We start from the raw sequence: 55,755 nt of genomic DNA on the forward strand, positions 1-55,755 counted from the left end.
CGGCTTGACGATGCGCTGCGCCTTGCCCTGCCGGAGCTTCTCGAACGCGTTGCGCCCCGGCCCGTAGATGCCGGAGAGCCGGAAGACCTGCACCGCCTTGCCCGTCCGCGCCCCGAGCGACAGCCACGCCTCCTCCGCCGCGACCCGGTCGCGGGTGCGCTGATGCGACGGGGCCGGCGGGGTCGCCTCGTCGATCCAGGCGCCGCCCTGGTCGCCATAGACCCCGATCGTCGAGAGATAGCCGATCCACCGCGCCGGGCCGGCGGCGATCACCTCCTCGAAGGCCGCCAGCGCCGGGTCGGCGCCGGAATCCGGCGGGATCGACACCAGGATCGCGTCGGCCTGGCCAAGGTCGTCGGCGATCCGCGGATCGGTCCCCTCGGGCGAGAAGACGCGCAAGGTGACCCCGTCGAGGCTGCCCGGATTCTGGCGGGTCGCCGTGACGCTCGCGAAACGGCCGCGCTCGCGCGCCGCGAAATGGCCGGCGGTGTAGCCGAGCCCGAAGACGAACAGGTTCATAGGCCGCGCCCTGAAAGGATGTGCGGTCTTATGCAGGGCGCCGCCCTGCACCCGCCAGAGGGCTCGCCCTCTGGACACCCTGATTTTTCGCGAGCCGCCACTCGGCCAGCACGTCGGAATCGTGTTCGTCCGGGGGGGCGGCAGGGGGCAGGCGCCCGAGGCGGGCGAGCGCCCACACCGCCATGCCGCGCACCAGCGGCGAGGCATCCGCCAGCAGGCGCTCCGCCTCGCCGGCCAACCTTGAGTCCCCCGAATTGCCGATGGCGATCAGCACGTTGCGCAGGAAGCGGTCGCGCCCGGTGCGTTTGATCGGTGTGCCGGAGAACCGCACCCGGAAGGCGTCGCCGTCGAGCCGGGCCAGTTCCACCAGGGCAGGAGCCGCGAGCTCCGCGCGCGACGCCAGCCGCGCCTCGCGTGCGGCGGCCGCGAACTTGTTCCACGGGCAGACCGCCAGGCAATCGTCGCAGCCGAAGACCCTGTTGCCCATCGGCACCCGGAATTCCTCCGGGATCGGCCCCTCGTGCTCGATCGTCAGGTAGGCGAGGCAGCGCCGGGCATCGAGCTGGTAGGGGGCCGGGAAGGCGCCGGTCGGGCAGGCATCGAGGCAGCGGCGGCAGCGGCCGCAACGGTCGCCCTCGGGGGAATCCGGCGTGATCTCGGCCGTGGTGTAGATCGCCCCGAGCAGGAGCCAGTTGCCGAAGCCACGCGAGACGAGCACGCTGTGCTTGCCCTGCCAGCCGAGGCCGGACGCCGCCGCCAGCGGCTTCTCCATCACCGGCGCCGTATCGACGAAGACCTTGACCTTGGCGCCGGCCTTCGCCGCGAAGGCGCCGCCGAGCTCCTTCAGCTTGCCCTTGATCACGTCGTGATAGTCGCGCCGCCGGGCATAGACGGCGATCGATCCGCGCGACGGCTCGGCCAGGGCCGCCAGCGGGTCGCCGTCCGGCCCGGCATTGACCCCGAGCATCACGATGCTGCGCACGTCCGGCCAAAGCCGCGCCGGATCGGCCCGCTCGCCGGTGCGCTCCTCCATCCAGCCCATGCCGCCATGGTGGCCGGCGGCGAGCCAGGCGGAGAGGCGCTCGGGGAGCGCCGGCACCGCGTCGGGGCGGGTGACCGCCAGGGCATCGAAGCCCAGGGCCCGGGCGCGGGTCTCCAGGAAGGGGCGAAAAGCCTCGGGTGTCAGCAGGATGCGAGAGGTCAGAAGTCCAGATCCGCGTAATGATCGGCCGGCGCCATCCCGGCCACCCGGTCGGCGAGCAGGCTGCGGAAGGAGGGGCGCGACTTCACCCGCGCGTACCAGTTCCGGGCCATCTCGTCCTCGTCCCACGGCACGTCGCCGAGATAGTCGACGCAGGACAGGTGCGCCGCTGCGGCGAGGTCGGCATAGGTCAGCTGGCTGCCCGCCAGCCAGTTCCGCCGCGAGATCAGGTAGCCGATGTATTTCAGGTGGTAGCGCACGTTGCTGCGCGCCGCCCGGATCGCGTTCATGTCCGGCGGGCCGCCGCCGTACTGCGAGGTCATGAAGCGCTTGTGGATCTTCTCGGTGACGAGGTAGCCGGTCACCTCCTGGTCGAATTTCTGCAGGAACCAGTCGAGCAGGCGCCGCACCTCGACCCGGGCGGCGGGGGATTCCGGCAGGAGCCGCATCCCGCTCAAGCCGAGGCCCCGCGTCTCGTCGAGATATTCGGCGATGATGCTGCCGCCGGGTACCGCGAGCCCGCCCTCCTCGACCAGCACCGGGGTGGTGCCGGCGGGGTTCATCATCAAGAAGTCTTCCCGGCGCTCCCAGGGGCGCTCTTCGACGAGCTGGGGCTCCATGCCCATCTCGGCCATGATCAGGCGCACGAAGCGGGAATGCGGGCAGAACGGGGAGTGATGGAGCGTCGCCATGCGTGGCCGTTTCGCGCTTCGTCTGTCGGCTGGCCTGGAAGGTCGGCTCGCGGTGGGTCGTGCGTCTCCGAATTGACCCCCGCAGGATTAACGTCTGGTCACCGAGACACGGATATCTTTCGGCATCCTTAACACGGGTGACGGGTGCTGGTAACCGAGCCTCAACCGTGTCGGTGCGACACTCCGTCGAGAGGCCTAAACCTCCGGCACGCCCCTCACCACAGACTTGCCACAGAGGTGGAGCCGTACCGGTGCGCAAGACGCGGGCGCGGCCCGGGTCCCGTTCCCATCCCCGCCGGACGCGGTCGCCCGACCGCCCGCGCGCGACCACGAGAGCAGGCGACATGACGACGGCGACAGGACGAGCGGGCAGGCCCGCGGCGAATGCCCTGCGGGGAGCGCGGTGATGGACGTCGCCAGCATCGGCAAGGCCGTGGTGCTCGCCCTCGTCGAGGGAGCCACCGAGTTCATCCCGGTCTCCTCGACCGGGCACCAGCTCCTCGTCGGCCACTTCATCGGGTTCGAATCGCCCAACAACACCTTCGAGGTGCTGATCCAGCTCGGCGCCATCCTGGCGATCGTCAGCGTCTATTTCCGCCAGCTGCTCGACCTGCTGCGGCGCGGGCCCAGCGATCCGAACGCCCGCCGCTTCATCCTGGCGATCCTGATCGCGTTCCTGCCCGCCGCCATCATCGGCGGCCTGTTCTCGAAATACATCAAGTTCTACCTGTTCAACCCCTGGATCATCTGCTCGACCCTGGTCGCCGGCGGCCTCGTGCTCCTCGTCATCGACGAGACCGACCTCGAGCAGAAATACGACGACGTGCACCAGTTCTCGCTGCCGATGGCCCTGAAGATCGGCTTCTTCCAGTGCCTGGCGATGGTCCCCGGCGTGTCGCGTTCCGGCGCCACCATCGTCGGCGCGATGCTGATGGGCTCGGGCAAGCGCGCCGCCACCGAGTTCTCGTTCTACCTCGCCATGCCGACCATGGCCGGCGCCTTCGCCAAGGACCTGCTCGACAACTACAAGAACCTGTCGAAGGACGATGTCGGGCTGATCGCCATCGGCTTCGTGGTGGCGTTCGTGTCGGCGTTGTTCGTGGTCCGCAAGCTCCTCGACTACGTCTCCCGCCACGGGTTCTCGCTGTTCGCCTGGTGGCGCATCATCGTCGGCGCGGCGGGCTTTGCCGGGCTGATCGTGTTCGGCTGACGGGCAAGGGTGACGGGGAGGGCGCGTCGCTCGCGTTCGAGGGACCTCGACCAATGGCGTGTGGCGCGGTTATGTCCTGGCGTTAGGGAGAAGACCCCGCGCCACGAGGACCCGCCATGGACGATACGACGCTCGCCGCCGCGTTTCCGGCCGCCACGGAGGCGCAGTGGCGTGCCCTGGTCGACGGGGTGCTGAAGGGGGCCGATTTCGAGAAGCGGCTGGTGCGCCGCACCCCCGACGGCATCGCGGTTCAGCCGCTCTATCCGCCGGCCGAGGCCGCGCCCCAGCCCGGACGCGCCGCGCCGGGGCGCTGGCGGGTGAGCCAGCGGGTCGACCATCCGGATCCGGCCGAGGCCAATGCCCTGGCGCTGACCGACCTCGACGGCGGCGCCGACGCCCTGACCCTGGTGATGGCCGGCAGCCCCGCCGCCCGCGGCTTCGGCCTGCCCGGGCCCCAGGCCATCGCGGCGGCGCTCGACGGGGTGATGCTGCCGCTGATCGGCCTGCGGCTCGATGCCGGCGCCGCGGGGCCGGACGCCGCCCGGGCGCTCCTCGCCCTGGCCGAGGCCCGCGGCGACGACCTCGCCACCCTCGACATCGATCTCGGCCTCGATCCCATCGCCGTTCAGGCCGCCACCGGGGCGGCCCCGTCCTGGCCCGGCCTCGCCGACTTGCTGCGCGAGGTCGAGGCGGCGGGATTCACCGGCCGCGCCTTCCTGGCCGATGCCCGGCCCTTCCACGAGGCCGGCGCCAGCGAGGCGCTGGAACTGGCGGCCGTCCTGTCCGGGGCGCTCGCGACCCTGCGGGCCCTGGAGGCCGGCGGGTACGATCTGGAGCGCGCCCGCGCCGCCCTGGCCTTCCTGCTGGTGGCCGAATCCGACGAATTCCTGACGGTGGCGAAGGTCCGGGCCCTGCGCCGGCTCTGGGCCCGGATCGAGGAGGCTTGCGGGCTCGCGCCTGCGCCGATCCGCCTGCACGCCGAGACCGCTTGGCGCAGCACCACCCGGCGCGACCCCTGGGTCAACATGCTGCGCGCCACCGCCGCCGTCTTCTCCGCCGGCCTCGGCGGGGCCGATGCGGTGACGGTTTTGCCCTTCACCGCGGCTCTGGGCCTGCCCGATGCCTTCGCCCGCCGCTGCGCCCGCAACACCCAGCACGTCCTCCTCGACGAGGCCAATCTCTGGCGCGTCGCCGATCCGGCTGCCGGAGCCGGCGGCTTCGAGGTCCTGACCGACCAGCTCTGCGGTGAGGCCTGGGGGCTGTTCCAGGCGATCGAGCGGGACGGGGGCATTGCGAAGAGCCTGCGCTCGGGCGCGATGGCCGACCGCCTCGCCGCATTGCGAAAAACCCGCGACGCGGATCTCGCCACCCGCCGCCAGCCGATCACCGGCACCAGCGAGTTCCCGGACCTGCACGAGGCGCCCGTCGCGGTGCTGGTGCCCGCCCCGGCGGCGGAAGCGGTGTCGGAGGGTGCCCTGCCGTCCCGGCGCCTCGCCGAGCCCTTCGAGGCCCTGCGCGACACTTCCGATGCCATCCTCGCCCGCACGGGACGGCGCCCGCGGGTCTTCCTCGCCAATCTCGGGGCTCTCAGCGCCTTCAACACCCGCGCCACCTTCGCCCGCAACGCCTTCGAGGCCGGGGGCATCGAGGCGGTGACGAACGAAGGCTTTGCCGATCACGCCGCCCTGGCCGAGGCGTTCCGGGCGTCCGGCACGCCGATCGCCTGCCTGTGCTCCTCGGATGCGGTCTATGCCGAGGAGGCGGTGTCGGCGGCCGAGGCCCTGCGCGGAGCGGGTGCCACCACGCTGTTCCTCGCCGGCCGGCCCGGCGACCTCGAGCCCGCCTTGCGGGCGGCCGGCGTCGCTTACGACCTTTATGCCGGCTGCGACCTCGTGAAGCTGCTGGGCAGAGCGCAAGAGGCGGCGCAAGAGGCGGCGAAAGCCTGAGGCCGGACACCGCGCCCTGAGCCGGTGCCGTCCGGCCCGGGGCGCCCTATCTCGTGAGCACCGTGACCGAGATCCTGTTCTACCACATGCAGCGCCAGCCCCTGGAACAGGTGCTGCCGAGCCTCCTGGAGAAATCCCTGGAGCGGCAATGGCGCGTCGCCGTGCAGGCGACGAGCGAGGAGCGGCTCCAGGCCCTCGACGATCACCTCTGGGTCTTCTCGGAGGAGAGCTTTTTGCCCCACGGCACCGACCGCGACCCCGATTGCGCCACTCAGCCGGTGGTGCTGACCCTGCGCGACGCCAACCCGAACGGCGCCTCGATCCGCTTCCTGGTCGAGGGCGCGGCCCTGCCCGAGGATGCGGCCAGCTACCAGCGCATCTGCATCCTGTTCGACGGCACCGACCAGGACGCCCTGCTGCATGCCCGCGAGCAGTGGCGCGGCGCCAAGGAGGCCGGCCACAGCGTCGCCTACTGGCAGCAGGACGAGCGCGGCCGCTGGCAGAAGAAGGCGTGATGGCGGGTCTGCACACCGCGTGTTGTCACGATGAAGCGCGTCTCCGCTCCTCTGTACTGGCAGGGCTGTCCAGTGAAGGAAAAGGCGCGGGAATTCCCCTCTCCCCGCGGGCGGGGAGAGGCTTTCGTCCCCCTTGCCGGGGACGAAAGGAGCGCGAAGCGCGAGGGTGAGGGGGTGTCGACGGATGTGGCTCATCCGGAAACACCCCCTCACCCTCGCTTCGGCTTCGCCGTCGCTAGCTGCGTCTCCTGAACGGAGACACAGCCCTCTCCCCGCCCGCGGGGAGAGGAGAGACCCGCGCCCGACCTTTCGAAGGAAAGGGAGCGGTGAACTCAAAAAAAAGACAAGGCCCCCGCCCGCGAGGAGACGTCATGACCCGCATCACGACCCGGATCCTCGCCGCCGCGGCAGCCCTCTGTCTCGGAGCCGCGCCGCTCGTCGCGCAGCCTGCCCGCCAAGAGTCACGTCAAGAGTCACGTCAAGAGGCCCGTCAGGAGACCCGCCAGCCCGAAGGCCGGCGCCTGCCCCCCGACGCGACGACGCAGCACAGCCTGACCCTCTCCGACGGCCGCACCCTGAACTTCACGGCTTTCGCCGGCAGCCTGCCGCTGGTCGACGAATCCGGGAAACTCCAGGCCGAGATCGCGGTTACGGCCTTCACCCTGCCGGACCGGGAGGCCCGGACGCGGCCGGTCACCTTCGCGGTCAATGGCGGGCCGGGCGCGGCCTCGGCCTATCTCAACCTCGCGGCGGTCGGGCCGTGGCGCGTGCCCTTCGAGGGCACCAGCATCAGCCCCTCGATGGCGCCGGTGACGGTGCCGAACGACGAGACCTGGCTCGACTTCACCGACCTCGTCTTCATCGATCCCATCGGCACCGGCTACAGCCGCGCCGCCGGCGACGACGCGAAGCGCTATTACGGCGTCGAGAGCGACGCGGCCGTGCTGTCGGCGGTCATCGCCCGCTGGCTGCGCACCAACGACCGGCTCACCTCGCCGAAATTCTTCCTCGGCGAGAGCTATGGGGGGTTTCGCGGCCCGCTCGTCGCCCGCAAGCTCCAGGACGACGTCGGAATCGGCCTCTCCGGCCTGGTGTTGCTCTCGCCGGTGCTCGATTTCGGCTATCTCCAGCCGCCGCGGCATAACCCGCTGGGCGCGGTGACACGGCTGCCCTCGCTCGCTGCTGCCGGCCTGGAGAAGCGCGGCGAGACCCCCGACCCCGCCCGCATGGAGGCGGTGGAGGCCTATGCCACCGGCCCCTACCTCAGCGACCTCTTGCGTGGGCCTTCCGATCCGGCCGCCATCGACCGGATGACCGAACGCGTCGCCGCCCTGACCGGGCTCGATCCCGCCCTGGTGCGCCGCCAGGCCGGCCGCGTGGCGGGCGCCAGCTACCAGCGCGAGGCCGACCGCGATGCGGGCCGGGTGGCGAGCGCCTACGATACCGGCATCACCGGCTGGGACCCGGATCCGAGCGCGGCGCAAGGGCGCTTCGCCGATCCGATCCTCACCGCCATGCTGGCGCCGCTCACCAGCGCCGCCATCGACCTCACCACCCGCACGCTGAACTGGCGGGTGCCGAACCTGCGCTACGAACTCCTCAACAACGCGGTCAATGCCGGCTGGAACTGGGGCGGCGGCCGCTCTCCGCCGGAGGTGGTGAGCGACCTGCGCCAGGCGCTCTCCCTCGACGGCGACCTGCGGGTGCTCGTCGCCCACGGCTATACCGACCTCGTCACGCCCTACTTCGCCTCGAAGCTGATCCTCGATCAGATGCCGGCCTACGGCCGCGACCGGCGCCTCTCCCTGTCGGTCTATCCCGGCGGCCACATGTTCTATTTCCGCAAAGGCTCGCGGGCGGCCTTGCGCGGGGACGCGCTCCACCTCTACGAGACGGCCCTGGCGGCGCGGCGCAGCGCCGCCGAGGGACGATGACGGGCGGGGCACGATGCGGCGGACGGTGATCGGAATCGCCCTGATGGGTCTGGCACTGGCCGGGTGCAGCAGCACCGACCGCGCCGCCCCGCCGGTGAACCTGGCAAGCCCGCCGAAACCCGCCCCGCCGCCCGCCCCGAGCTGGGGGCCGGTGCTCGCCCAGGACGGCACCTGCACCGGCGCGGTCCCAGGCAACGCCACCGAGATCGCTCCCGGCATCGGCGAATGCGAGCTGGTGCGCCTCAAGGGCAAGCCGCCGACCGACGTGCTCGTCGGCGAGAGCGGCCGGGGCCAGCGCGAGGTGCAGGTGCTCTACACCGAGCCCGGCGCGAAGGAGCTGTACTTCTTCATCAACAACCGCCTCGACCGGATCGTGAAGTAGGGCAGGGCGATCACCGGACGACCGCCGCGCTCGGTACGCGGCGGTCTGCTCATGCGCTAAACCCAGCGATGCCCGACGCCACTCACTCGTTCGGAGGCGTCCGCAGTCAGGCTAGAGGACCACGAGCATGAGGGACCACGAGCATCATGCGTGAACCGAATGCGGTCGATTTCTGGCGCGGCATCGCCCTGGTCACGATCTTCATCAACCACATCCCGGGCAACACCTTCCAGAATTATACTTATTCCCAGTACGGGATCTCGGACGCGGCCGAGCTGTTCGTGTTCCTGGCCGGCTGGTCGATCGGCATCGCCACCCGCGGGCGCGACGGGGTGCCGGAGCCGGCGCTCCGCACGATCCTGCGGCTGCTCTCGCGCATGGTCGAGGTCTACCGGGCGCAGCTCGTCATCACGGCGATCGCGCTGGCGATGCTGGCGGGCGCGGCGCTCTATCTCGACAACCCGCTGCTGGTCGAATGGCACAATGCCGGTCCGGTCTTCAGCGACCCGATCCAGGCCACCGTCGGCTGGGTGACGCTGCTGCACCAGCTCGGCTTCTTCAACATCCTGCCGCTCTACGTCGTGCTGCTCGGTCTCGCCCCGGCCTTCGTGCTCCTGTCGCGGGTGCATCTCGGCCTGGCGATCGGGATCTCGGTCCTGCTCTATGCCGTGAGCCTGGTCTTCGAGATCAACATCCCGAGCTGGCCGGTAGAGGGGCACTGGTTCTTCAATCCGCTGTGCTGGCAATTGCTGCTGGTGCTCGGCTTCGCGGCGCATGAATGGCGGCGCAGCTCGGAGCGGTTCCTGGCCTGGCGCCGCCGGCTGATGCCGCTCGGCATCGTCATCGTGATCGTCGGCGCGGTCCTGTCCTGGTTCAACCTGCGGCCCGACCCCCTGGCGGTGCCGGAGCCCCGGCTCCTGTTCATCTTCGACAAATCCTACCTGTCGCCGGCCCGGCTGATCCACTTCCTCGGCGTCATGCTCGCCTTCCAGACGGTGTTCGGCCTGATCCAGCCGCGGGCCCGCTGGCTCGTCCGCCAGCTTGCGGGGCTCGGGCGCAACTCGCTCGCAGTGTTCTCGGTCGGTTCGGTCGCCAGCCTCGGTGCACAACTGATTCGGTTCTGGAGCGGGGGAGGTTTCGCGACCGACGTCTTTGTCGTAGGATGCGGATTGGCTTCCCTCTCCTTCACGGCATGGTTCGTCGAATGGCGCTCTCGCTCTCCCCGTCCCTCCTCGGCGGCGTGAGCCTCGCCCTGGTCTCCTGCCTCGCCTTTTCCGTTCAGGCCCAGTCGACGACGCCCCCGCCCGGGCAGGTTCAGCCGGCGCCGGCGCAAGCCCCCGCTCTAGCCGAGATCCCCGCGCTCCAGGCCACCGCGCCGAGTCCCGACGCGCCCGATCCCAGCCTCTCGCCCGAGTGCAGGGTGCCGGGATCGAAGCTCTACACCCTGGCCAAGCTCAAGGCGGTGAAGAAGGCCCTGCGCGAGCACCGGGCCGTGCAGGTGCTGACGATCGGCTCCAATTCCGGGGGGCTGGGCACCGCCGCCACCTACCCGGTGCGGCTCGAGGACGCGCTGACCCGCTCGCTCCCCGACATCGAGGTGACGGTGGAGAGCCGCGGCGTCTCCGGCGAGATCGCCTTCGGGGCAGCCGAGCGCCTGCGCAACCAGGTGGCCGAGATCGAGCCCGACCTCGTGGTCTGGCAGGTCGGCGGCAACGACGCCCTCGCCCGCGTCGACATCGAGGATTTCTCGCAATCGCTGGCCGAGACCGTGGCCTGGATCAAGTCGCACGGTATCGACGTGGTGCTGGTCGATCCCCAATACACCGCGAGCCTCGCCAAGGACGATTATTACCGCCAGTTCGTCCAGGCGATCCAGAAGGTTGCCGAGCGCGAGCAGGTGCCGCTGGTCCAGCGCTACGAGGCGATGCGCTACCTCGCCGGCCGGGCGATCAGCGCGCTCAAAGGGGGCGACACCGCCCAGTCCGGCGCCGGCTTCCGCCTGGCCGATCTCGGCTATCGCTGCATGGCCGAGCACGTCACCCGGGCGATCACCGTCTCGCTGCTCCAGCCGGACGCGGTCGCCGTGCCGGCGACGCCGCCGGTGCCGGCGAATTGAAAGGGCGTGGGCCAAAACACCATCTCCTACCCAGAACCTCATCCTGAGGTGTTAGTCGATTCAAGATCGACTAACCTTGAAGGAGGGCTCCAGAAATCTCACGTCTATCTGGAGCCCTCCTTCGAGGCTCGCTAAAGCTCGCACCTCAGGATGAGGTCGCGGATGGGATAAAAATTTTCTCCGCGGTGCCGATCGACCAATCAATCAGTCCCTCGGCGAACGAGGCACCAACCGCGACCAGTCGGAAAAAATCCTCAATCCACCCGCCGCAACCCCTGCGAAAAGCGCTTGGCATTGGCGACGTAGCGCTCGGCCGACGCCCGCAGACCCGCCACCGCCGCCTCGTCCAGCACCCGCACCGCCTTGGCCGGGGCGCCGACGATCAGGCTGTTGTCGGGAAACTCCTTGCCCTCGGTGACGAGCGCATTGGCGCCGACGAGACAGTTGCGGCCGATCCGGGCGCCGTTGAGGATCGTCGCCCCCATCCCGACCAGCGAATTGTCGCCGATCGTGCAGCCATGCACGATCGCGCCGTGCCCGACGGTGATGCCCTCGCCCAGGGTCAGCGGGAAGCCCGCATCGGTGTGGAGCACCGCGCCCTCCTGGATGTTGGTGCGGTCGCCGATCGCGATCGGCTCGTTGTCGCCGCGGATGACCGCGCCGAACCACACCCCGACCTCGCGGCCGAGCCGCACGCGGCCGATCACGTGGGCATCGGGCGCGATCCAGGCGCTGCCATCCTCCGGCAGAACCGGGCTGACGGTGTCGAGGGCGTAGAGCGGCATCGCGGGATCCTCTTCAGGTTCGCGCCTCCTTTCGCATGCCGTATCGGCGCCGTCAGCCCGAACACACCGTCGCCCGATCGCCCATCGCCAAATCCCCCTTCGCCCGATCCTCCATGGCCCACGGCATCGGCGCCACCGCGCCGGCCCGGGAGGCGATCACCTGGTGGCCGGTGCCGTTGCCGGCGTTCTGGATCGCCAGGGCCACCTCGGTGAGGTGCAGGGCGAGGTCGGCGTCGAGCCGGCTCGCACGCCCTTCCGCCCGCGCCGCCAGCATCTCCTGCGGCCCCAGCGCGAAGTTCATCGCCGTCGCCCCCTTGCGCCCGATCTTGGCGTGGGTAGGCCCCGCGACGCGCAGGCGGCGGGCGAGGGGGGAATCGATCAGGCGGCGGCGCACCACGTGCCGGCGACGCAGCCGGACGGGGGCGTCGTTCGACCAGCACTCGCCTACCTCCAGGATGCCCTCGTCGCCGAAGATGCGCAGGGAATGGTCGTGCGGCGCCACCACCGAACAGGTCAGGCGCGCCACCACCCCGCTCTCGAAGAACAGCGAGGCGCTGGCATAGGTCGGCGCCGCTCTCGTCCCATCGGCCAGCGTCAGGCTTAAGACCTCGGCCGAGGCCGCCGCGACCCGTGTCACCGAGCCGAACATCGCGATCAGCCAGGTCAGGTAGTAGCCGGCATGCTGGAGGGCGCAGCCCACCGCCAGCTCGTCCTGCACCGGCCAGGGCGCGCCGGATTCGCTGCGCCAGGTCTCGTGCGGCGCGCGGATCAGGAAGCCGTCGTCGATCTCGGCATAGACGAGACGGGGCGTGCCGATGACCCGCTCGCGCAGGGCCTTCCAGACGATCTGGGCGCTCTCGCCGAGCGCGCTGCACGGCGCCGAGGCCAGCATCACGCCGCGCTCGGTCGCCACCCGGTGGAGGTGGCGCGCATCGTCGAGCCGGGTCGCCAGCGGCTTTTCCGAGTAGACCGCCAGCCCCGCCTCCAGGCAGGCGAGGCTCACGGCGTAGTGCGAGCCCGGATTGGTCAGGTTGAGGATCAGGTCCGGCCGCCGGCCGATCAGATCGTCGAGGCTCGCGGCCTCCGGGACGTGCCAGTACTGGCCGAAGGCGTGCAGCCGGTCCCGATCGATGTCCCAGGCCCCGGCTATCGTCACCTCCGGCAGGGTCGCCAGGGAGCGCATGTAGTAATCGGCCACGAATCCCGTGCCGACGATGCCGATGCTCGCCACCTGACCTGCTCCCCGTTTCCGTCTTGCGCCGCGAAGGCTAGACCAGGGGGCGGCCCATCGAACCGGCGCAAAGGGCCGAGGAGCAGGTCGCACTCCAGGGGAGGATTAAGTCGTGACCTACCGCTTTCGGAGACGCGGCCCGGTATCGGTCGTGGATCGACGCGGACAGAATTGAACGATTCGAATCTACGTCGGGGTGGGGCCGAGCGCGGCAAGTCGAGGCGACGGCCTCGCCGCATGGGAATGTCGGCGAGACCTTCCGGTCGCCTCGTCAGACCGAGCCGACGGTCTTCAGCCGCGCCCGCGGGTGGATCTCGGCCTGGCTCATCACCGGGGTCTCGCGGCGGAAGCGCTCGATGATCGAGCGCACGAAGGGCCGGGCCTGGACCGAGGTGACGAGGACCGGCATCTCGCCGAGGCGCGCCGCTTCCTCGAACCGGTCGCGCACCGTGGTGACGAAATCCGACAGCTTGGAGGGCTGCATCGCCAGGTGGCGCTCGTCGCCGTGGCCGACGATCGCCTCCATGAAGGCGGTCTCCCAGGCCGGCGACAGGGTGATGATCGGCAGGACGCCGCCCGGCCCCTGGTACTGGGCGCAGATCTGGCGGCCGAGGCGGGCGCGGACGTGCTCGACGATGTCGCGCGGGTTCTTGATGTGGCCGGAAACCTCGGCGATGCCCTCGACGATGGTGCCGAGGTCGCGGATCGAGACCCGCTCGGAGAGCAGGTATTGCAGCACCCGCTGGATCCCCGTGGTGGCGATCTGGGCCGGCACGATCTCCTTGATGAGCTCGCCGTGCTCCTTCGGCAGCTCCTTCAGGAGCTTGTGCACCTCGACGTGGTTGAGGAGGTCGGAGACGTGGGCCTTGATCACCTCGGTGAGGTGGGTCGAGACCACGGTCGCGGCATCGACCACGGTGTAGCCCTTGAGCTGGGCCTCGTCGCGCAACGAGGCGTCGACCCAGGTCGCCGGCAGGCCGAAGGTCGGCTCCATCAGGTGCTGGCCGGGGAGCTGCACCTGGCCGCCCATCGGGTCCATCGCCATGAACTGTCCCGGGAAGACCTGGCCGGTCCCGGCCTCGATCTCCTTGACCCGCACCACGTAGGTGTTGGCGTCGAGCTGGACGTTGTCGAGGATGCGCACCGAGGGCATCACGAAGCCGAGCTCGGCGGCGAGCTGCCGGCGCAGGGCCCGGATCTGGTCGGTGAGCCGGTCCTGGCCCTCCGGCCCGTTGACGAGGGCAAGCAGCGCATAGCCCATCTCGAGCTTCAGGTCGTCGAGCTTGAGAAGGTCGGCCGCGGTGTCTTCCTTGGGCTGGGCCCCGGACCCGGTCACGGCCCCGTCGACCGTCACGGCGCCGCCGGGCGCGTCCTCGTCCACGGGCTTCGGCAGCAACGCGATGCGGCGGGCGAGGTAGGCGGCCCCGAGCCCGAGGGTCACGAAGGGCAGCATCGGGATGCCGGGCAGGAACCCGATCAGCAGCATCACGCCGGCCGACATGCCGAGCGCCTTGGGGTAGTTGGCGATCTGACGACCCAGCGCCCGGCCGGCGGCACCGCGCACGCCGGCCTTGGAGACGAGGAGGCCGGCCGCCGTCGAGACGATCAGCGCGGGGACCTGGCTGACGAGGCCGTCGCCGACGGTGAGCAGGGTGTAGGTCTTGCCGGCCTCGGCGAAGGTCAGGCCCTGCTGGGCGACGCCGATGATGATGCCGCCCACCACGTTGATGAAGGTGATGAGCAAAGCCGCGATCGCGTCGCCGCGGACGAATTTCGACGCGCCGTCCATGGCGCCGAAGAACGAGGATTCGTCCTCGAGCGACTGGCGGCGGGTCCGGGCGGTCTTCTCGTCGATGAGTCCCGCCGAGAGGTCGGCGTCGATCGCCATCTGCTTGCCGGGCATCGCGTCGAGGGAGAAGCGCGCCGCGACCTCCGCGATGCGCCCCGAGCCCTTGGTGATGACGACGAAGTTCACGATGATCAGGATCGCGAAGACGATGATCCCGATCAGGAAGTTGCCGCCCATCACGAAATGCCCGAAGGCCTCGATGACGTGGCCCGCCGCCGCCGTGCCCTCGTGGCCGTGGCCGAGGATCAGCCGCGTCGAGGCGAGGTTGAGCGCCAGCCGCAGCATCGTGGTGATGAGCAGCACCGTCGGGAAGACCGTGAATTCGAGCGGGTTCTCGATGAACAGGCCAGTCATCAGGATCAGGACCGACAGGATGATCGAGACCGCCAGCAACAGGTCGAGCAGCAGGGCCGGCAGCGGGAAGATCAGCACCGTCAGGATGGCGAGCACCGAGACGGCGAGCACGATGTCGCTGCGGCGCGCCAGCGCCATCAGGTCCGCCCGCGTCGGCAGGACGAAGATGCGGCCCGCGCCGAGTGCCCCGGTCTCGCTCATCGAAGATCCACCTTCCCGTCGACCCGGCAATTCCTGCCGGGTCCATGGTTAGGGAAGGGTTAACGCGACCATGCGGGTCGTGCGGGCGCCTCGTGACGGCGCACGATGAACGTCTGTCCAGTTTCGAACGGGAACAATTTTCGCGTTCCAGTTTTGTGCGCCGCAGCACAAGCGAAAGACGAAGGCTCCGAGGCTGACGGTCAAGCTGAATACGAAATATTTTGAAATCCGGGTAATGCCCGAGGTTCAACGTTCCTCCTGCGGAACCAAGACGCCCTGCAACGATTGAGAAGGCATCGATCGCTCAGACAAGGTTCGAGGAGATCATGCGCAAGACCCTCATCACCCTCGCGGCTCTCGGCATGCTCGGGGCCGGCGCGGCCCAGGCCCAGACCACGGTGACGGGCGATCCGGCCCGCGACGCCAAGCCCAGCACCCACTCGCAGGGCCAGGAGGCGGTGACCCGGCCCAACACCGACATGATGGACAAGACCAATCCGGGTACCACCGGGACGGTCGCCACCAACGCCAAGCTCGAACCCGGCGCCAACAGCTTCACCGAGGCCCAGGCCCGCAGCCGCATGGAGCAGGCCGGCTTCAAGAACGTGACGGATCTCAAGAAGGACGATCAGGGCATCTGGCGCGGCCAGGCGATGCAGTCCGGCAACACCGTGATGGTCGGCCTCGACTTCAAAGGCAACGTCTCGACAGCCCGCTGAAGCCAGCGACTTTTCGCATCCCGACACTCCCAGCATGAGGAGGACGCCCATGGCGACCCGTACCATCTCGGCCCTGTTCGACAGCTACGACGAGGCCTCCGCGGCCGTACGCAAGGTGGAGGCGGCCGGCGTGCCGCATTCCGACATTAGCATCGTCGCCAACAACCAGGACGAGCGCTATTCCAGCCATCTCGGCAAGCGCGACACGACGACGACCACCGGCGAGACCGCGCACGACGCCTCGAACGGCGCCGGGGCCGGCGCGTCGATCGGCACCGTGCTCGGCGGCGGTGCCGGCCTGCTCACCGGCCTCGGCCTCCTCGCGATCCCGGGCGTCGGCCCGGTGGTCGCCGCGGGCTGGCTCGTCGCCACGCTCGCCGGTGCCGGCGTCGGCGCCGCGGCGGGCGGCCTGATCGGTTCGCTCACCGGGGCTGGCCTCAGCGAGGAGCAGGCCCATACCTACGCCGAGGGCGTGCGCCGTGGCGGCACCCTGGTGACCGTGCGGGCGGACGACGCCCATGCCGACCGGGTCCACGGCATCCTGAAGGAGCACGGCTCGGTCGACATGGACGACCGCACCCGCGGCTGGCGCCAGGAGGGCTGGACCGGCCGTCATGACGAGACAGCCCCTTCGCTGACCAACCCGGCCGCGGTGGCCGGCGGCTCGTCGGCGGTGGGTGCTGCCGGCAGCACCACCACCGGCCTCAATACCGGCGGCATGCCCTTCGCGGCCGGCGCCGCGCCGACCACCCAGACCGTCGATCCCGGCCTGCCCGGCACCACCCGTGAGCGCCAGCTCGGCATCGAGGACGAACTGCCTCCGGTCCGCCAGCCGATGGGCACCGAGCGGCGCTGAGCGCCGATCCATCGACGTGACGAGGCGGCGGCAGGGGCGACCCTGCCGCCGCTTCCTTTTGCGCGTGTCCGGTGCGCCGGATTGTCCGTCGACTGTCGCGGAGGCGAGGCGGCACGGCGTCGACTGATGGAAAACTTGCCGTCGACATCGCTGAACTGTGCGCCGGCGCACCTCGCCTCCTTCACTCGAATGACGCGCACCATCCGGTTTTGGCATCTTTATGGACTCCTGACGGCGCGGCTCGCGCCGGGGGGATGCCGGATGTTCGACGCCGATGCGTGGCCGGCCCTGCTGGGGCCGCTCTTCACCGCCTATGCCCCGGTCCTCGCCGCCCCCGGTCCCAACCTGCTGGTGGTGCTGCGGGCGAGCGTCGCAGGCTCCGGGCGCGGCCCGGTCGTCGCCGCCCTCGGCGTGGCCTGCGGCGCCGGCCTGGCGGCGGCGATCGCCGGGCTCGGCGTCTCGCTGCTGCCGGCCGGCAGGCTCCTCACTGGCCTCGGCACCGCCCTGTTCGCGCTCCTGATGCTGCGCGCCGCCTACCGCCTGGCGAGCGGCCGGGCCGGCCTCCCCGACGATCCGGCCCGGTACTCGCGCGGGCGGGATGCCGGCACCTTCGCCCTCGGCCTCGGGGCGGCGATGACCAATCCGGTGAGCCTCGCCTTCTTCGCCGGCTTCTTCCTCGCCCATCCGGACCGGGCGGCGGTGCCGGTGGCGGGGGCGGCGGTGTTCTGCATGGCGGCGACGTGGTTCGGCCTCGTCGGCCTCGTCCTCGCGCGGCCCTCCTGCCGGGCGCGCCTCGCCGGCACCGGGCGCCCCGCGCGCCTCGTCCTGGCGGCGCTCCTCGTGGCCTGCGCCGCGCTCGCCGTGTGGCGTGCGCTGGCCTGACGCCGGTCGCTCACCCCTCGCCGCGGGCTTGCAGCCCCGAAAAATCCGTCGCCCGTTCGGCGAGGTCGTCGAGGTTGCGTCGCAACTGCTCGAGGCTGAAGGCGAGCCAGAAGATGCGGCCGACGGCGTCGGTGGAGAGGGTGCGGGTCACCTGGCGCCGGCGCATGCCGTCGATGGCGTCGCGGTAGCCGGCGATCGCCGCCGAAAGCGTCGTGTCGTCGCCGGCGGGCCGGCTTCCCGCCGCGAGCGCATCGGCGAGACCGCGCAGGCGCTCCGCCGCCGCCCGGGCGGCCTCGCCCCAGGCTTCGGCGAGATGGATCCGCAGCACGTCCGCATCGGCCTCCGCGATGGCGCGGCGCAGGAGCACGAGGTCGTGGCGCAGGCGCATCAGGGTGCGCAGCAGCGGGTCCGGATCGGGGGCGGCCGAGAGCCGGCTGCGGCGCTCGCGGGCGGCCTCGCCCGCCAGGGTCTCGAGGCGCGCGAGTGCCCGGCGCACGGCCGGCGGCAGGGCCTTCACCTCCGGCGTCTCCTCGGCGTCGAGGCGCGCGAGCGCCGCGAGCTGGTCGGCGAGCAGGCCGGCGAGGCGTCCGGCCTGGCCCGTCACCGCCCGCGCCGCCCGGGCCGGCGCCACCAGGAGTGAGACCCCGAGGCCGACGACGCAGCCGAGGCCGATCTCGAAGATCCGGTCGAGGGCGAAGGCGAGGGGGCCCAGCGTCGAGCCGGTGGTGGAGAGCAGCACGATGATCGCGGTGATCGGCGCGATCCGGAAACCGGCCGAGACCGTCGCCGCGAAGGTCAGCGGCGCCACCGCCACGAACAGGGCCGCGAAGGTCGAGGCGCCGCCGTGATGCGGGATCGCGAAGGCGACTGCGCCGCCGTAGCAGGCGCCGATGACCGAGCCGAGGAAGCGGTCGAACGCCGCCTTGAGCGAGCCGCCGACGCTGCTCTGGGTGACGATGAGCGCGGTGATGACCGCCCAGTAGCCCTGCGGCAATCCGAGAGCTTCGGCGAGCGCGAAGGTCGCGAGGCTCGCGACGGTCATCCGCACGGCTTGCGTCAGGCGCGGCCGCTGGCGGTCGAAGGCGCGCCGCAGGTTCGTCGGTGCCCGCCGCAGGCTGTCCGGGAGAAAGGCCATGGCGGCGAGGAAGCCGGTGCGGGCCGCCGAGTCAATGGCCGAGCCGATGGCGCAAGAGCGGCCGCCGGTTTCGCGGCGGACATCCGCGACCGGACACGATCCTGAGTGGACGACGCGTTGGCCTGCCGACGCAAGTCTGCGTAGGGTTCGTTTTGCGTCGGGACGGCCGTCATCCGGGCTTTACCGGAGTCGTGCGATGTCCCTACGAGAGATGAGCGAGCCACGACGCGAGGATCAGGGCGGTGACGATGCGCAAGATCGCGGGTTTAGTCGGGATGATGGCCATGCTCTCGACCGTGCAGGCTGAGGCGCGCTCTCTGTCCGCGATCAAGCAGGACGGCACGCTGCGGGTCGGGCTGACCGGCGACTACGCGCCCTATTCGGTGCGCCTGCCCGATGGCGGCATCAAGGGCGCCGACGTGACCATGGCGGGCGAGCTCGCCCGTGCGCTGGGCGTCAAGGTCGAGATCGTGCCGACGACCTGGAAGACCCTGAAGGACGATCTCCTCGCCGACCGCTACGACGTCGCCATGGGGGGCGTCAGCGTCACCCCCGACCGGGCGTCGGTGGCCGATTTCTCGATTCCCGTCCTGACCGACGGCAAGCGTCCGATCGTGCGCTGCGCCGACAAGGACCGCTACGTCTCCGTCAAGGACATCGACAAGCCCGAGGTCCGCGTCGTGGTCAATCCCGGCGGCACCAACCAGCGCTTCGCCGATGCCAACTTCCCGCACGCCTCGGTGCGGGTGTTTCCGGACAACCGCGCCATCTTCAAGGAGGTGGCCGAGGGCCGGGCCGACCTGATGGTGACCGACGGTGCCGAGGTCGATTACCAGGCGCGGCGCCATCCCGGCGTGCTCTGCCCGGCCGCCGTGCCGGGCACCTTCGACAAGGCCGACAAGGCCTACTGGATGACCCGCGACCCGGCGCTGAAGGCCGCCGTCGATGCGTGGCTGGGACAGACGCTGAAGAGCGGCGCCTACGGCAAGGCGCTGGCGAAGGCGGCGGAATAAGACGGCGGCCTCGTCCCGGGAACCGCGAGTGGCTCCCGGGGAGGGGGCGCTACCGCTCCTCCGCCTTCACCCACTTGATCACCCGGGGCGGCTCGTAGGCGCGGATCCGCGCCACGAGGCCGGCCGGCTCGGTGCCGACGATCAGCATCGCCCGGTGCGGCTCGCGCACGAAGCCCTCCGCCACCACGGAGTCGAGGAAGGCCAGCAGCCCGTCGAAGAAGCCGCCGGCATTGAACACCGCGAGCGGCTTCCTGTGGTAGCCGAGCTGGGCCCAGGTCCAGACCTCGAACATCTCCTCGAAGGTGCCGAGGCCCCCCGGGAGCGCCACGAAGCCGTCGGCGAGGTCGGCCATCAGGGCCTTGCGTTCGTGCATCGAGGCGACGACGCGAAGCTGCGTCAGGCCGAGATGCGCGGTCTCCTTCTCGACGAGCGCCTGCGGGATGATGCCGGTGACCCGGCCGCCGGCGGCGAGCACGCCGTCGGCGACCGCGCCCATCAGCCCGACCTTGCCGCCGCCATAGACCAGCTCGATCCCGGTTTGAGCGAAGTGGCGCCCGAGCGCGGTCGCCGCCTCGCGGTAGAGCGGGCGGGCCCCGTCGCTGGAGCCGCAGAACACGCACAACCGCATGATGATTCTCCCTGTCGATCCGTCCGGAACCGTCCGATCGATCGTGCCGGTCTTTCTACTCCGCAACCTCATCCTGAGGTGCGGGCGATCGAAGATCGCTGAGCCTCGAAGGAGGGCTCCAGAAAGCGCTGAGATCTCTGGAGCCCTCCTTCGAGGTCAGTCCATCGTCGATGGACTGACACCTCAGGATGAGGGTGCGGGTGGGACGAGCGATGGAAAGGCGTCGCCCCGGCCCTCAGCCTCCTTGCGCCTGCAGCTCGCGCACGATGGCGTCGCCCATCTCGGTGGTTCCCACCGCGTTGGTGCCCGGCCCGGCGATGTCGCGGGTGCGGGTGCCGGCGGCGAGCGTGCGGGTGATGGCGCTCTCGAGCTGGTCGGCGGCCTCAAGGAGCCCGAACGAGTAGCGGAGCGCCATCGCCAGCGAGCCGATCATGGCGATCGGGTTGGCGAGGTTCTGGCCGGCGATGTCGGGAGCCGAGCCGTGGACGGGCTCGTAGAGGGCGCGCCGGGTGCCGTTCTCGACCGCACCGAGCGAGGCCGAGGGCAGCATCCCCAGCGAGCCGGTCAGCATCGCGGCCACGTCCGACAGGATGTCGCCGAACAGGTTGTCGGTGACGAGCACATCGTACTGCTTGGGGTTGCGCACCAGCTGCATGGCGCAGTTGTCGGCCAGGACGTGCTCCAGCCCGACGTCGGAATACTGCTCGGCATGGAGCCTGGTGACGGTCTCCTTCCAGAGCACGCCGGTCTTCATGACGTTGTGCTTCTCGGCCGAGGCGACCTTGTTGCGGCGCTTGCGGGCGAGGTCGAAGGCGACCGCGGCGATGCGCTCGATCTCGCCGGTGGTGTAGATCTGGGTATCGATCGCGCGCTTCTGGCCGTCCTCGAGGGTCACGATCTCCTTCGGCTCGCCGAAATAGACGCCGCCGGTGAGCTCGCGCACGATGACGATGTCGAGGCCCTCGACCAGCTCGCGCTTGAGCGCCGAGGCCTCGGCGAGGGCCGGGTAGCAGATCGCCGGGCGCAGGTTTGCGAACAGGCCGAGATCCTTGCGCAGGCGCAGCAGGCCCGCCTCGGGGCGCCTGGCATACGAGACGCCGGCCCATTTCGGCCCGCCGACGGCGCCGAACAGCACGGCGTCGGCGGCCTTGGCCCGGTCCATCGCGGCTTCCGAGAGCGGCACGCCGTGGGCGTCGATGGCAGCACCCCCGACGAGGTCGGTCTCGGTCTCGAACTGCGCGATGCCGGCCTTGGTGAACCAGGCCAGGACCTTGGAGACCTCGGCCGCCACTTCGGGGCCGATGCCGTCGCCGGGCAGGAGCAGGATCTTGTGCGTGGCCATGGCGTGACCTTCAAAAAGAAGAGGGGGAGAGGCGGGGGGACGGCCCCTCCGCCGGGATTTCAGGGGTTTTACGACTTGCGCGCGACGGTGAAGCGGGCGGCCTCGCAGAGCGTCGCGGCGGCCTCGCCCCAGGGCTTCAGGGCGTTCTCGCACTCGCCCACCAGGCGCTCGCACTCGGCCCGCGCCCCGTCGAGGCCGAGGCGGTCGACGAGGGTGGCCTTGCCGGCATCCTTGTCCTTGCCGGTGCGCTTGCCCATCGCCTCGGAGGAGGCCTCGCGGTCGAGGATGTCGTCGGCGACCTGGAAGGCCTGGCCCAGCGCCCGGCCGTAGGCGAGAAGGGCGCGGCGCTCCTCGGCCGAGGCGCCGCCGACGAGGGCGCCGGCATCGACCGAGAAGGCCAGGATGGCGCCGGTCTTCATCGCCTGGAGCTGGAGCGTGGCGTCGACGTCGAGGTTGGCCGGGCCGAAGCGCCCCTCCGCCCCGAGATCGAGGAGCTGGCCGCCGACCATGCCGCCGAGGCCCGACGCCCGGGCGAGGCCGAGCACCAGTTCGGAGCGGATCAGCGGATCGGCCTGCCAGGCCGGATCGGCGACGATCTCGAAGGCCAGCGTCTGGAGGGCGTCGCCGACCAGGATGGCGGTCGCCTCGTCGTACTTCTTGTGGACGGTCGGCTGGCCGCGGCGCAGGTCGTCGTCGTCCATCGCCGGCAGGTCGTCGTGGACGAGCGAGTAGCAATGGACCAGCTCGACGCCGGCGCCGGCGGCCATGGCGCCCTCGAACGGGCCGCCGAGCATCCGGGCGGTCTCGATGGCGAGGAACGGGCGCAGGCGCTTGCCGCCGTTGAGCACGGCGTGGCGCATCGCCTCCATCAGCCGGGGCGGCCGGGCGATCTCGCCCTCCTGCACCGCGTCGCCGAGGCGCTCGGCGAGGAAGCCTTCGGTGCTCTTGGCGACGGCCGCGAGCCGCGCCGTGAAATCGCCTGCCTGCGGGTATCCTGTGGTGGCGGCCATCGTATTTTCCTGGGGACGGCCCGCCGTCATGTCCTGCGGGGCCCGCGTTGACGTCATGGTGTCCTCGCATCGACGGGCACGCCGAGAGGAGGGTCGGATTCAGGAGCCGCGGGTCACGGCGGAGCGCCGGGAGGGCGTGCCGCAGCCGCTGCGGGGCTTGGTCCCGGCGGGGGCACCACCGGCGCAGGCCCGGGGTCGGCGGCTGTTGCGCGCCGTGCTCCTGGTGCCCGTGATGGTGGTCGTCCTCGTCCTGGTCCTGGCGCTCGTCTATCGCGCGCTGACCCCGCCCTCAACCCTGATGCTCGGCCGCTGGGCGACGCTCCAGCCGGTGACCCGGGAGGTGGTGGCGCTGGAGGCCATCGCCCCGGCCCTGATCCAGGGCGTCGTCGCCTCCGAGGACCAGCGCTTCTGCCTGCATGACGGCGTCGACTGGGGCGCGCTGTGGAGCGTGGTCGACGACGAGGACGGCCCGAGCCGCGGCGCCTCGACGGTGACGATGCAGACGGTGAAGAACGTCTTCCTGTGGCCGGGCCGCTCCTACCTGCGCAAGGCCCTCGAGATTCCGCTGGCGCTGCTGGTCGACGTGGTGTGGGGCAAGCGCCGGACGATGGAGATCTACCTCAACGTCGCCGAGTGGGGGGAGGGCATCTTCGGGGCGGAGGCCGCCGCCCGGCATTGGTTCGGCAAGTCGGCCCGCGACCTCACCCGGGGCGAGGCGGCCCTGCTGGTCGCCGCCCTGCCGAATCCTTTCTTGCGCAACCCGCGCCGGCCGAGCCGGGCCCTGCGGGCGCTCGCCGGGCGGATCCAGGGGCGGACGAGCGGGATCGGGGGTTTGAGCCAGTGCGTGCGGTCGTGATGGTGGCCTTGCTCAGTATCCTGAAGATATAGCGCGGTTCCCCTCTCCCACACCTTGCAGCGATACCGGGCAAGCCCGGCATCGCCTGGAGAGGGGAGCCCGCAACTTTCCTTTCAGGAAATGAGGCCGGATAAAACCTTGCAATTCCGATCGCGGGCATCATCCGATCCGCCGTAAGCGGAGCCACGCGAAGCACGGGAGTCGGCGGTGGGACACATTGGAATTCCGGGCCTTCTGGCTATGACCGCCCTCGCGCTCTCCCTGTGCGCACCGGCTCGGGCCAACGACAGCGCCGCCGCCCTCGATGCCGGCGGCCTGGTTCTGGTGCGCGACCCGGACATCACGCTGGCGAGCGAAGACCTGCGCATCGGCCTCGACCGGATCGCGGTCGATTATGTCTTCCGCAACGGCGCCGCGGCGCCGAAGACCCTGCGCATCGCCTTCCCGCTGCCGGCGATCGACGGGGCGCAACTGTCGATGAGCGCGCTCAGCCTGCCCTTCAAGGACCGGGCGAATTTCGTCGGGTTCACGGTGAGGGTGGACGGGGTGCCGGTGACGCCGCACCTCGAGGAGCGGGCCTATCTCGGCAAGAGCGAGGTAACCGGGCTTCTCGCCCGTCACGGCCTGCCGCTCAACCCGCTGCGGCGCAGGGACGTCGAGGCAGCGCTCAAGCGCCTCGCGCCGGCGGTGCTTCGGGAACTGGAGACGGCGGGTCTGATCGCGGAGGCCAAGGCCGATAGCGAGGCCCTGTGGCGCAGCGAGGCCAAGTTCCACTGGGAGCAGACCTTTCCGGCAGGACGCGAGCTGCGCGTCTCGCACGCCTACGCCCCCGTGAAGGGCAACCACCTGCTCGCGGCCGACGAGGCGGCGACGCCCGCCTACCGGGCCCGCTACTGCCTCGACGATGCCGGCCTCGCCGGGGTGCGGCGCCTGATCGCCGCCTCGCCGATGAAGGAGCAGGGCCTGACCCGGGCGGTCGAGGTGCCCTACATCGTGACGACGGCGCGCAACTGGGCCGGCCGCATCGGCCGCTTCACCCTGACGGTCGACAAGGGCAGCCCGAACGCCCTCGTGAGCCTCTGCCGCCAGGGTGTGCGCAAGACCGGGCCGACCACCTTCGTGTGGGAGGCGAAGGACTACGTGCCCGACGCCGACCTGCGCATCCTGATCGTCTCGAACGACGATGCGCTGCTCGGGATCCGGTAGGCGCCCCCTCCGAGCCGGCGAACCATCCGGCTTCCGCGCGACTTTCCGTCGAGGCCGCCCGGAACGGGGCTGGCGCGGCGGCCTTTCCCCCCGTAACACGGCCCCGCCCGCCCGTGCGGCGCGGCCCTTGAAAAGGGAAGCACGATGTTCACTCTCGAGATCGACGGCACGCCCGTCGCCATCATCCGGTCGAACGAGGAACGGGCCCGGGAGCTTCTCGAGGTCGAAGGTTTCAAGGACGACCTGCGCACCATGAAGAGCGATGGCCGTCCGCTGTGGACCGGCAAGCCCGAGTCGCTGAAGCTGCGCCCCGCCACCGAGGACGAGGTCGAGACCTTCGAGGACTCGATGGACGAGGAGGATTTCGAGGACGAGGACGAGCCCCAGGCCGCCAACGACAGCCAGGGCGAGACCGACGACGAGGACGAGGAGGACGACGTCGACATCCTGTTCCTGGTCGACATCGACGACGAGGACGAGGCGTAAGCGTCCATTCCGTGCGGCCGTCCCTTCGGGGTCGGTCGCACCGGGTATCCCGAGGCCCGCTCCGGCGACGGAGCGGGCCTTTTGCCTTACGCGCCGAGCTTGCGCTTGCGCTGGCCCAGCGTGCGCAGGCGGAGCGCATTGAGCTTGATGAAGCCCGCTGCGTCGCGGTGGTCGTAGGCGACGGCACCCTCCTCGAAGGTGACGAGGTCCTGGTCGTAGAGCGAGTTCGGGCTCTCGCGGCCGATGACGTGGACGCCGCCCTTGTAGAGCTTCAGCCGCACCGTGCCGGTGACCATCTCCTGGCTCTTGTCGATCAGGGCCTGGAGCATCTCGCGCTCCGGCGAGAACCAGAAGCCGTTGTAGATCAGCTCGGCGTAGCGCGGCATCAGCTCGTCCTTGAGATGGGCCGCGCCGCGGTCGAGGGTGATCGACTCGATCGCCCGGTGGGCCGGCAGCAGGATGGTGCCGCCGGGGGTCTCGTACATGCCGCGGCTCTTCATGCCGACGAAGCGGTTCTCGACGAGGTCGAGGCGGCCGATGCCGTTGGCCCGTCCCAGCTCGTTGAGCCTGGCGAGCAAGGTGGCCGGCGACAGATTTTCACCGTCGATCGAGACCGCGTCGCCGCGCTCGAAGCCGATGGTGATGATTGTCGGGGTGTCCGGCGCCTCCTCGGGCGACAGGGTGCGCGAATAGACGTAATCCGGCACGTCCTGCGCCGGGTCCTCCAGCACCTTGCCCTCCGACGAGGCGTGCAGGAGGTTGGCGTCGACCGAGAACGGCGCCTCGCCGCGCTTGTCCTTGGCGATCGGGATCTGGTGCTGCTCGGCGAAGGCGATCAGCGATTCGCGCGAGCGGAAATCCCATTCGCGCCAGGGGGCGATCACCGTCACGTCGGGCTTCAGCGCGTAGTAGCCGAGCTCGAACCGGACCTGGTCGTTGCCCTTGCCGGTGGCGCCGTGGGACACGGCATCGGCGCCCACCCGCTCGGCGATCTCGATCTGCTTCTTGGCGATCAGGGGCCGGGCGATCGAGGTGCCGAGCAGATAGATGCCCTCGTACTGGGCGTTGGCCCGGAACATCGGGAAGACGTAGTCGCGGACGAATTCCTCGCGCAGGTCCTCGATGAAGATGTTTTCCGGCTTGATGCCGAGCAGCTCCGCCTTGGCGCGGGCCGGCTCCAACTCCTCGCCCTGGCCGAGATCGGCGGTGAACGTCACCACCTCGCAGCCGTAGGTGGTCTGGAGCCACTTGAGGATGATCGAGGTGTCGAGGCCGCCCGAGTAGGCGAGCACGACCTTCTTCACGCGCTTCTGGGGCTGGTCGGACATGCGGGGCGGGCCTTACGGTGATGGAGAACGGATGAACCGCGGGGGCTTACCAGCCCGGCCCGGCCCCGTGCAACCGCGCTCCGTAAGTTCCCTCGCCCGCCCGTGGCGAAGCGACGCCCGTGGCGACGCTTGTGGGCGGGGCCCGCGGACGCGAAGGTGACGCATCGGTCCGTTGTGAAGAGGGGTGCGATGGCGCGCCGGCCCACGCTCGAATTCTGGTTCGAGTTCGCATCCACCTATTCCTACCTCGCCGCGATGCGGATCGAGGCCCTGGCCGAGGCGGCCGGGGTGACCTTGCGCTGGCGCCCGTTCCTGCTCGGGCCGGTCTTCGCGGCGCAAGGCTGGACGTCGTCGCCGTTCAACCTCTTCCCGGCCAAGGGCCGCCACATGTGGCGGGATCTGGCCCGCGAGGCCGCCCGCCTCGGCCTGCCGCCGGTCGTGAAGCCCGAGAGCTTCCCGCAGAACAGCCTCGCGGCGACCCGGGTCGCGGTCCACGGCGCCGAGGAGCCGTGGATCGGCGCCTATGTGCGGGCGGTCTACCAATCCGAGTTCGCCCGCGGCCGGTCGATCGCCGAGCCGGCCGCGATCTCGGCCCTCCTCAACGGCCTCGGCCTCGACGGCCCGGCGCTGATCCGCGCCGCGACCCAGGAGCCGGTGAAGAGCCGCCTGCGTTCGATCGGCGAGGAGGCCAAGTCCCGCGGCCTGTTCGGTGCCCCGAGCTTCCTCACCGAGGACGGCGAGCTGTTCTGGGGCAACGACCGTCTGGAACAGGCCCTGGCCTGGGCGGTGGGGGAGCGGCCGGCGGGCTTGCGCTAGAGCGCTTCACGATCGCGTTGCAATCGCGAAGCTCCAGGCCTTTGTTTTGACGCATTTTCTCCGACGAACCGGTGTTCACTTCGTCGGAAAATACTCTGAAGGCCCTATTCCTTCTCCAAGATCGACACCGTGCCGTCGCGCTCGACGATCGCGACCGCGACCTTGTCGAGGTCGTCGAGCTTCTCCTGGCGGGCGGCGGTGCGGATATCGGCCTGCTGCATGCGCAGGCGGCGCATCGCGGTCTCGTTCCAGCGGCCGTCGCGGAACACCACGATCGGCGTGCCGTCGACGATGCGTTCGAACCAGACGAAGCGCAGCTTCAGCCACGACACCGCGACATGCATCAGGCCGACGGTGAAGAGGGCGCTCATCGCGCCGACGAAGGAGCGGTCGTCGCCCAGCACGGCGCTGACCGAGAGGCCGCCGAACAGGAACAGCACGACCATGTCGATCGGTGCCTGCTGGCTCGCGGTGCGGCGCCCGATCAGCCGGATCACGAACAGCACGATGACGTAGGCCGCGGCGGCCTTGAGGACGGTGTTCATCTCTAAGGCACCGCGAATTGCGACCAGGATAATGTCTCGCCTTGGTCGAGGCGAGCGGTGAGGTTCACGCCGCCGCGGAAGCTCGGCGAGCCGGTGAAGCGGATCACCGCGTGGGTCTCCCCCGGGATCACCGGGAAGACGAGGCGGATGCCGGCGCCGGCGGCCTGCCAGCTCTCCGGCCGCGGCGTGATGCTCTCGAGGCCGAACAGGTCGACGAGTTCCTTGGCGATCGTCACCGCGACCTCGTCGCCGCCGGGCGGGACCCGGGTGTCGAGGCGCACGATCGTCGGCGCCCCGAAGCGGGCCACCGGCTCGTAGTGGATCACGATCGACCCGTCGCGGTTCGCCCGGGTGTGCTCGCTGAAGGGGCCGCGCCCGAGAAGGCCCAACGCGCAGACGCCCACGAAGGCCAGCATCAGCCAGCGCCCGGCGAGCTCGGCCCGGCGCCAGCGATCCTCGAAGGCGGGATAGAAGCCGGCGGCGATCTCGTCGCGCATCGGCGGATCGTCATGGATGACCTTCACGGAGCCCTCTCGCCGCGCGCCCGGTTGCGAGGGATCTCGCAAGGATCGCACGCGGCGAGATAGTGCCCTCGCGTCAGCCGGCCATCGTCCGCGCGGGGATTGCGTCTCCGCCGCCGGCTCGACGCTCACCCCCGTGCGATCGACGCCACCCCCGTCACCGACCGCGGCGACGGCTCCTCGGCCGCGACCCAGCGCAGGCAGAACGCCGCCACGAGCATCGGCAGGGCGAGCGCCAGGCAGTACTCCGCCCGCTCCCAGCCCGCCGCCATCAGCATGCCGGCGAGGCCTGGGCCGGTGACGGCGCCGAGGCGTCCGACGCTCATGGCGAGCCCGGTGCCGGTGGTCCGCACCGGGGCCGGGAAGATCGGCGGCACCACCGCGTACATCGCGTTGATCGAGCCGTAGAGGCAGAAGCCGATGAAGAGGGTAGCGGCGAGCAGCGCCGCGGGCGTCGCCGGAACCTGGCCGAAGAGCGTGGCGGCGACGAAGAGCCCGGCCATGAAGGCGGCGGCGAGCCGGCGCGTCCCGGTCCGGCGGGCGACGAAGCCGAACAGCAGGCAGCCGGCGGCGCCGCCGAGATTCATCAGCATCGCCCCCGAGATGCCGCCGCTGACGCTGAGCCCCAGCTCGGTCAGCACCTTCGGGGTCCAGCTCAGGAAGAAGTAGCAGGTCGTCATCACGCAGAAATATGCCGCGCAGGCCGCGAGCGTCCGGGCACGGTAGGGTGGCCGTGCGATGGCCGCGAGGCTGGCGCCGGTCTCGGCTTCGGCCCGCGAGGGAGCCGGCAGGGCGCCGAGCGCCGGGCGTCCGAGGCGCGCCAGCACCCGGTTGACCTTCGCCAGTGCCCCGGCCGGACGGCGGCCGATGAGGTAATCGAGGGATTCCGGTAGGAAGGCCAGAACGGCCGGCACGAGGGCCAGCGCCACGAGGCCGCCGAAGACATAGACCGAGCGCCAGCCAAAGGCCCCGATCAGGTAGACCGAGAACGCGCCCCCGAGGGTCGCGCCGATCGGATAGCCCAGCGACATCAGCGAGATCGACAGGTTGCGCCAGCGGTCGGTGGCGTATTCGGCCACCACGATGTTGACGGTGGCCAAGCCCCCGCCGATGCCGAGCCCGGTGAACAGCCGCACCAGGGCGAGTTCGGTCAGCGTGCGGGTCGCGGCCGCCGCCAGCATGCCGATGCACAGAATGGCGAGGCAGACGAGCACCGTGGTGCGCCGGCCGAGGCGGTCGCTCAACGGGGCGATCAGCAGGGCGCCGAGCCCCATCCCGGCGAGCCCGGCGCTGAACAGGAGACCGAGATCGGTGGGTTTCAGGGCGAAGTCCTTGGCGATCGAGGCCGCCGTGAAGGCGACGACCAGCACGTCGAAGCCGTCGAGCGCGCAGATCAGCACGCAGACCGCGACGGCAGCGACCTGGAACGGGGTCATGGCGCCCTGGCGGATGGCGGGGCGGGGGTCGGATGTGTCCTGTGCGGTGACCAAGGTTGTCCTCCCGAAGACTTGGATTATCGTTTTTTTGAATATGGCGCGGGGCGTGACACCCTCTGCGTCATCCCGGGGCCGCGCAGCGGAACCCGGGATCCATAACCGCTGACGATGCAGGACAAGGCGGAAGGCTTGTCGCCTCGTTCGGCAACGTCATCCCGGGTTCTCGACTTCGCCGAGCCCCGGGATCACGTTGGAGTTCTGAGAGAAGTCGCGGTTCGACTGGCTTTCGTCGAACCGTCCGCCTCACCCCGCACGATCCGCCGTATCGATGGTGATCCCGCCGCCCACCACCCGCGACACGCAGGTGCAGAGCTGCGCGTTCGTCGCCTTCTGGGCGTCGCTGAAGAACACGTCGCGGTGATCGACGGTGCCGTCGGTGTCCAGGATCTTCACCGTGCACAACCCGCATTCGCCACGCCGGCAATCGTGGATCATGCCCACACCCGCCGCCTCCAGCGCTTCCAGCATGGTCTGGTGGCGCGGGACGACGATCTCCCGGGACAGGCGCGGGATGCGGACCGTGAACGCCTCGGCGGCGTGGCGGCCGCCGGTGCCGAAGGTCTCGAACCGCAGGCCTTGGGCCGGGCGGCCCGCCTCCGCCCAGGCCCGGCGGCCCGCCTCCATCATCCCGAGAGGGCCGCAGAGATAGGCCTCGCCGCCGGGCGGCAGGTCCGCGATCGCTGCCGCGAGGTCGATCCGCCCGCCCTCCTCGTCGGTGAAGGTACGGAGCCTTTCGCCGATCCGTGCCCGCAGGTCGTCGGCGAGAGCCAGGTCCTGCGGGGTCCGTGCCGCGTAGAGCAGATGGAACGGCGCCCCGGCGCGGTGCAGGGCCAGGGCCATGGCGTGCAGCGGCGTGATGCCGATGCCGCCGGCGACGAGCAGGTAGCCGGGCCGGCCGGGGGTGAGGCCGAAATGATTGCGTGGGCCGGAGATGCTGAGGCGCGCGCCGGGTTCCAGCCCGTGCATGTAGGCCGAGCCGCCGCGGCTGTCGGGCAGGCGCTTCACGGCGATGCGGTAGAGCCCGTCGGCGCCGGAATCGAGGAGCGAGTAGGAGCGGGTATCCGGCCGCTCGCCGATCATCACCGCCACCCCGAGATGGCTGCCGGGCGGGGCTGGTGCCCCGGGAGAGGCCTGCTCGATCTCCGAGGGCTCGATCTCGAAGAGGCGGATATCGGGCGTCAGCGCCCGGGTGGCGCGCAGGCGCGCCGGCTGCCAGTCGGTCGCGGCCATGGCACTATTCCGCCGCGATGCCGACGGACGGGGTCGCCTTGGCCGGATCATTCTTGCTGGGAGCTCGGCCCTCCTTCGCCATCATGCCGTCGATCAGGCGGTGGGCCCAGAGCGCGCCGGCATCGATGTTGAGGTTGTAGAACGGCTGGCGCGGCTGGCGGTCGATCGCCCGTTGCTGGGCCTCCAGCACGTCGTGATCCTGGTCGTAGACGCCCTTGCCGTCGTTGACGTGGGCGCGGTTGAGGCTCTTCGTCAGTTCCTCGTCGTCGGTGCGCCAGCTGCGCACGAAGTTCCAGAAATAATGGCAGCTCGTCGCGGTCTCAGGCGTAATGGCCGCCAGGAAGAAGCCGTTGACGCCCTGGGACCGGTCGCCCTGACGCGCGCCTGTGCCGGCGAGCGCCACCCCGACGTCGCCCGCCACCACCGTCGGCGCCTCGAACCGGATGATCTGCCAGCGATCGACATGGCCGGGCTTGCCGAGGTTGCGCGCCCAGAACGGCGGCGGCTCGATGTTCTCCATCCAGCGCTCGACCGTGACGCAGGTGTCGGTATGCGTCACCTCGAACGGGCTGCGGGTGATCGCGTCGTCGCCGATGCTGCCGGCATGGACGTAGGTCTCGTGGGTCAGGTCCATCAGGTTATCGATGACCAGCCGGTAGTTGCACTTCAGGCCGTAGAAGGTGCCGCCCTCGCCGACCCACGGCGCGTCGCTGTTCCAGTGGAAGTCCGGCACGAGGTCGGGATCGGCCAGAGCCGGGTCGCCCATCCAGAGCCAGATCAGGCGGTAGCGCTCCACCGCCGGGAAGGCGCGCACGCAGGCCGAGGGGTTGATGGTCTCCTGCGCCGGCATGAAGGTGCAGCGGCCGGACGCGTCGAAGACGAGCCCGTGATAGCCGCACATCACCTGGTCGCCCTTGAGGTGGCCGAGCGACAGCGGCAGCAGCCGGTGCCAGCAGGCATCCTCGAGCGCCGCGACGGCGCCGTCGGTGCGGCGGTAGAGCACCACGTCCTTGTCGCAGATCCGGCGCGGCGTCAGCGCGCGGCCGATCTCGTGGTCCCAGGCGGCGGCGTACCAGGCGTTCAGGGGGAAGCCCTTGGCGTCCGTCATCGTTCTCTCCCTCGTCGCGTCGGCCTCGCGGGTCTTTTCGCCTCGCTGACGGTCCGGTCGTGCGGCGATTGGGCTTGGCCGTATCGGGTCGCCGGGCGGATCGCCCGGAAGCGTCCGACGGTCGGCTGGCCGGTGTTGCGCCGCACACAGGTTTCGCGTGCCGGATCAGCAGTTTGGAACTGGTCCGGTTCGACGCTCGGACGCTACCTGCCAGGGCGGGGGCCGGCCATGGACGGGCGCCGGAATTTCTTGGACGGATCTGGTGCGGGGCGTTAGCTTCAATGGGGCTCTCCGGTGAAGAAGGGCCGCGGGTTTTCTCCTCTCCCCGCGGGCGGGGAGAGGGCTGCGGACCCCTTGTCGGGTCCGTAGCAAGCGGAGGCGAAGCCGGAGCGAGGGTGAGGGGGTATCTCCGGATGAGACTCCTCCGGCACCACCCCCTCACCCTCGGCTATCGCCTCGCTGCGTCCCCTGAACGGGGACGCAGCCCTCTCCCCGCCCGCGGGGAGAGGAGACACTCGCGCCTTTTCTTTTCCGCCACGACTCTGCCATGGGCGGGAGGAGACAACGATGCAGACGCACCGCGAGCGGCCGATCCCGGTCTTTCGCCTCTACGGCGAGACCGCCGAGGCGACGGTGCCGAGCTTCGTCCATGCCGAGCGGATCGGCACCAGCGCGGCCCTGCACGATTGGGAGATCGCACCCCACCGCCACGGCGCGCTGACGCAGGGGCTCGTCGTCACGCGCGGCCACGGCGCCCTGTCGCTCGATGCGCGGCGCGAGGAATTCTGCGCGCCCTGGCTGATCTGGGTACCGTCGGGAGTGGTGCACGCCTTCTCGTTCCGGCCCGGCACCGACGGCGTGGTCCTGTCGCTCGCCGACGACTTCCTCGCCGCTTTGCTCGATCCCGACCCGGACGCGGCCCGCCTGCGCGATGCCGCCGAGGCGACGTTCAGCGGCCGGCCGGGCTCGCCGGAGGAGATCGACCTCGATCTCGCGAATCTCGTCGAGACCCTGATGCGGGAAGCCTCCGGCGCCTTGCCGGGAGCGGCGAGCGCGGTGGCGGCCTTGGTCAAGCTCCTGGTCGTCGGCGTGCTGCGCACCCGGGCCGCGCGCTCGATCACCGAGCCGGCGGCCCTCGCGCGGGCCGACCTGCACCGCCGCTTCCGTCGGCTGGTCGAGGCGCATTTGCGCGAGGGCTGGCCGGTCGCCCGCTTCGCCGCGTCGCTCGGCGTCAGCCCGGACCGGCTGCACGCGGCCTGCACCGAGGCGGTGCGGCGCTCGCCGCAGGGCATCCTGCACGACCGGCTGATGCTCGAGGCCAAGCGCAGCCTGATCTACACCACGCTGCCGGTCTCGAAGATCGCCTTCGATCTCGGCTTCAACGATCCGGCGTATTTCTCGCGGTTCTTCGCGGCGCGGGCGGGCATGAGCCCGGCGGCGTTCCGGCGGACGAGTCGGGGAGGGGAGGGCTGACGGCCGGATCGTCGAGCGGGCGCAGAGGTATCGCCCCAGGATCCAACATCATGTCAGAAGGAGAATGGCTCCCCGAGTAGGACTCGAACCTACGACAAGGCGATTAACAGTCGCCTGCTCTACCAACTGAGCTATCGGGGAACGTTTCTGGCCGGCGCCCTCGCTGGCCGCCGACGAGGGCTTCTTAGCCAGTTCATTTCGGGAGCGCAACCCCGGTTGCCGTGCTTCAGCGCGGCGGGCAGGCCGGGCCGAACGGACCGACCGTCAGGTCGCCCTGGCGGGGGTCGTTGAGCACGAACGGCTCGGTTCCGCCCTGGCCGAAACCCATCAGGCCGAGATCGTAGTAGCAGCGGTCGATGATCGCCGTGAACGTGTAGCTGTCCTGCGCCACCGGCGGCCCGACCGGGACGAGGCGCCCGCGCGGTCCGCGTCCCGTGCAATAGGTCGCGATGTCGACCCGGCCCGGCGCCATCATGCGGATCGAGCGCGAGGAATGGGGCGGGATGCCGACGCTGGGGCCGCCGTTGCGGCTCGCCATCGCGAAGTAGGGCGAGCGGTTGATGACCCGCCGGACGCAGCCGGCCTCCGCCGCGCTGATGCCGGCCACGAGCAACGCCGCCGCCGCCGACCACCGATAGAGCCGCTTCATGCCCGGCCGCATGGCATACCTCTCCGTCCAGACGCGCAGGAACGCGTGACACTCCCAACCTAACGCATCGCCGCGCAACGGCCAGGCTTGGGATTGCGCACACCTCTGACGCGGGAACGGAACGGCAGAGCTTGGCGTTGAGTTCCGGTCTTCGTGCGGGGCGGCATTCCGGTGTCGCGCCGCGCCGCCTGGATCCACCGCCCGGAGCCCCGATGCGCATTCGTACCCTGCTGCTGGCCTTCCTGCTGCTCACCGGCCTCGGCGGCCTCGCCGGCGCCTCGCCGCTGATGCCGAGTGCCGCGGTCACCACCGCCCTCGACCAGCCCTCCACGGTCGAGACCGTGCGCTGGCGTCGCCACCGCCACTGGCACCGGCGGCACTGGCATCGCCGCCACTGGCACCACCGCCGCCATTATCGCCGGCACTGGCATCACCGGCGCCATTGGCACCATCGCCGCCATTACGGGCGCCACCAGTATCGCCGCCACCGGCAGGTGCACCGCCTGCATTTCAGCCGCCCGGCCGCTGCTCGTCCGGCGCGCTGGATCGAGCCGCGCTGAACGGATCGGCGTCGGCGGACCGACGCCGATCCGTTGAGACCCTTGGTTTTCTCGCAGGATTCGCATGACCGGCGACCGCTTTTGCGAATCCTGCTTAGGTCGGATGCTGAGCCTTGACTGAGCGGTCGCCCGAACCCGGATCCGATGGACGCAACCGCGACTGGCTCGACCTCGGAGGGGCGGCCAAGCCGGCCGCTCAGTCGGGAGGGCAGCCTGCGGGAGCGAAGCCCGGGAGCCGGTCCGAGGGCCTGTTCGCGGGATTCTCCCGTGCTGTTGCAGGATTCGGCGCCCGCATCGGGCCGGCCGCACGCTCGGGCTTCTCGACGGTGCGGGCGGGCGCCGGTCGCTTCGCCGACCATCCCGCCACCCGCCGCGCCGCCGCCGCCACGGCGGCGGCCTGGAAGCCGGTGGCCGCCGTCGCCCGGCGCGTGCCGTGGCTGCGACTGACGGCGGGCACCGCCGCGCTCGCGGTCGGCCTCGTCCTCGCCTATACGGTCTATGCGCTTGCGACCCTGCCGGTGAATGGCGGGCTCACGGTCGAGCCCACTGCTTCCGCCCTGGTGGTCAAGGCCGCCGACGGGCAGGCCTTCGCCACCCGCGGCGTCATCAAGGGGGCGAAGCTGTCGCCCAAGGAGGTGCCGCCGGTCCTCGCCAAGGCGATCGTGGCGATCGAGGATCGCCGCTTCTACGAGCATCACGGCATCGACCTGCGCGGGCTGGTGCGGGCGGCCTTCCGCAACGCTGCCGCCGGCGGTACCCGCGAGGGCGGCTCGACCCTGACGCAGCAGCTCGTGCGGATGAGCTACCTGTCGCAGGACCGTACCTTGAAGCGGAAGGTGCAGGAGGCGGTCCTGGCCCTGTGGCTGGAATCGCAGCTGCCGAAGGACGAGATCCTCACCCGCTATCTCAACGCCGCCTATTTCGGCGCCGGCGTCTACGGCGCCGATGCGGCCTCGCAGCGCTATTTCGGCAAGCCGGCCAAGGATTTGACGCTCAGCGAGGCGGCCATGCTGGCGGGCTTGGTGCGGGCGCCCTCGCAGCTCGCCCCCCACCGCAACCTCGACGGGGCGCGGGGCCGCGCCGCCCAGGTGCTCGACGCCATGGTGGAGACCGGCGCGGCCACGAAGGCAGAGGCCGACGCGGCCAAGCGCGCCCCCGCCACCGTCCGGGTGCCGACGGAGACGCCGGTCGGCACCAACTACTTCGTCGACGGCGTCGCCGAGTCGGTCCGCGGGCTGATCGGCGCCGGGCCGGCGGACGCGACGGTCCGCACCACCCTCGACCTGACGCTCCAGAACATCGCCGAGAGCGTGCTCGCCCGCCGCCTCGACCAGGACGGCGAGCGCCGCAAGGTCTCGCAGGGCGCGGTGGTGGCGATGTCGACCGACGGGGCGATCCTGGCGATGGTGGGCGGGCGCGACTATGCCGACAGCCAGTTCAACCGCGTCACCCAGGCCAAGCGCCAGCCGGGCTCGCTGTTCAAGCTGTTCGTCTACCTGACGGCGATGCGCCAGGGCTACCGGCCGGATTCGACGATGATGGACAGGCCGACCCAGATCGGCGAATGGGAGCCGGAGAATTACGGCGGGCGCTATCGCGGCGCGGTCACCCTGCGCACCGCCTTCGCCCATTCGATCAACACCGTGGCGGTGCAGCTCGCCGAGGCGGTGGGGATGCCGGCGGTGATCGAGACGGCCCGCGGCCTCGGCGTCACCTCGGACCTGCCGAACCTGCCGAGCCTCGCCCTCGGCTCGGCCGAGACGACCTTGCTGGAGATGACCCGCGCCTACGCCGCGGTGGCGGCGGGCGCCGAGAGCATCGAGCCCTACATGGTCCGCCAGATCCTCGCCCGCGACCAGACGCTGTATAACAGGCCGCAGACCCCGCCGACGCCCGCCCGCGACCAGGCGGCGCGCACCGCGATGCTCGATCTGCTCAGCGCCGTGGTGCGGGAGGGAACCGGCAAGAACGCCCGGGTGTCGATCCCGGCCGGGGGCAAGACCGGCACCACCCAGGACAGCCGCGACGCCTGGTTCGTCGGCTTTGCCGGCGACCTGGTGGTGGGCGTCTGGCTCGGCAACGACGACAATTCGCCGATGGCCGGCGTCACCGGCGGCGACATGCCGGCCCTGATCTGGCACGATTTCGTCACCCAGGCGCTGGCGGCCCGGGCCAAGGCGGGCAAGGTCGAGACCGGCAAGAATGAGACCGGCAAGCCCGAGGCGCGTGCCGCCCCGGCGCCGCGGCCGGAGACGGCGAGCATCGCCGAGCCGGATGCCGATCCCCGGACCCTGAACGATCGCGATCCCGTGGGTCGCGCGGTGCTGCGGGGCAGCCCGGCGGTGGTCGATACCGGCACCCTCGATTTCGACGGGCGCACGGTGCGGCTCGTCGGGGTCGACGGCCTGTCCGGCCGCAACGCCCGCGAGCTCGGCCGCTACCTGCGCCGGCGCGACGTCGCCTGCGCACCGGCGGGGGAGGGTAGCGCCTATCGCTGCTCCCTCGACGGGAAGGACCTGTCCGAGCTGATCCTGTTCAACGGCGGCGGCCGCGCCAGCGCCGATGCCACGCCGGACCTGCTCGCCGCAGAGGAGCAGGCGCGCTCGAACCGGATCGGGATCTGGCGGCGGTAGTTCTCAGCCTTTCAGGCAGGGCGCCAGCGCCGCCTTGAGCCGGTCGGCGTCCGATGTGCTGATCGGCACCGTGACCACGATCGGGTCGTCGCCCTTGCGCGGGCTCTCCTGGCGCCAGCGCAAGGTTCCCGGTCCGGCGCCGACGGAAGCGGCGACCGCCCTGACCCGCTTCAGCTCGGCCGCTTCACCACTTAGGGACGCGCCGGTCCCGAGCGTGAAGGACGTGCCGTCGATCGCGATGGAGCCATTCGCCGACAGGCGCACGCTTTGCGCGACAGTGATCTCGGTCAGCGGCTTGCGGGTGCCCGTGGGACCCTCGAAGGCGCCGAAGTCGAAGCGCTTCTCCAGGGCCTCGAAATTCGGGATGTCGAAGCCGAGACCCAGGCTTCCGGTCTCGGTACGCGACCGCGATGGGGTGCAACTGAACGTCACCGCGATCTCACGGCTCTCGGGGCCGATCGCCGCCTTGCCGGGCAGCTTCACCTCGGTGGCCAGGGCGGCACCGCTCCAGGCCAGGCAGGACGCCAGCAGGGCAGATCTCAGCATCGTCGTCACCGGTCGCGTCCAAGGGAAACGGGGACGCTTTAGCCGATTCGAGCTGGGGAGGGATGGTGGATTCGCCTCTCGGGCGGCCAGGATCACCGCTTCTCCTGACAATATTTGCGACGGTGGAGAGAGGCCATGACGGTGCCCGACACTTGGGGCCTGTCGACACGGCAAGAGTGCTTTCAGACTGAAAGCCTGTTCGAAGAGGGCGACTCCCGGCACCCGAAAGCCCGTGAGAAAAATCCCACCCTCCACCTCAGGATGAGGTGGAGGGTGGGATACTTCGTGCGCTCGATCACCGGCTGGGGGAGACTGCTCGACCCTCAGGCGTCGTCCGGATCCCGCGGCGCGGCCGGGGCGAACAGGTCCTCCGGCGGATCGACGACGACGCGCCGGCCGGCGATGTCGATCTCCGGCACGAAAGCCTTGGTGAAGGGCAGGAGGGCCGGGCTGCCGCCGGTGGCCGGGGCGATCTCCAGGAGGTCGCCGCCACCGAAATTGGGCACCGCCCGCACCGTGCCGACGGGGTCGCCGTGGCAGTCGACCACCGCCAGCCCGACGAGGTCGGCGGCGAAGAACTCGTCCTCCTCCTCGGGCGCGCCGAGGCGGTCCCGCGCGACGTAGAGGGCGAGGCGATTCAGGCCCTCGGCGCCGGTGCGCCCGGAGACCCCCACGACCCGGGCGATCAGGATGTCGCCGGTGCCTGCGGCGGAGCGTAAGGACGCGATCTCGATGAGGCGGCCGTCGGCCCCGGTGAGCGGGCCGTACGACCCGATCGCCGTCGGGTCGGCGGTGTAGGATTTCAGCCGCACCTCGCCGTTGAGACCGTGGGCGCGACCGAATTCGCCGAGCAGCACGAAGCCGGGATCGGTGGCGATCCCGGTCTCGGTGCGCGCGGGCGCTGGCTTGCCGCGAAGCGGCGCGGGCGCGCCTGCGCCCCGGCGCGGATCGGAGCCCCCAGGGGCCGGACCCGAAGGGGTCTTGCCGCGTGGAGGACGGGCGTCGGGGCGGCGCGCCACGAGGCGCTTACTCGGCCGAGTCGGCGGCGGCGCCGGCCTTCTCGGCGCGGGCGGCGGCGCGCTCCTTGGACTTGGTGCCGGGCTCGGCCTTCTGCGGGTTGTTGCGGGTCGGGCGCTTGGCGAGGCCGGCGGCGTCGAGGAAGCGCAGGACGCGGTCGGTCGGCTGGGCGCCCTTGGCGAGCCAGGCCTGGACCTTCTCGGTCTCGAGGATGACGCGGGCCGGATCGTCCTTCGGCTTCATCGGGTCGTAGGCGCCGACCTTCTCGATGAAGCGGCCGTCGCGGGGAGCGCGGGCGTCGGCGACGACGATGCGGTAGTACGGGCGCTTCTTGGCGCCGCCACGGGTGAGGCGGATCTTAAGGGACATGGGTCTCTTCCTGTGCTTGAGGTTCGAGGGTTGTTCGACGATGCGGACGGGGGGATCCTGACGGATCCCGGACCGCCTACTTCTTCTTGCCGAAGGGGAGGCCGCCGAGGCCGGGCAGGCCGGGGAGCTTGCCGCCCAAGCCCGGCAGGCCGGGAGCGGCGGGGGGCGCCTTACCGGCAGGGCCTGCCGGCAGCTTGCCGGCGGGGCCGGGCGCCTTGGGACCGCCGAGGCCCGGGGGCATCGGCGGAAGGGAGGTGCCGGGCGGCAGGGATTTCTGCAGCTCGGCGAGCATTTCGGGCGTGGGCTGGGGCATGCCGCCCATCATCTTGCCCAATCCACCCATGCCCCCCATGCCACCGCCGCCGAGGCCGAACATGCTGCCGAGTGCCTGGCCGATGCCGCGCTTGCCCGAGCCCATGGCCTTCATCATGTCGGCCATGGTGCGGTGCATCTTGAGGAGCTTGTTGATCTCCGAGACGTCGACGCCGGCGCCCTTCGCCACGCGCTTCTTGCGCGAGGCCTTGAGCACGTCCGGGTTGCGGCGCTCCTCGGGGGTCATCGACGAGATGATGGCGCGCTGGCGCTTGAACATCTTCTCGTCGAGGTTGGCACCCTCGACCTGCTTCTTGATCTGGCCCATGCCGGGCAGCATGCCCATCAGGCCGCCGATGCCGCCCATCTTCTCCATCTGGGCGAGCTGCATCGACAGGTCGTCGAGGTCGAACTTGCCCTTGCGCATCTTCTCGGCGACGCGAAGGGCCTGCTCCTGGTCGATGGTCTCGGCCGCCTTCTCGACGAGCGAGACGATGTCGCCCATGCCGAGGATGCGGTTGGCGACGCGGGCCGGATGGAACTCCTCCAGCGCATCGACCTTCTCGCCGGTGCCGACGAGCTTGATCGGCTTGCCGGTGACCGCCCGCATCGACAAAGCCGCGCCGCCGCGGGAATCGCCGTCCATGCGGGTCAGCACGATGCCGGTGACGCCGAGGCGCCCGTCGAAGGCACGCGCCGTGTTGACCGCGTCCTGGCCGGTCAGCGCGTCGGCGACGAGCAGCACCTCGTGCGGGTTGGTGGCCGCCTTGACGTCGGCGGCCTCCTGCATCAGCGCCTCGTCGAGGGTGACGCGGCCGGCGGTGTCGAGCATCACCACGTCGAAGCCGCCCAAGCGGGCCGCTTCCATGGCGCGCTTGGCGATCTGCACCGCCGATTGGCCGGCGACGATCGGCAGCGACTCGACGCCGACCTGTTTCGCCAGAATCGCGAGCTGCTCCATCGCCGCCGGGCGGCGGGTGTCGAGGGAGGCGAGCAGCACCCGGCGCTTGTCGCGCTGGGTCAGGCGCCGGGCGATCTTGGCCGTGGTGGTGGTCTTGCCCGAGCCCTGCAGGCCGACCATCAGGATGCCGACGGGGGCCGGCGCGTTGAGGTCGATGATTCCGGCCTCGCCGCCCAGCATCGCCACGAGCTGGTCGTTGACGATCTTCACGACCATCTGGCCGGGCGTCACCGACTTCAGCACGACGGCGCCGACCGCCTGCTCGCGCACCTTCTCGGTGAAGGAGCGCACGACCTCGAGGGCGACGTCCGCTTCCAGCAGGGCGCGGCGCACCTCGCGCAGGGCGGCGGTCACGTCGGCCTCGGTCAGGGCGCCGCGGCGGGTCAGCCCGGACAGGATGCCGGAGAGGCGGTCGGAGAGGCCTTCGAACATGCGCGTCAGTCTCCGGGGATTATTCGTCCGAGGTCATTCTTGCAGGCCCGCGGAGGCGGCGCGCCGGGCCTGGAGGGCGCCCTCGAAGTGGCTCAGCGCCCGCTCGAACTTGTCGCGGCAACCGGGATTGCAGAAGCCGACGACCGCGCCGTTGTAGAGCGTCAGCGAGTCGGCCGCGATCGGCTTGCCCGACCAGGGGCAGAGCTCGTTCACCGCGTCCTCGATGCGCAACGGCGTAGGGTCGGTCCTGGTCATCCGGTCTCCTGCGGGCCGCCCGGTGAGGCGGCCGATCCCGAGGATTCGCCCAACGCAAGTCGCGCCCGAGGGCGCATCGCGCTGTCGGGCGTTGACCTCCGGCCTCACGGGCCGGTCGGCGTCGAGACGAGACCTCGTCTTGAGAGGCCGGGGCCTAGCCTCCTGCGCCCGCGATGTCAACGTCCGAAACCAGGTCCGCCCGGATCGAGGGCGCATTTACCGGTTCTTAACCATGCGGGAGGTTAACTGGTCCTCAAGATTTCCAGGAGATGCGGCGTGTCCGATCCCGCCTTGAAGACGCAGACCCCCGCCGCGGCGCGGCAGCCCTCCGGCCCGCTTCAGGACTGGCTCGCGACCCTGTCGCGGATCGACGCCGCCGACCAGGCGCGCGCCGCACCGCGCCGGCCGGCCGAGGCCTCGCCGGCTTGGGAGCCGCGCATCGTCGTCCCGAGCGAGCCGGCGGCGCCCGAGGCTCCTGCGGCGGCGCCTGTTGCCGAGCAGGACGATCTCGCCGCGCTGATGGCCGAGAACATGATGCTCAAGGCGCGGCTGAGGCAGGAGCACGGCCGCTACGACGAGCTGCAGGCGATGCTCGCCGACGAGCTGCGCGCATTGCGCACCCACGTGCAGCAGGAGGTCGACCGGGCCGAGGAACTGCGCGCCGAGCGCGACCTGTGGATGGCCCGGGCCGAGGCCCTGGCCCAGCCGCTGTTCCAGCCGCGGCGCTGATAAGATCCCGGAGTCGGGAGACCTTATACCAATGGCCCAGGATGCTGACGCATCGGGCCATTGATCCAACTCGAATTTTCGATTTCAAGCCAGAGGCTTGGCGAAAATTCGAGAACGGAACCAAAGGTCGTTTCCAACGACCGTTGGTATTACCCCGAGCCTCTTGCACAAGACGAAACGCCCCGGCATCGACGGATCGATGCCGGGGCGTTTCGTCTTTCCGGGTGTCATGCTCGGACGCGAAAACCCCCGGCCGCCGTCCCCGGGGGGAGGGCGGTCGGCGCCGAGGCTCGCGGGATCAGGCCCGCTTCGCCCGGTCGGCCTCGACGACCTCGCCGTAGATGACCGCGAGCTCCTCCGCCTGCTGGTCCGCCTTGCGGATCGAGGCGCTGTGATCGGGCGAGCGCAGGTGGATCGCCGGGTTGTCGTCGATGGAGCGGAGCGCCGTGAGGAGGCCGGTCTCGTCCGCCACGTCGACGACGTAGCCGTTGCGGCCTTCGACCACGCAATCGGCCACCGCGCCCCGGTCGGACGCGACGACCCAGCAGCCCGCGGCGATCGCCTCGCGGGTCACCAGGCCGTAGCTCTCCGGCCAGACCGACGGCGCGAGCAGCACGTCGATATGGGCGTAGAGGCCGCCGACGCTCGATTGCGGGAACTTGCCCCTGATCTCGACGGGCACGCTGCCCCATTCCTCCGTCACCCGCTCGTTCGGGTGCATGGCGTGGTCGATCAGCAGCAGGCTCAGGTTCCGGAACGGCTCGTTGCGGATCACGTTGCGGATCAGGCCGTAGCCCTTGTGGTCGGCGAGGCCCCCGATGAAGCCGAGGCGGACCCGGCCGGTCGGGCTCTCGGTCCGGACGACCTCGGGCAGGCGCGACACGCCGTTCTCGACCACCTCGATCCGGTCGAGGCCGACGCGCCGGCACAGGTCGCCGAACGGCTGCGATACGGTCAGGACGCGCTCGGCGCTCCTGATGCAGCGCAGCAGGGTCCGGGCCCGGACGTAATCCTCGCTCATGTAGGTGTCGAGCGGGGCCTTGCCGGTGAAGTCGTAGGTCACGACCCTCCGGTTGCCGTCGATCAGGAACTGGTGCGGCGAGATCCACCAGCCGTCGTGCATCGTGATCAGGTAGGGGATGCGGCGCCGGATCGCCGCGGTGACGCAGCTCGTGGTCAGCCGCTGGATGCAGTGGAAGTGGATCAGGTCGGGGTCGATCCGGTCGAGGACGCGGTCGAAGACGCGCTCCATCTCGGGATCCTCGACGAGGCTGTCGATGTCGGGGCGATTGGCGGCGGTGATGCAGAACACCCGCACGCCGTCGCGCACGTACCAGTCGAGGGCGTAGGGCGTCGGCCCGCCCTCGAGGGTGCAGATCACGTCGATCTGCCACTCGGGCCCGAGGATCCGCTTGAGCGAGCGGACGTTGTCGTAGACCACCCGGGTTGCGCCGCCGATGGCCTGCGGCGGGTAGAACACGTTGACGATCACGAGCTTCCTGCGCGGGGCGAGCTGGCGCGCCGTCGACCGCTCGATGGTCCCGGTCAGCTCCCGCGCCTGGCGCTCCATCCCGTAGCGGTCGAGCACGACCTGCCGGGCCGCCTCGCCGATCCGCCGCCTGTCGTCCGGTGAGCGGACCAGGCGGTCGAGGGCGGCGTGGAACGCCGCGCTCGATTCGCACAGGAAGCCGGTCTCGCCCTCGACGATCACCTCGCGATGCGTCTGCGTGGCGCTCACCACGGACGGAATGCCGAACATCGCGGCCTCCATCCACTTGATCTCGCTCTTGCAGTCGTTGAACGCGTCCGGCACCAGCACCGAGATGTTGATGTCGGCCTCGCGCAGGAGGTCCCAGTACGATCCGACATTGGCGATCGGCCGCGAGACGATGATGTACTCGGCCCAGGGGCGCAGCAGGTCCGAGACCGTCACGTCGCCGATCACCACGACGCGGATCCGGGCCCCATGGGTCTCGAACAGGCGCGCCAGCGCCGGCTCGATCAGCTGCTCGAAGTCCAGCTTGTGAGCCTTGGTGCCCGAGCCGTAGAAGATCGTGACGACGTCCCGGGCCGTGGTCCCCTGCCCTTGCGCCTGTCCCTGCATGCTGACGACATGCGGGCTGCTCAGGGCGTTCGGCTGGTGGAACACCGTGCCGGTCCGGACCCGGCGCTCGAGGTGCCGGGCGAGGCTCGGTGTCGAGGCCATGCCGTAATCGCACAAGGCGGCGGCCTCGGCGAACAGACTGACGCCGCAGGCCATCGAGGCATGCTGACGGGCGTCGATCAGGCCGGCATAGGTTTCGAGCCCTGGCGGAAAATAATCAGAGTCGAATACCAGGTCGTCGATGTCGTAGATCGTCACGATGCCGAGTTCTGCCGTCTTGGAGATGGCATCGATGACGTTGGGAAATGCGGGAACTCGGTAGAATATCGTATAGTCGATCTGCATGAGATCGGATATATACTTGTCATGATCCTTGGTATAATCGTAGACCGTAACCTCGTAGCCGGCCGCCGCGAGCTGCTCTGCCCGCTGGTCGACCCGGTAGAAGCGGCATTGCGCCAGGTCGCAATTGGCGTAGACGGCGACGCGGCGGACGGGGCTCGCGCCCACCACCGGCCGCTCCTCGTCCCGTGCGAGGCGCCGCGCGGCCTCGGTCACGCGCGTGCGTGCCTCGCCGTAGCCCGCGCGCAAGGCGACGTCCGCGCTCTTCTCCCAGACGTCGTAGAAGAATTTTTCCTGGATCTCGCGCAGCCGACGACGCAGGCCGACATCGCCCGGATACTTTTTCACGCCCGCCGCCATGGTGCACTCCGCGGCCTTCGGCTCGCCGAGCTCCAGCTGGCCTTGGGCCAAGTGGCGGAAGGTCCACTCGTTGCCGGCATCGAGCGCGACGATGTGCCGGCGCAGGCTGGTCGCCAGGACGAGATTGCCGCCGCGCTGGAGCAGGTCAGCCCGATGGTTGAGGGCGCGGGGGTGCCCAGGCGCGTAGACCAGCGCGCGCGCATACAGTTCGGCGGCCTCGACACTCTTACCCTCAATCGCGCGCGCGTCAGCCACGTCGACGATAAAGCCGGCGACCGAGGGATCGTTCAGGTCCAGCGCCCAGGCGAGCAGATTCTTTACGATCCGGCTCGGCTTGACCGGCTCGGCCTGATCCGCCCCCTGCTCCATGTGGGTCGCGACTGCGGCCTCGACCGCGCGCGGCAGCTTTGCCCCCTCGGTCGCCTGCACGAGCGCCCTCAGGTTCGGCCAGCGCGGTTCGTCCGCGTCACTCCTCAACCAGCGCCGGTAGCGCTCCTGCCGCGCTGATTCGATGGAGGAGCCGTCGGCTTCGTACTCGGCGCGGAAGAACGCGTCGTCGAAGGCGCCGTCGAGCGAGATGTCAAATTGTTCATGCTGACCGGTCTCACAGAAATGCCGAATGCATTCGGCCCGATTGAAGAATTTTCTGTTATCTCTAAGATATTTGTACCGATAATAATCATGATCGAAATATCGAGAGAAATACGGAATATTGATGCCGTGAAAGCGGGCGATCTCCTCTTCGCTGAAATAGACGAGCTGATCATCATCCGGGCGCAAGCGCTGCTTGACGGTAGCGACCGCCTCCTCGGGCTCTAGCCCTTGCGGAACTCTGATGCCGTACAGTTGCGAAACGAAGGCCGCGTCGTAGTGGGGCGGTGTGCCGTTGCGGCCTTCGGCACGGCCGTGATCGAAGTAGTGCTTCAGGCGCCCGGCCGTCGACGGGATCACCCGCGCGATGTCGGGATTGTAGACGATGTAGCTTGCGAGGTTGAAACTACGGGGAAGGCCGTTCCCCGCGACGCCCGACGCCGCGGCGAGCTGCGCACTGGCGTAGGGCCGGCGCTCCGCCCTGCCATGGTCGACGTAATGGAAGACCGCTTGGAAATCCCACTTGATCGCGGCGGCGACGTCCGGGTTCAGCCGCAGATACGTGTGGACGTCGAAATCTTTCGGAAGCCCGCTGCTGGCTGCGGCGGCAGCGCGGGCCTGGGCTTCGTTCCCGAAACGGCCCTCGACCCGCCCGAACTCGTTCCAATGCCGGACGATCTCGTCATCCGTAGCATTGTTCAAGTCGGCATAATAATCACGATAAAACCTGATGTCGAGCGCTGCGTCCTTCTTGCGCGCGCCGCGTCGTGATAGCTTGAAAAAATTCATCTCGCTCCCCGCTCTTGCCGATCGTTTCAAAAGTTTCTCATGAAAATCACTGTCCTGGTGAGGCCAGGCTCGAAATAATATCGCTAGTTCATCCAGTTCATGCTTGGATCCCCTGAAGCAATATTTCTGCCGCACTGCAAAAAGCGAGAGGATGTACGAGCCGGGCCGCGATGATGTCAAGCCACCAGGCGGCGTCGAGCACGGGCGGCAGGGCCGAACCGGGGCACCGGCTCGAGGCCGATGCCGGGCCGGTCGATGCGGGAGACCATTTCCCGTCCGGCGCAAAATGCTCTAGAGCGGCCGGATCATCGCTCGTAGCCGCCATGTCGCATAACAGCTTCGGTCACCTCTTCCGCGTCACCACCTTCGGCGAGAGCCACGGCCCGGCCCTCGGCTGCGTCGTCGATGGCTGCCCGCCGCTGATTCCGCTCGAGGCGGCGGAGATCCAGGCCGAGCTCGACCGGCGCCGGCCGGGCCAGTCGCGCTTCACCACCCAGCGCCAGGAGCCGGACCAGGTCCGCATCCTCTCGGGCGTCTTCGCCGACGACCGCACCGACGGGCGCCAGCTCACCACCGGCACGCCGATCGCGCTCATGATCGAGAACGTCGACCAGCGCTCCAAGGATTACTCGGAGATCCGCGACAGCTACCGGCCCGGCCACGCCGATTACGCCTACGACGCCAAGTACGGCATCCGCGACTATCGCGGCGGCGGCCGCTCCTCGGCCCGGGAGACCGCCGCCCGGGTGGCGGCGGGCGCGGTGGCCCGCAAGGTGCTGCCCGGGGTGACGATCCGCGGCGCCCTGGTGCAGATCGGCCCGCACGCGATCGACCGCGCCCGCTTCGACTGGGACGAGGTCCACAACAACCCGTTCTTCTGCCCGGACGCAGTCGCCGCAGGCCAATGGGCGGACTACCTCGACGGCATCCGCAAGGCGGGCTCGTCGGTCGGGGCGGTGATCGAGGTGGTGGCCGAGGGCGTGCCCGTCGGCCTCGGTGCCCCGGTCTACGGCAAGCTCGACGCGGACCTCGCCGCCGCCATGATGTCGATCAACGCCGTCAAGGGCGTTGAGATCGGCGACGGCTTCGCGGCGGCGGCCTTGCGCGGCGAGGAGAATGCCGACGAGATGCGGCCGGGGAACGATGGGCGCCCGATCTTCCTCGCCAACCATGCCGGCGGCGTGCTCGGCGGCATCTCGACCGGCCAGCCGCTGGTCTGCCGCTTCGCCGTCAAGCCGACCTCCTCGATCCTGACCCCGCGGGCGAGCGTCAGCCGCGACAACCGCCCGGTTGACGTGCTGACCAAGGGCCGCCACGACCCCTGCGTCGGCATCCGGGCGGTGCCGGTGGGCGAGGCGATGATGGCCTGCGTGCTCGCCGACCACTGGCTGCGCCACCGCGGGCAAATCGGAGAGGGCATTCAGTCTCCGTGAAGGGGACGGTCGTTTCAGTTTGACTGAAACCGCCGGCAGGCTATGACGGGAGCGTGAAACTCGGCGACTGGCTCCGACAGCAGGGCGTGACCCGCCTCGACTTCGCGCGGCGCTGCGGGCTCTCGCCGGCGGCGGTGACCGGCCTGTGCAACAACCGCGAGCCCTGGCTCTCGCGGGAGACGGCGGCGGCCGTGGCGCGCGTGACCGGCGGCGCCGTCACCCCCAACGACTTCTTGGGGGCAGAGCTTTTGGGGCTCACTGCCCTCGGACAGGAGATGCCCGTGACCCACGCATCCATCATCGAGGCCCTCGACGCCTTCGCCCGCGGCGAGATCGTGGTCGTGACCGACGACGACGACCGCGAGAACGAGGGCGACCTCGTCGTCGCCGCCTCGCTCTGCACGCCGGAGAAGATGGCGTTCATCATCCGCAACACCTGCGGCATCGTCTGCGCACCGATCACCGCTGCGGAAGCCAAGCGCCTGCGCCTCGAGCCGATGGTCGCCTCGAACGATGCCCCGCTCGGCACCGCCTTCACGGTCACGGTCGACGTCAAGCACGGGCTCACCACCGGCATCTCGGCCGAGCAGCGCTGCAACACCGCGCGGGCGCTGGCCAACGGCAACATGGGCGCCACCGATTTCGTGCGCCCCGGCCACGTCTTCCCGCTGATTGCCAAGGATGGCGGCGTGCTGATGCGCTCCGGCCATACCGAGGCCGCCGTCGACCTGTGCCGGCTGGCGAAGCTGCCGCCGGTGGGCGTGATCTGCGAGCTCGCCAACGACGACGGCACCGTGATGAAGGGGCCGCAGATCACGGCCTTCGCCGAGAAGCACGGCCTCAGGCAGATCTCGGTCGCCGAGCTGATCTCGTACCGCCAGGCGCGCGAGAAGCTGGTGGAGCGGGTCGGCACCTTCCCGGTGAAGACCGAGTGGGGCGAGATGACCGGCTACGCCTACACCACGCCGTTCGAGCCGATGCAGCAATTCGCCTTCGTGCATGGCCGCATCGGTGAGGGCCGCGACGTGCTGGTGCGGCTGCACCGCTCAAACGTGGTGGCGGACGTGATCGAGGGCGGCCGCACCATCGAGGCGGTGATGCGCCGCTTCGCACAGGAAGGCCGCGGCGTGCTCGTCTACCTGCGCGACGGCACCGCCGGCGTGCCGCTGTCGCAACTGCCCGACGGCGCCGGCGAGGACGGGCCGGAAGCCGCCCGCGTCCGTCAGTGGCGCGAGGTGGGTCTGGGCGCCCAGATCCTGCGCGATCTCGGCGTCGTCTCGATCCGCAACATCTCGAGCGCGGCGCGCTCCTATGTCGGCCTGTCGGGCTTCGGCATCGAGATCGTCGGCGACGAGCCGCCGGAGGGGTAGGGCGCCCCGGCCTCGTGCGGCGGACGGCGATCCGTTCACCGCACGGCGCGGGCGTCAATGCCCCATCAGCGTCTCGACATGGGCGGCGACCGACTTCGACAAACCGATGAGGTCGTAGCCGCCCTCCAGCAGCGACACCACCCGGCCGCCGCAGCGGCGGTCGGCGATGCCCATCACCTCCCGGGTCGCCCAGGCGAAATCGGCTTCCGTCAGCTTCAGGTTGGCGAGCGGGTCGCGCCAATGGGCGTCGAACCCGGCCGAGATCACGATCAGGTCGGGCCGGAACGCGTCGAGGCGCGGCAGCACGCCGTGGGCGAAGGCCTCCCGGAAGGTGTCGCCGTCGTCGCCCGCATGCAGCGGCACGTTGACGACGGTGTCGTGCTCGCCGCGCTCGGACGCGGCGCCGGTGCCGGGAAACAGCGGCATCTGGTGGGTCGAGGCGTACATCACGCTGGCATCGTCCCAGAAGATGTCCTGCGAGCCGTTGCCGTGATGGACGTCCCAGTCGACGAGCGCCACCCGGGCGGCGCCGTGGTGCTTCCTCGCGTGGCGCGCCGCCACCGCCGCGGTGTTGAACAGGCAGAAGCCCATGGCGCGCTCGCGCTCGGCATGGTGGCCGGGCGGGCGCATCGCCGCGAACGCATTGGCGACGCGGCCGCCCATCACCTCGTCGACGGCCCGGACCGCCGCACCGAGCGCCCGGCGGGCCGCCTCCAGCGAACCCGGGGACATCACCGTGTCGGAATCGATGCCGACCAGCCCCTCGTCCGGCGCGGCGCCGGCGATCGCCGCGACGTAGTTCTCCGGATGGGCGAGGCCCGCCACCGTGAGGTCGGCGAGCGGCGCCTGCTCGCGCACCAGGGCGGCGAAGCGCTCGTCCTCCAGCACCCGCTCGATCACCCGGATGCGGTCGGCCCGCTCGGGATGGCCCGGCGGCGTCGCGTGGTCGAGGGAGGCCGGATGGCAGAGATACAGCGTCGTCATCGTGCCCGCGTCCAGCGTTCCCGTCGGCCGGTGTCGTGACCGGCCGTCCCCGCTCCCACCGTGGCAGGGCCGGCCCCCCAACGCAACAATGGCCCGGACGCAACACCGGCGCGGCAACTTGCAGGAGCGCGTCGTCCCCGGCTTCGCGCGCTTAACGCCACGCTTTAGGCTCTGACGGCGACTGATTCGCGGACCCGCCCGCCGCCTTGCAAGGTTCTCTCCCGATGCGCCGCCCCCGCCCCGCCCTCTCGACCGTTCTGACGGGGTCCGTTCTCCTGGGGATTCTCCTGGCGCTGCCGGGCTGCCTGTACCGCGCCACCCCCGATCCCGAATTGTCGGCCCGGGACAAGGAGTGGATGGCGATGGTGCCCGAGCCGGAGATCGACCGGCGCTTCGCCCGCTACATGATCGAGGACCCGACCGGTGAGGCCCCCGGCACCATCGTGGTCGAGACGAAGGAGCGCCAGCTCTATTACGTGCTGCCCGACCGCAAGGCGATCCGCTACGGCGTCACCGTCGGCGACGAGGCCTATGGCTGGTCCGGCACGGCGCGGATGTTCCGCAAGGCGGCCTGGCCGGACTGGCACCCGCCGGCCGAGATGATCAAGCGCTGGCCCCACGTCCACGCCATGCAGGGCGGTCCCGCGAACCCGCTGGGCGCCCGCGCCCTCTACCTGGCGGACGGCACCGGCAAGGATACGCTCTACCGCATCCACGGCACCAACGAGCCGGAGCGGATCGGTCAGGCGGCGTCCTCGGGCTGCATCCGGATGCGCAACATCGACGTGGTCGACCTGTACAACCGGGTCGGCGCGGACGCGAAGGTGATCGTGCGGTAGGGCGTTCTCGATCAACGTGGATGCCGGGTCGTCGAAAGACGATGCGGCGACGATCGACGACCTGACGCGGCGCTTCAGGTCGCATCCCGGGCACCGTGCCGTCCGGGCCGCCTCGGGAAAGCCGTCTCCGTCCCGAGGAGCATCCATGCCCCTGACGCGGCAACTCGTCCCCACCTGCACGCCGATGCTGCGGGCCCTCTCGGGGTGGCTCGACAAGGCGCGCGCGCATCATGGCGCGGAGGCGGACGGCCTGATGTCCCGGCGTCTGGCGCCGGACAGGTTCCCGCTGTCGTCGCAGGTGCGCTTTGCCTGCCTGCAGGCCCAGGAGGCGACTACTGGCTCCGGAGCGAGCCCCTGCCGCAGGCCCTCGACGACCTGGCTCGCGAGGGACGGGAGGCGGGCGAGCGGCCGGGCTCCCTGTCGGAGGCGCAAGCCTGCATCGCCGCGACGCTTGCCCGGCTCGACGCCCTCGCGCCGCAGGCGCTCGATGCCGGTGCGGATTCGGCCGCGACGCTCGAACTTCCCGGCCTGACCTTCGACATGGTGGGGGACGATTACGCCCGGGACTGGGCGCTGCCGCAATTCTACTTCCACCTCGTGACCGCCTACGCCCTCCTTCGCAGCCAGGGCGTCCAGCTCGGAAAGACCGACTACGTCCCGCACATGTTCGGCTACCTGCGCCCCGGAACGGCGTCCTGATCGCGGCGGCCCGCTTTTGATCGATCCTCGCAACCATTCGGCAACGCCGTCCCGTTGCCGGGCTTTAACCTGAACAGGGATTCAGATCCCGCCGTTAACCTGTCGAAGGACTCCCGACCTGCATAGTCCTCATCACACAGGGACAAGAACCGGCACAACAAAAGCCGAAAGAGGCAGGGACAGATGATCACCATTGCGCTGCAACACTTCTGCAACCGTATCGTCGCCGCCGGCGCCCTCGGTCTCGAGGACGTGCGCGAGCTGAACCGCGCGGTGCTGCCCGACGGGCTGACCTGCCGGGAGGAGGCCGACATGCTGTTCGGCCTCGACCGGGCGATGCCCGATGCCGACGAGGCGTTCAGCGAGTGGCTGGTCGCCTCGGTGGTGGATTTCGCCGTGTGGGGCGAGCGCCCGACCGGGCACATCGACGCCGACACCGCCCACTGGCTCGCCGCCTCGCTGGCGTGCGGCCGCGGCCCGACGGCGACGGGCGCCCGCATCGCCGTCGAGGTGGTGCGCGAGGCTGAGACCAACGATCCGGTGCTGATCGCCTTCGCGCTCAAGGCCAACCGGGCCCGGGCCGGCGCCGAGGACGAGGTCGAGGAGATTCTGGCTTTCGCGGTGGCGGCGTGACCGCGGATTAACGCGTTAGGGCAACGGCCTGAAACGCCGACGGATAGATTTCGATCTCGGACAAACTTGATGTCAACGGGGCCGTCGATCGTGGCAATATTTTGATGCCGTAAGACGGTCTTGGGGAATTTGAGAGTAGGGAAAAATTTTGCTTTAGACAGGCGGTCGCACTAAATTCAGTTCTCGACCGTCAGCCAGCGGACCCGCCGAAACTCCGCCTCGTTGGCGGTGAGATCGGCGGTACCGCAAGTGCGAGAGCCTGGGCCGCGATGAGCAGATCGTTCGTCCCGATCGGCCGAGCCGCGGTCTCAAGCTCGGCGCGGATTCGTCCGTATATGACATCGGCAGGAGGCTCGAACGGGACGACATCGATCGCCTCCAGAACAGCTTCGACTTGGCGGAGAAGTCGCACCGACCCGCGCGTCGCGCAGCCGTAATGGAGTTCGGCCACAGATATGATGATAGAGCATTTTCCGACGAAGTGGATGCCGGTTCGTCGCAGAAAATGCGGCAAAATCAAAAACCTTGAGCACTTCGCGATTGCAATGCGATCGTGAAGTGCTCTAGCGGCGATGCCTCGGCTGCCGACTTGGCCGATCTTCCGGGCGACGGTTCCGGAGGGGGGCGGACCAGATCGGAGATGATGTCCGTGTCGAGCAGAACGCGCGGGTCGGTCATAGCGGATCATTGCCCAACGGCGGCAGCGTCGCGTCGAAGTCGGGAAAATCCTCCTCGATCGGTTCGAGGGTCGCCAGAACTTCCAGAAGATCCTTCTTACCGATAGGCTCCAGAATCAGGCAGTCGCCGTCGCGGCTGATGCGGACCCGATCTCCGGGCAAGGCGAACTCGGCCGGGATGCGCACGGCTTGGCTGCGATTGTTGCAGAACAGCTGCACTTCTCGTGGCTGCGGCATTGGCGTCGGTCTCGCGATGCTGGCACCGCGACGTGGCATATGCCGAGGATATACCCGCCACTCGGTTGGCTTTCAGCGCCTCTACGCATGATCGTGCGATCCCCAGCCGCTATCGCTCCGCCCTCGCAACGCTTTGGCAACGCCGTCCCGTTGCCGGGCTTTAACCTGAACAGGGATTCAGATCCCGCTGTTAACCTGTCGAAGGACTCCCGACCTGCATAGTCCTCATCACACAGGGACAAGCACCGGCACAACAAAAGCCGAAAGAGGCAGGGACAGATGATCACCATTGCGCTGCAACACTTCTGCAACCGTATCGTCGCCGCCGGCACCCTCGGTCTTGAGGACGTGCGCGAGCTGAACCGCACGGTGCTGCCCGACGGGCTGACCTGCCGGGAGGAGGCCGACATGCTGTTCGGCCTCGACCGGGCGATGCCCGATGCCGACGAGGCGTTCGGCGAGTGGCTGGTCGCCTCGGTGGTGGATTTCGCCGTGTGGGGCGAGCGCCCGACCGGGCACATCGACGCCGACACCGCCCACTGGCTCGCCGCCTCGCTGGCGTGCGGCCGCGGCCCGACGGCGACGGGCGCCCGCATCGCCGTCGAGGTGGTGCGCGAGGCCGAGACCAACGATCCGGTGCTGATCGCCTTCGCGCTCAAGGCCAACCAGGCCCGGGCCGGCGCCGAGGACGAGGGGATCATCTCCTACGCGGTTGCTGCGTGAGATCGGGCTTCGCCCTTTTGCGCCGCGTGAGAACGGGCTTCGCCCGTTTGGCCGAGAACAGCCGGCTTTGCGGCGCGCGCGCCATGCTTTAACGGGGGTGAGCTTGGGTGTGATCCACCCGGGTCCGGCTCCCCCTGAAGGCTCGAGTGCGCGCTCCGATGTTCGACAAGATCCTGATCGCCAACCGCGGCGAGATCGCCTGCCGCATCATCAAGACGGCGCGCCGGATGGGGATCAAGACGGTGGCGGTCTATTCCGACGCCGACCGCGACGCGCTCCACGTCGCCATGGCCGACGAGGCGGTCCATATCGGCCCTGCCGCCGCAGCGCAGTCCTACCTCGTCATCGACAAGATCGTCGAGGCCTGCCGGCAGACCGGCGCCCAGGCCGTCCATCCCGGCTACGGCTTCCTGTCCGAGCGCGAGGCCTTCCCGAAGGCGCTCGAAGCCGCCGGCATCGTGTTCATCGGCCCGAACCCGGGCGCCATCGCCGCCATGGGCGACAAGATCGAGTCGAAGAAGGCGGCCTCCGCCGCCCAGGTCTCGACCGTGCCGGGCTTCCTCGGGGTGATCGAGAGCCCGGAACACGCCGTCACCATCGCCGACGAGATCGGCTATCCCGTCATGATCAAGGCCTCGGCCGGCGGCGGCGGCAAGGGCATGCGCATCGCGCATTCGGCCGGCGAGGTGGCGGAGGGTTTTGCCCGCGCCCGCTCGGAGGCCGCCTCGTCCTTCGGCGACGACCGGGTCTTCGTGGAAAAGTTCATCACCGATCCGCGCCACATCGAGATCCAGGTCATCGGCGACAAGCACGGCAACGTCGTCTATCTCGGCGAGCGTGAGTGCTCGATCCAGCGTCGCAACCAGAAGGTCATCGAGGAGGCGCCGTCGCCGCTCCTCGACGAGGCGACCCGGCGCAAGATGGGCGAGCAGGCCGTGGCGCTTGCGAAGGCGGTGAACTACGATTCCGCCGGCACCGTCGAGTTCGTCGCCGGTCAGGACAAGTCGTTCTATTTCCTCGAGATGAACACGCGGCTCCAGGTCGAGCATCCGGTGACCGAGATGATCACGGGCCTCGACCTCGTCGAGCTGATGATCCGGGTCGCGGCGGGCGAAAAGCTGCCGATCGCGCAAGCCGACGTGAAGCTCAACGGCTGGGCGGTGGAGAGCCGCGTCTATGCCGAGGATCCGACCCGCAACTTCCTGCCCTCGATCGGCCGGCTCACCACCTACCGGCCGCCGGAGGAGGGCGCGTTCGGCGAGGCGATCGTGCGCAACGATACCGGCGTCGAGGAGGGCAGCGAGATCGCGATCCACTACGATCCGATGATCGCCAAGCTCGTCACCTGGGCGCCGACCCGCGACGAGGCGATCTCGTCCCAGGCCCAGGCCCTCGACGCCTTCGCGATCGACGGCATCCGCCACAACATCCCGTTCCTCTCGGCGCTGATGCACCATCCGCGCTGGCAGGAGGGCCGGCTCTCCACCGGCTTCATCGCGGAGGAATTCCCGAACGGGTTCGAGGCACCGAAGCCCGCGGGCGAGGTGGCGCGCCGGATGGCGGCCGCCGCCGCCGCGATCGACCACCTGCAGAACGAGCGCAAGCGCGGCATCTCGGGCCAGATGCGCGAGCCGTACCTGCTGCGCTTCGAGCACGAGCGGGTTGTGCTGCTCGGGGACGAGCGGTTCGAGGCCATCGTCGAGACCACCAATGACGGGGTCTCGGTCGCCTTCTCCGACGGGACCGAGTGGCAGGTCGACAGCGACTGGCTCCCGGGCGAGCCGGTCTGGACCGGCTTCATCGACGGCGAGCTGGCGGCGATCCAGGTCCGCCCCCTCCTCAACGGCGTGTTCCTGCAGCATGCGGGTGCCGCCGCCGAGGCCCGGGTCTACACCAAGCGCGAGGCGGAGCTCGCCGCCCTGATGC

Annotated in this window: 53 protein-coding genes and 1 tRNA gene (2 of these 54 cut by a window edge); 27 read left to right on the forward strand and 27 right to left on the reverse strand. The window is 70.0% G+C overall.

Annotation, left to right across the window (positions count from 1 at the left end; all coding sequences use genetic code 11):
• The 3 genes in view from HBB12_RS14360 to HBB12_RS14370 are tightly spaced (at most 41 nt apart) and all read right to left on the reverse strand, a layout consistent with a single transcriptional unit that may run on beyond the window.
• A protein-coding gene (locus HBB12_RS14360) for an SDR family oxidoreductase (protein WP_236989973.1) crosses the window boundary here: on the reverse strand, window positions 1-519 show its 5' portion. The gene continues 318 nt to the left of window position 1, outside the view; 519 of the gene's 837 nt are visible here — the first part of the coding sequence; it begins with the start codon at window positions 517-519; its stop codon lies off the left edge, out of view.
• 28 nt (window positions 520-547) lie between these two features.
• Window positions 548-1,678 carry a tRNA epoxyqueuosine(34) reductase QueG gene (gene queG, locus HBB12_RS14365; protein WP_272913324.1) on the reverse strand — a complete coding sequence of 377 codons (1,131 nt, stop codon included), beginning with the start codon at window positions 1,676-1,678 and terminating at the stop codon, window positions 548-550.
• A gap of 41 nt (window positions 1,679-1,719) precedes the next feature.
• Window positions 1,720-2,412 (reverse strand): glutathione S-transferase family protein, encoded by a 693-nt coding sequence (locus HBB12_RS14370; protein WP_236989975.1) that lies wholly within the window; start codon window positions 2,410-2,412, stop codon window positions 1,720-1,722.
• 406 nt (window positions 2,413-2,818) lie between these two features.
• On the opposite strand from HBB12_RS14370, the gene HBB12_RS14375 reads away from it, so the two are divergent.
• The 7 genes from HBB12_RS14375 to HBB12_RS14405 all read left to right on the forward strand — a co-directional run bounded on the left by HBB12_RS14375 (window position 2,819) and on the right by HBB12_RS14405 (window position 10,515).
• Window positions 2,819-3,622: an undecaprenyl-diphosphate phosphatase gene (locus HBB12_RS14375; protein ID WP_236989976.1), complete on the forward strand. Its 804-nt coding sequence runs from the start codon at window positions 2,819-2,821 to the stop codon at window positions 3,620-3,622.
• A gap of 116 nt (window positions 3,623-3,738) precedes the next feature.
• The gene (locus HBB12_RS14380) at window positions 3,739-5,568 is read left to right on the forward strand and encodes a methylmalonyl-CoA mutase family protein (RefSeq protein ID WP_236989977.1); all 1,830 of its coding nucleotides are present in this window, start codon (window positions 3,739-3,741) and stop codon (window positions 5,566-5,568) included.
• Window positions 5,569-5,630: 62 nt separating this feature from the next.
• Window positions 5,631-6,083: a DNA polymerase III subunit chi gene (locus tag HBB12_RS14385; protein ID WP_236992778.1), complete on the forward strand. Its 453-nt coding sequence runs from the start codon at window positions 5,631-5,633 to the stop codon at window positions 6,081-6,083.
• Window positions 6,084-6,454: 371 nt separating this feature from the next.
• Window positions 6,455-8,017, forward strand: a complete 1,563-nt coding sequence (locus HBB12_RS14390) for a S10 family peptidase (RefSeq protein ID WP_236989978.1) — start codon at window positions 6,455-6,457, stop codon at window positions 8,015-8,017.
• Between the two features lie 13 nt (window positions 8,018-8,030).
• On the forward strand, window positions 8,031-8,399 hold the full coding sequence (locus tag HBB12_RS14395; protein ID WP_236989979.1) for a hypothetical protein: 369 nt from the start codon (window positions 8,031-8,033) through the stop codon (window positions 8,397-8,399).
• A 146-nt stretch (window positions 8,400-8,545) separates the two neighbouring features.
• Window positions 8,546-9,643: an OpgC family protein gene (locus tag HBB12_RS14400; protein ID WP_236989980.1), complete on the forward strand. Its 1,098-nt coding sequence runs from the start codon at window positions 8,546-8,548 to the stop codon at window positions 9,641-9,643.
• Window positions 9,604-10,515: an SGNH/GDSL hydrolase family protein gene (locus tag HBB12_RS14405; RefSeq protein WP_236989981.1), complete on the forward strand. Its 912-nt coding sequence runs from the start codon at window positions 9,604-9,606 to the stop codon at window positions 10,513-10,515. Before HBB12_RS14400 ends, HBB12_RS14405 begins: the two co-directional genes overlap by 40 nt.
• A gap of 254 nt (window positions 10,516-10,769) precedes the next feature.
• Here HBB12_RS14405 and HBB12_RS14410 read toward each other — a convergent pair whose 3' ends face one another.
• The 3 genes from HBB12_RS14410 to flhA form a co-directional block, all read right to left on the reverse strand.
• Window positions 10,770-11,300, reverse strand: coding sequence for a gamma carbonic anhydrase family protein (locus HBB12_RS14410; RefSeq protein ID WP_236989982.1), 531 nt, complete (start codon window positions 11,298-11,300; stop codon window positions 10,770-10,772).
• 52 nt (window positions 11,301-11,352) lie between these two features.
• Window positions 11,353-12,531, reverse strand: coding sequence for a Gfo/Idh/MocA family protein (locus tag HBB12_RS14415; protein WP_236989983.1), 1,179 nt, complete (start codon window positions 12,529-12,531; stop codon window positions 11,353-11,355).
• Window positions 12,532-12,802: 271 nt separating this feature from the next.
• A complete protein-coding gene (gene flhA, locus HBB12_RS14420) occupies window positions 12,803-14,935 on the reverse strand; it encodes a flagellar biosynthesis protein FlhA (protein ID WP_236989984.1) in 2,133 nt (710 codons plus the stop codon).
• Between the two features lie 326 nt (window positions 14,936-15,261).
• Between flhA and HBB12_RS14425 the strand changes: the two genes are divergently transcribed.
• From HBB12_RS14425 to HBB12_RS14435, 3 genes are all read left to right on the forward strand, one after another.
• Complete coding sequence (locus tag HBB12_RS14425) at window positions 15,262-15,654, forward strand: hypothetical protein (protein ID WP_236989985.1); 393 nt, start codon at window positions 15,262-15,264, stop codon at window positions 15,652-15,654.
• A gap of 49 nt (window positions 15,655-15,703) precedes the next feature.
• On the forward strand, window positions 15,704-16,510 hold the full coding sequence (locus HBB12_RS14430; RefSeq protein WP_236989986.1) for a general stress protein: 807 nt from the start codon (window positions 15,704-15,706) through the stop codon (window positions 16,508-16,510).
• A 261-nt stretch (window positions 16,511-16,771) separates the two neighbouring features.
• Window positions 16,772-17,392 (forward strand): LysE family transporter, encoded by a 621-nt coding sequence (locus HBB12_RS14435; RefSeq protein WP_236989987.1) that lies wholly within the window; start codon window positions 16,772-16,774, stop codon window positions 17,390-17,392.
• A gap of 10 nt (window positions 17,393-17,402) precedes the next feature.
• Here the strand turns inward: HBB12_RS14435 and HBB12_RS14440 are convergent, their stop codons facing one another.
• On the reverse strand, window positions 17,403-18,527 hold the full coding sequence (locus HBB12_RS14440; protein WP_236989988.1) for an FUSC family protein: 1,125 nt from the start codon (window positions 18,525-18,527) through the stop codon (window positions 17,403-17,405).
• A gap of 248 nt (window positions 18,528-18,775) precedes the next feature.
• On the opposite strand from HBB12_RS14440, the gene HBB12_RS14445 reads away from it, so the two are divergent.
• Window positions 18,776-19,540 (forward strand): transporter substrate-binding domain-containing protein, encoded by a 765-nt coding sequence (locus tag HBB12_RS14445; RefSeq protein ID WP_236992779.1) that lies wholly within the window; start codon window positions 18,776-18,778, stop codon window positions 19,538-19,540.
• 49 nt (window positions 19,541-19,589) lie between these two features.
• Here the strand turns inward: HBB12_RS14445 and HBB12_RS14450 are convergent, their stop codons facing one another.
• The 3 genes from HBB12_RS14450 to HBB12_RS14460 form a co-directional block, all read right to left on the reverse strand.
• On the reverse strand, window positions 19,590-20,168 hold the full coding sequence (locus tag HBB12_RS14450; protein ID WP_236989989.1) for an LOG family protein: 579 nt from the start codon (window positions 20,166-20,168) through the stop codon (window positions 19,590-19,592).
• A 235-nt stretch (window positions 20,169-20,403) separates the two neighbouring features.
• The gene (leuB, locus tag HBB12_RS14455; RefSeq protein WP_236989990.1) at window positions 20,404-21,510 is read right to left on the reverse strand and encodes a 3-isopropylmalate dehydrogenase; all 1,107 of its coding nucleotides are present in this window, start codon (window positions 21,508-21,510) and stop codon (window positions 20,404-20,406) included.
• Window positions 21,511-21,578: 68 nt separating this feature from the next.
• Window positions 21,579-22,520: a polyprenyl synthetase family protein gene (locus HBB12_RS14460; RefSeq protein WP_236989991.1), complete on the reverse strand. Its 942-nt coding sequence runs from the start codon at window positions 22,518-22,520 to the stop codon at window positions 21,579-21,581.
• A 55-nt stretch (window positions 22,521-22,575) separates the two neighbouring features.
• Between HBB12_RS14460 and mtgA the strand changes: the two genes are divergently transcribed.
• The 3 genes from mtgA (at window position 22,576) to HBB12_RS14475 (ending at window position 25,068) form a co-directional block, all read left to right on the forward strand.
• Complete coding sequence (gene mtgA, locus HBB12_RS14465; RefSeq protein ID WP_272913272.1) at window positions 22,576-23,376, forward strand: monofunctional biosynthetic peptidoglycan transglycosylase; 801 nt, start codon at window positions 22,576-22,578, stop codon at window positions 23,374-23,376.
• Window positions 23,377-23,616: 240 nt separating this feature from the next.
• A complete protein-coding gene (locus HBB12_RS14470) occupies window positions 23,617-24,582 on the forward strand; it encodes a DUF4424 domain-containing protein (protein ID WP_236989992.1) in 966 nt (321 codons plus the stop codon).
• Between the two features lie 144 nt (window positions 24,583-24,726).
• Complete coding sequence (locus HBB12_RS14475) at window positions 24,727-25,068, forward strand: hypothetical protein (RefSeq protein ID WP_236989993.1); 342 nt, start codon at window positions 24,727-24,729, stop codon at window positions 25,066-25,068.
• A gap of 86 nt (window positions 25,069-25,154) precedes the next feature.
• On the opposite strand, the gene HBB12_RS14480 is transcribed toward HBB12_RS14475, so the two are convergent.
• Entirely contained in the window at window positions 25,155-26,396 is a 1,242-nt protein-coding gene (locus HBB12_RS14480) for an argininosuccinate synthase (RefSeq protein ID WP_236989994.1), read from the reverse strand.
• 189 nt (window positions 26,397-26,585) lie between these two features.
• Between HBB12_RS14480 and HBB12_RS14485 the strand changes: the two genes are divergently transcribed.
• Window positions 26,586-27,212: a 2-hydroxychromene-2-carboxylate isomerase gene (locus HBB12_RS14485; RefSeq protein ID WP_236989995.1), complete on the forward strand. Its 627-nt coding sequence runs from the start codon at window positions 26,586-26,588 to the stop codon at window positions 27,210-27,212.
• A 104-nt stretch (window positions 27,213-27,316) separates the two neighbouring features.
• Here HBB12_RS14485 and HBB12_RS14490 read toward each other — a convergent pair whose 3' ends face one another.
• The 5 genes from HBB12_RS14490 to HBB12_RS14510 form a co-directional block, all read right to left on the reverse strand.
• Window positions 27,317-27,757, reverse strand: a complete 441-nt coding sequence (locus HBB12_RS14490; protein ID WP_236989996.1) for a DUF421 domain-containing protein — start codon at window positions 27,755-27,757, stop codon at window positions 27,317-27,319.
• Between the two features lie 2 nt (window positions 27,758-27,759).
• Window positions 27,760-28,281, reverse strand: coding sequence for a hypothetical protein (locus HBB12_RS14495; RefSeq protein ID WP_236989997.1), 522 nt, complete (start codon window positions 28,279-28,281; stop codon window positions 27,760-27,762).
• A 125-nt stretch (window positions 28,282-28,406) separates the two neighbouring features.
• The gene (locus tag HBB12_RS14500) at window positions 28,407-29,768 is read right to left on the reverse strand and encodes an MFS transporter (protein ID WP_236989998.1); all 1,362 of its coding nucleotides are present in this window, start codon (window positions 29,766-29,768) and stop codon (window positions 28,407-28,409) included.
• A gap of 249 nt (window positions 29,769-30,017) precedes the next feature.
• Window positions 30,018-31,004, reverse strand: a complete 987-nt coding sequence (locus HBB12_RS14505) for a PDR/VanB family oxidoreductase (protein ID WP_236989999.1) — start codon at window positions 31,002-31,004, stop codon at window positions 30,018-30,020.
• Between the two features lie 4 nt (window positions 31,005-31,008).
• Entirely contained in the window at window positions 31,009-32,112 is a 1,104-nt protein-coding gene (locus tag HBB12_RS14510; RefSeq protein WP_236990000.1) for an aromatic ring-hydroxylating dioxygenase subunit alpha, read from the reverse strand.
• A 567-nt stretch (window positions 32,113-32,679) separates the two neighbouring features.
• Here HBB12_RS14510 and HBB12_RS14515 point away from each other — a divergent pair.
• Window positions 32,680-33,585, forward strand: coding sequence for a helix-turn-helix domain-containing protein (locus HBB12_RS14515; RefSeq protein WP_236990001.1), 906 nt, complete (start codon window positions 32,680-32,682; stop codon window positions 33,583-33,585).
• 65 nt (window positions 33,586-33,650) lie between these two features.
• Here the strand turns inward: HBB12_RS14515 and HBB12_RS14520 are convergent.
• Window positions 33,651-33,726, reverse strand: a tRNA-Asn gene (locus tag HBB12_RS14520).
• Between the two features lie 85 nt (window positions 33,727-33,811).
• Window positions 33,812-34,246, reverse strand: coding sequence for a hypothetical protein (locus tag HBB12_RS14525; protein ID WP_236990002.1), 435 nt, complete (start codon window positions 34,244-34,246; stop codon window positions 33,812-33,814).
• Window positions 34,247-34,446: 200 nt separating this feature from the next.
• On the opposite strand from HBB12_RS14525, the gene HBB12_RS14530 reads away from it, so the two are divergent.
• Both HBB12_RS14530 and HBB12_RS14535 read left to right on the forward strand, forming a co-directional pair.
• Complete coding sequence (locus HBB12_RS14530) at window positions 34,447-34,794, forward strand: hypothetical protein (protein ID WP_236990003.1); 348 nt, start codon at window positions 34,447-34,449, stop codon at window positions 34,792-34,794.
• Window positions 34,795-34,907: 113 nt separating this feature from the next.
• Window positions 34,908-37,427 (forward strand): PBP1A family penicillin-binding protein, encoded by a 2,520-nt coding sequence (locus tag HBB12_RS14535; protein ID WP_236990004.1) that lies wholly within the window; start codon window positions 34,908-34,910, stop codon window positions 37,425-37,427.
• A gap of 3 nt (window positions 37,428-37,430) precedes the next feature.
• Here HBB12_RS14535 and HBB12_RS14540 read toward each other — a convergent pair whose 3' ends face one another.
• The 5 genes from HBB12_RS14540 to HBB12_RS14560 form a co-directional block, all read right to left on the reverse strand.
• Window positions 37,431-37,973, reverse strand: a complete 543-nt coding sequence (locus tag HBB12_RS14540; RefSeq protein ID WP_236990005.1) for a hypothetical protein — start codon at window positions 37,971-37,973, stop codon at window positions 37,431-37,433.
• Window positions 37,974-38,296: 323 nt separating this feature from the next.
• Window positions 38,297-38,992, reverse strand: coding sequence for a ribosome maturation factor RimM (gene rimM, locus HBB12_RS14545; protein WP_442919264.1), 696 nt, complete (start codon window positions 38,990-38,992; stop codon window positions 38,297-38,299).
• 7 nt (window positions 38,993-38,999) lie between these two features.
• Window positions 39,000-39,359, reverse strand: coding sequence for a 30S ribosomal protein S16 (gene rpsP, locus HBB12_RS14550; RefSeq protein WP_139034811.1), 360 nt, complete (start codon window positions 39,357-39,359; stop codon window positions 39,000-39,002).
• Window positions 39,360-39,435: 76 nt separating this feature from the next.
• Window positions 39,436-41,064, reverse strand: a complete 1,629-nt coding sequence (gene ffh, locus HBB12_RS14555) for a signal recognition particle protein (protein ID WP_236990006.1) — start codon at window positions 41,062-41,064, stop codon at window positions 39,436-39,438.
• A gap of 33 nt (window positions 41,065-41,097) precedes the next feature.
• On the reverse strand, window positions 41,098-41,319 hold the full coding sequence (locus tag HBB12_RS14560; protein WP_236990007.1) for an eL24 family ribosomal protein: 222 nt from the start codon (window positions 41,317-41,319) through the stop codon (window positions 41,098-41,100).
• Between the two features lie 276 nt (window positions 41,320-41,595).
• Here HBB12_RS14560 and HBB12_RS14565 point away from each other — a divergent pair, with 276 nt between their 5' ends.
• On the forward strand, window positions 41,596-42,048 hold the full coding sequence (locus HBB12_RS14565) for a hypothetical protein (protein WP_236990008.1): 453 nt from the start codon (window positions 41,596-41,598) through the stop codon (window positions 42,046-42,048).
• A 298-nt stretch (window positions 42,049-42,346) separates the two neighbouring features.
• Here the strand turns inward: HBB12_RS14565 and HBB12_RS14570 are convergent, their stop codons facing one another.
• A complete protein-coding gene (locus HBB12_RS14570; protein WP_236990009.1) occupies window positions 42,347-46,234 on the reverse strand; it encodes a glycosyltransferase in 3,888 nt (1,295 codons plus the stop codon).
• 323 nt (window positions 46,235-46,557) lie between these two features.
• On the opposite strand from HBB12_RS14570, the gene aroC reads away from it, so the two are divergent.
• Window positions 46,558-47,667, forward strand: coding sequence for a chorismate synthase (gene aroC, locus HBB12_RS14575; protein WP_236990010.1), 1,110 nt, complete (start codon window positions 46,558-46,560; stop codon window positions 47,665-47,667).
• Window positions 47,668-47,942: 275 nt separating this feature from the next.
• Window positions 47,943-49,037, forward strand: a complete 1,095-nt coding sequence (ribB, locus tag HBB12_RS14580; protein ID WP_236992782.1) for a 3,4-dihydroxy-2-butanone-4-phosphate synthase — start codon at window positions 47,943-47,945, stop codon at window positions 49,035-49,037.
• A 54-nt stretch (window positions 49,038-49,091) separates the two neighbouring features.
• Here the strand turns inward: ribB and HBB12_RS14585 are convergent, their stop codons facing one another.
• Window positions 49,092-50,021, reverse strand: a complete 930-nt coding sequence (locus tag HBB12_RS14585; protein ID WP_236990011.1) for a histone deacetylase family protein — start codon at window positions 50,019-50,021, stop codon at window positions 49,092-49,094.
• A gap of 224 nt (window positions 50,022-50,245) precedes the next feature.
• Between HBB12_RS14585 and HBB12_RS14590 the strand changes: the two genes are divergently transcribed.
• The 4 genes from HBB12_RS14590 (at window position 50,246) to HBB12_RS14600 (ending at window position 52,192) form a co-directional block, all read left to right on the forward strand.
• Window positions 50,246-50,860 (forward strand): L,D-transpeptidase, encoded by a 615-nt coding sequence (locus HBB12_RS14590; protein WP_236990012.1) that lies wholly within the window; start codon window positions 50,246-50,248, stop codon window positions 50,858-50,860.
• 184 nt (window positions 50,861-51,044) lie between these two features.
• Window positions 51,045-51,392, forward strand: a complete 348-nt coding sequence (locus tag HBB12_RS34485) for a DUF1993 family protein (RefSeq protein ID WP_442919360.1) — start codon at window positions 51,045-51,047, stop codon at window positions 51,390-51,392.
• Window positions 51,299-51,559 carry a DUF1993 family protein gene (locus tag HBB12_RS34490; RefSeq protein ID WP_442919361.1) on the forward strand — a complete coding sequence of 87 codons (261 nt, stop codon included), beginning with the start codon at window positions 51,299-51,301 and terminating at the stop codon, window positions 51,557-51,559. Before HBB12_RS34485 ends, HBB12_RS34490 begins: the two co-directional genes overlap by 94 nt.
• 183 nt (window positions 51,560-51,742) lie before the next feature.
• Entirely contained in the window at window positions 51,743-52,192 is a 450-nt protein-coding gene (locus HBB12_RS14600) for a hypothetical protein (RefSeq protein WP_236990014.1), read from the forward strand.
• Between the two features lie 190 nt (window positions 52,193-52,382).
• On the opposite strand, the gene HBB12_RS34495 is transcribed toward HBB12_RS14600, so the two are convergent.
• Window positions 52,383-52,880 carry a PIN domain-containing protein gene (locus HBB12_RS34495; RefSeq protein WP_442919265.1) on the reverse strand — a complete coding sequence of 166 codons (498 nt, stop codon included), beginning with the start codon at window positions 52,878-52,880 and terminating at the stop codon, window positions 52,383-52,385.
• Complete coding sequence (locus HBB12_RS14605; RefSeq protein WP_236990015.1) at window positions 52,867-53,106, reverse strand: antitoxin; 240 nt, start codon at window positions 53,104-53,106, stop codon at window positions 52,867-52,869. The genes HBB12_RS34495 and HBB12_RS14605 overlap by 14 nt, the downstream gene beginning before the upstream one ends.
• A gap of 279 nt (window positions 53,107-53,385) precedes the next feature.
• Here HBB12_RS14605 and HBB12_RS14610 point away from each other — a divergent pair, with 279 nt between their 5' ends.
• Both HBB12_RS14610 and HBB12_RS14615 read left to right on the forward strand, forming a co-directional pair.
• Window positions 53,386-53,829, forward strand: coding sequence for a hypothetical protein (locus HBB12_RS14610; RefSeq protein WP_236990016.1), 444 nt, complete (start codon window positions 53,386-53,388; stop codon window positions 53,827-53,829).
• Window positions 53,830-53,987: 158 nt separating this feature from the next.
• Window positions 53,988-55,755, forward strand: the 5' portion of a protein-coding gene (locus tag HBB12_RS14615) for an acetyl-CoA carboxylase biotin carboxylase subunit (protein WP_236990017.1). The gene runs 236 nt beyond the window's last position; only the first 1,768 of its 2,004 coding nucleotides appear in the window; it begins with the start codon at window positions 53,988-53,990; the stop codon falls past the right edge of the window.

Origin of the sequence: Methylobacterium sp. SyP6R (assembly GCF_019216885.1) — a bacterium.
GTDB lineage: Bacteria > Pseudomonadota > Alphaproteobacteria > Rhizobiales > Beijerinckiaceae > Methylobacterium.

Coding starts and splice junctions, on each gene's coding strand:
- HBB12_RS14370 (WP_236989975.1), bottom strand. CDS start 2,412: ATGGCGACGCTCCATCACTCCCCGTTCTGCCCGCATTCCCGCTTCGTG.
- HBB12_RS14375 (WP_236989976.1), top strand. CDS start 2,819: ATGGACGTCGCCAGCATCGGCAAGGCCGTGGTGCTCGCCCTCGTCGAG.
- HBB12_RS14380 (WP_236989977.1), top strand. CDS start 3,739: ATGGACGATACGACGCTCGCCGCCGCGTTTCCGGCCGCCACGGAGGCG.
- HBB12_RS14390 (WP_236989978.1), top strand. CDS start 6,455: ATGACCCGCATCACGACCCGGATCCTCGCCGCCGCGGCAGCCCTCTGT.
- HBB12_RS14395 (WP_236989979.1), top strand. CDS start 8,031: ATGCGGCGGACGGTGATCGGAATCGCCCTGATGGGTCTGGCACTGGCC.
- HBB12_RS14400 (WP_236989980.1), top strand. CDS start 8,546: ATGCGTGAACCGAATGCGGTCGATTTCTGGCGCGGCATCGCCCTGGTC.
- HBB12_RS14405 (WP_236989981.1), top strand. CDS start 9,604: ATGGCGCTCTCGCTCTCCCCGTCCCTCCTCGGCGGCGTGAGCCTCGCC.
- HBB12_RS14410 (WP_236989982.1), bottom strand. CDS start 11,300: ATGCCGCTCTACGCCCTCGACACCGTCAGCCCGGTTCTGCCGGAGGAT.
- flhA (WP_236989984.1), bottom strand. CDS start 14,935: ATGAGCGAGACCGGGGCACTCGGCGCGGGCCGCATCTTCGTCCTGCCG.
- HBB12_RS14425 (WP_236989985.1), top strand. CDS start 15,262: ATGCGCAAGACCCTCATCACCCTCGCGGCTCTCGGCATGCTCGGGGCC.
- HBB12_RS14430 (WP_236989986.1), top strand. CDS start 15,704: ATGGCGACCCGTACCATCTCGGCCCTGTTCGACAGCTACGACGAGGCC.
- HBB12_RS14435 (WP_236989987.1), top strand. CDS start 16,772: ATGTTCGACGCCGATGCGTGGCCGGCCCTGCTGGGGCCGCTCTTCACC.
- HBB12_RS14440 (WP_236989988.1), bottom strand. CDS start 18,527: ATGGCCTTTCTCCCGGACAGCCTGCGGCGGGCACCGACGAACCTGCGG.
- HBB12_RS14445 (WP_236992779.1), top strand. CDS start 18,776: ATGCGCAAGATCGCGGGTTTAGTCGGGATGATGGCCATGCTCTCGACC.
- HBB12_RS14450 (WP_236989989.1), bottom strand. CDS start 20,168: ATGCGGTTGTGCGTGTTCTGCGGCTCCAGCGACGGGGCCCGCCCGCTC.
- leuB (WP_236989990.1), bottom strand. CDS start 21,510: ATGGCCACGCACAAGATCCTGCTCCTGCCCGGCGACGGCATCGGCCCC.
- HBB12_RS14460 (WP_236989991.1), bottom strand. CDS start 22,520: ATGGCCGCCACCACAGGATACCCGCAGGCAGGCGATTTCACGGCGCGG.
- mtgA (WP_272913272.1), top strand. CDS start 22,576: ATGGTGTCCTCGCATCGACGGGCACGCCGAGAGGAGGGTCGGATTCAG.
- HBB12_RS14470 (WP_236989992.1), top strand. CDS start 23,617: ATGACCGCCCTCGCGCTCTCCCTGTGCGCACCGGCTCGGGCCAACGAC.
- HBB12_RS14475 (WP_236989993.1), top strand. CDS start 24,727: ATGTTCACTCTCGAGATCGACGGCACGCCCGTCGCCATCATCCGGTCG.
- HBB12_RS14480 (WP_236989994.1), bottom strand. CDS start 26,396: ATGTCCGACCAGCCCCAGAAGCGCGTGAAGAAGGTCGTGCTCGCCTAC.
- HBB12_RS14485 (WP_236989995.1), top strand. CDS start 26,586: ATGGCGCGCCGGCCCACGCTCGAATTCTGGTTCGAGTTCGCATCCACC.
- HBB12_RS14490 (WP_236989996.1), bottom strand. CDS start 27,757: ATGAACACCGTCCTCAAGGCCGCCGCGGCCTACGTCATCGTGCTGTTC.
- HBB12_RS14505 (WP_236989999.1), bottom strand. CDS start 31,004: ATGGCCGCGACCGACTGGCAGCCGGCGCGCCTGCGCGCCACCCGGGCG.
- HBB12_RS14510 (WP_236990000.1), bottom strand. CDS start 32,112: ATGACGGACGCCAAGGGCTTCCCCCTGAACGCCTGGTACGCCGCCGCC.
- HBB12_RS14515 (WP_236990001.1), top strand. CDS start 32,680: ATGCAGACGCACCGCGAGCGGCCGATCCCGGTCTTTCGCCTCTACGGC.
- HBB12_RS14525 (WP_236990002.1), bottom strand. CDS start 34,246: ATGCGGCCGGGCATGAAGCGGCTCTATCGGTGGTCGGCGGCGGCGGCG.
- HBB12_RS14530 (WP_236990003.1), top strand. CDS start 34,447: ATGCGCATTCGTACCCTGCTGCTGGCCTTCCTGCTGCTCACCGGCCTC.
- HBB12_RS14540 (WP_236990005.1), bottom strand. CDS start 37,973: ATGCTGAGATCTGCCCTGCTGGCGTCCTGCCTGGCCTGGAGCGGTGCC.
- rpsP (WP_139034811.1), bottom strand. CDS start 39,359: ATGTCCCTTAAGATCCGCCTCACCCGTGGCGGCGCCAAGAAGCGCCCG.
- ffh (WP_236990006.1), bottom strand. CDS start 41,064: ATGTTCGAAGGCCTCTCCGACCGCCTCTCCGGCATCCTGTCCGGGCTG.
- HBB12_RS14560 (WP_236990007.1), bottom strand. CDS start 41,319: ATGACCAGGACCGACCCTACGCCGTTGCGCATCGAGGACGCGGTGAAC.
- HBB12_RS14570 (WP_236990009.1), bottom strand. CDS start 46,234: ATGAATTTTTTCAAGCTATCACGACGCGGCGCGCGCAAGAAGGACGCA.
- aroC (WP_236990010.1), top strand. CDS start 46,558: ATGTCGCATAACAGCTTCGGTCACCTCTTCCGCGTCACCACCTTCGGC.
- ribB (WP_236992782.1), top strand. CDS start 47,943: ATGCCCGTGACCCACGCATCCATCATCGAGGCCCTCGACGCCTTCGCC.
- HBB12_RS14585 (WP_236990011.1), bottom strand. CDS start 50,021: ATGACGACGCTGTATCTCTGCCATCCGGCCTCCCTCGACCACGCGACG.
- HBB12_RS14590 (WP_236990012.1), top strand. CDS start 50,246: ATGCGCCGCCCCCGCCCCGCCCTCTCGACCGTTCTGACGGGGTCCGTT.
- HBB12_RS34485 (WP_442919360.1), top strand. CDS start 51,045: ATGCTGCGGGCCCTCTCGGGGTGGCTCGACAAGGCGCGCGCGCATCAT.
- HBB12_RS14600 (WP_236990014.1), top strand. CDS start 51,743: ATGATCACCATTGCGCTGCAACACTTCTGCAACCGTATCGTCGCCGCC.
- HBB12_RS34495 (WP_442919265.1), bottom strand. CDS start 52,880: ATGATCCGCTATGACCGACCCGCGCGTTCTGCTCGACACGGACATCAT.
- HBB12_RS14605 (WP_236990015.1), bottom strand. CDS start 53,106: ATGCCGCAGCCACGAGAAGTGCAGCTGTTCTGCAACAATCGCAGCCAA.
- HBB12_RS14610 (WP_236990016.1), top strand. CDS start 53,386: ATGATCACCATTGCGCTGCAACACTTCTGCAACCGTATCGTCGCCGCC.